The organism is Polaromonas jejuensis NBRC 106434, assembly GCF_001598235.1.
Taxonomy (GTDB): Bacteria; Pseudomonadota; Gammaproteobacteria; order Burkholderiales; family Burkholderiaceae_C; genus Polaromonas; species Polaromonas jejuensis.
In genome coordinates this window covers 1-55609 of the sequence record NZ_BCYO01000020.1, presented here as the reverse complement: position 1 = coordinate 55609, position 55609 = coordinate 1, and the positions used below count along the sequence as shown (strand labels likewise).

Below are 55609 nucleotides of genomic sequence, written 5' to 3'. Positions count from 1 at the left end.
GCCCATCCACGACAAATCCCTCCCTTGCTGCTGGCGCTGACCGCGCTGGTCAGCGTCTTCATGCTCGCGCCCATCGCCTTGTCGGTGCTGGCCGGCCTGGTTAACAACTACAGCACGGGCCTGGCCAGCGGGCTGACCCTGCGCTGGATCGGCGAGGTGCTGGACGTGTACGGCGGCACCGTGGCCGCGTCGCTGCTGCTGGCCCTGCTGTGCGTCGCCGGCAGCCTGCTGCTGGGCGTGCCCTGCGCCTATGCGCTGGCCCGCAGCCGTTCGCGTTGGGCGCGGCTGTTCGAAGAGCTGCTGACCCTGCCGGTGGCCGTGCCCGGCCTGGCGACCGCGCTGGCGCTGATCCTGGCCTACGGGCAGCTGCGCGAATTCCGCCAGAGCTTTGCCTTCATCCTGGTCGGGCACCTGGTCTTCACCCTGCCCTTCATGGTGCGCACCGTGGGCGCAGCGTTTCGGCGCCACGAACTGCTGGCGCTGGAGGAAGCCGCGCGCTCGCTGGGCGCCAGCTTCGGCCAGCGTTTCATCGGCGTGCTGATGCCCGCCGTGCTGCCCGCCATCGTCGCCGGCAGCCTGATGGTCTTCACCCTGTCGGTCGGCGAATTCAACCTGACCTGGATGCTGCACACGCCGCTGACGCGCACCCTGCCGGTCGGCCTGGCAGACAGCTATGCGTCGATGCGCATAGAGATCGGCTCGGCCTACACCCTGGTCTTTTTGCTGGTCATCCTGCCCGTCCTGTGGGGCTTGCAATGGCTAGCCCATTTGATTGAGAAACACCATGGAACTTGAACGCACGCGTGTGGACGTGATCGACTGCGCCAAAACCTATGCCGACGGCACGCGCGGCCTGCAGCCCACCACGCTCTCGATAGAGCCCGGCGAAGTGCTGGCCCTGCTCGGCCCCTCGGGCTGCGGCAAAACCACCTTGCTGCGCCTGATCGCCGGGCTGGAAACACCCGACGCAGGCAGCCGCATCCTGTTCGGCGGCGAAGACGTGACGGCACTGGCCATCGAGCGTCGCGGCATCGGCATGGTGTTCCAGCACTACGCGCTGTTTCCGCAGATGTCGGTGGCGGCGAATATCGGCTACGGCCTGCGCATCCGCGGCGTGCCCTTAGATGAACAGCGCCGCACCGTCGGCGAACTGGTCGATCTGGTGCGCCTGGGCGGCCTGGAGAACAAGCGCCCGGCCGAGCTTTCCGGCGGCCAGCGCCAGCGCGTGGCCCTGGCCCGCGCAGTGGCGGTGCGCCCGCGCGTGCTGCTGCTCGACGAGCCGCTGACCGCGCTCGACGCCAAGCTGAAAGAATCGCTGCGCGACGAGCTGGCCGAACTGCTGCGGCGCCTGCACATCACCGCCATCCACGTCACGCACGACCAGCAGGAAGCGCTGGCGATCGCCGACCGCCTGGCGGTGATGCAGGCCGGCCGCATCGTGCAGGTAGGCGATGGCGAGACCCTGTACCGCCGTCCCGGCCACCCGTTTGTGGCGGCCTTTCTGGGCCGGGTAAATACGCTCAAACGTGACACCCAGGCGCTGATGCGCAACCTGCTGCCGCTGGGTGGTCTGCTGCTGGAATGCCCCCCTGCCCGCGCCGGCCAGAGCGCGCTGCTGGTGCGCCCGGAAGACATCGAGATCGGCCCGCTGCAGTCCGGCGCCGGCCAGGCTGTGGTACAGCGCCGCAGCTTTCTGGGCGACCGGGTACAGCTGACCCTGTCGCTGACCGACCAAGCACTCCTGCAGGCCGAAGTGCCACGCGACCACCCGGCCCAAGTGGGCGACACTGTGGGCATCCGCATCGTCCCCGAACGCCTGATGCCCTGCGAGGAGGCTGTATGACGACCCTGCTACTCCAACTCTCCGACCTGCACATCCGCGAACCCGGCCGCCTGGCCTATGGCCGCCTGGACACCGCCCCCTATCTGCAGCAGGCGGTGGACACCATCCTGCGCCTGCCGCAGCAACCGAACGCCATCGTCCTCACTGGCGACCTGACCGACTTTGGCCGCGCCGCCGAATACGCCCATCTGCGCAGCCTGCTGGCGCCGCTCACGATGCCGATCTACCTGATGCCCGGCAACCACGATGACCGTGAACAGATGCGCCAGGTCTTTGCCGACCACGCCTACCTGGGCGACAGCGGCTTTGTGCAGTTCAGCGTGGCCGTGGGCGGCCTGCAGCTGGTGGCACTCGACACGGTGGTGCCCGGCGCCAGCCACGGCGGCCTGTGCGCCGAGCGCCTGCAGTGGTTGACCGAGACCTTGGACCAACACCGCGACCGGCCGGTAGTCATCGCCATGCACCATCCACCGTTCCCCACCTTGATCGGCCACATGGACGAGATCGGCCTGCTGCAAGGCGCAGACGCGCTGGAGGCATTGGTGGCGAAACACCCGAATGTGGAGCGCATCGTCTGCGGCCATTTGCATCGGAGCATCCAGGTGCGTTTTGGCGGCACGGTCGCGATGACGATTCCCTCGCCCGCGCACCAGGTGTGCCTGGACCTGGCGCCCGACGCCGCCTCGGCCTGGACACTGGAGCCGCCCGGCTTTGGCCTGCACGCCCTTCCCGACGGCGGACGGCTCATCAGTCACACAGTGGCCAGCGGGCGCTATGAGGGCCCCTTTCCCTTTCACGAGGACGGGCAGCTCATCGACTAGGCTTCGGACTAGGCCTTGCGGCAAAGCGCAGGGCCCGAGGGCGTATAGTGGCGCCTGAAGTTATGAAGCACTTGTTGAATCTTTTAGCGGCGATTGCGCTGCTGGTCTGGGGCACCCATCTTGTACGTACCGGCATCCTGCGGGTGTTCGGCGCCAATTTGCGCCATGTGCTGGCGCGCAGCATCAGTAACCGCTATGCGGCAGCCGTCTCCGGCATAGGCGTCACCGCGCTGGTGCAGTCCAGCACCGCCACCTCGCTGATTGTTTCCTCGTTTGTCGGGCAAGGCCTGGTCGCCCTGCCGCTGGCACTGGCCGTCATGCTGGGCGCGGACATCGGCACCAGCGTGATGGCGGTAGTGTTCTCGTTTGATTTGTCCTGGCTGTCGCCGCTCTTCATCTTCGTGGGCGTGGTGCTGTTCATCTCAAGGCAAGACACCAACACCGGCCGTTTTGGCCGCGTTCTGATTGGCCTGGGCCTGATGCTGCTGGCGCTGCGGCTGGTCACGGCGTCCACCGAAGTGCTGACGCAGGCGCCTGCCGTCAAGGCCCTGCTCGCATCGCTGAGCAGTGACCGGCTGCTTGAAATCACGGTAGGCGCGGTTTTGGCGGTCGCGTCCTATTCAAGCCTGGCGATTGTGCTGCTCACGGCCACGCTGGCCGCATCCAGCGTAATCCCCCTCGACGTGGCGCTGGGCCTGGTGCTGGGTGCCAATCTGGGCAGCGGCCTGCTGGCCGTGATTACCACCCTGCGCGCTGCCGTTGAAGTGCGGCAGGTGCCGCTGGGCAATTTACTGTTCAAGCTGCTGGGCGTGGCCATCACCGCACCACTTGTGGGCCTGTGGCTGCACCATGTGCAACCCTACCTCGGCGAGCCTGCCACCGTGGTGGTGCTGTTTCATTTGACCTTCAATCTGCTGGTGGGCCTGGTGTTTATCGGCTGGACACAGGAGATTGCACGCTGGGTTGAAAAACTGCTGCCCAAGCCCGACAAAACGACTTCCAGTGGCCGGCCACACCACTTGGATCCGTCGGCCCTGTCAACGCCCTCCCTGGCAATTTCGTGCGCGGCACGCGAGGCGCTGTACCAGGCCGATGTGGTCGAAACCATGCTGCGCGGCATGCTGGAAGTCATCAAGAAAGATGACCTCAAGCTGGCGGGAGACCTGCGCAAGATGGACGACATGGTGGATGAGCTGTACTCGTCCATCAAGTACTACCTGACAAAAATCTCGCGCGAGGCATTGGGCGAAGAGGAAAGCCGACGCTGGACCGACATCATCAGCTTCACCATCAACATGGAGCAGATCGGCGACATCATAGAGCGCGTGCTGATTGACATTGAGGACAAAAAGATCAAGCCCGGCCGCCAATTTTCGGAGGCCGGCATGGCCGAAATTGCCGAATTGCATGACCGGCTGATTGACAACCTGCGGCTGGGCATGAGCGTTTTTTTGAACGGCAATGTGCACGACGCGCAGAAACTGCTGGAAGAAAAAGCGCGCTTTCGCGACCTGGAACGCGCCTATGCCACCTCCCACCTGGGCCGGCTGTCGGCCAACACGCTGCAAAGCCTGGAAACCAGTTCCCTGCACATCGACCTGATCAGCGACCTGAAACGCATCAACTCCCACATCTGCTCCATCGCCTACCCGATCCTGGACACGGCTGGCGCACTGGCGCCCAACCGGTTTCGGCAGCCCCAGAAGGCCGAGCAGGCCTGAACCCGCCCGTCACCCGCGTTCCCGCGATATCAGCGCCGCGGCAGCGGTGCCGTTGCGCCGGCTGATGCGGTCAATGCAGGGGCCGGCTCGGCCCCGGCGCGCCGCGCATAGCGTTGCGCCAGAACGGCACACACCATCAACTGGATCTGGTGAAACAGCATCAGCGGCAGCACGATCGCACCGACGGCATGCGAGGCGAACAAGACCTTGGCCATGGGAATCCCGCTGACCAGGCTTTTCTTGGAGCCGCAGAACACCATGGTGATTTCATCCTCCGTGGAAAACCCGAGCCTGCGACTGCCCCAGGTGGTCAGCGCCAGCGCCAGGGCCAGCAATGCCACGCAAACCACCAGCAGCCCGAGCAAGACAATCACCTGCACCTGCCTCCACAGCCCCTCTACCATCGCCGCACTGAACGCGGTGTAGATCACCAGCAGGATGGAGCCTTGATCCACGCCCTTGAGTACCGTGGCATGGCGCTTGACCCAGCCGCCTATCCAGGGCCGCAGCAACTGGCCGGCAACAAAAGGGACCATCAGCTGCAGCAGGATGCGGCCAACGGAATCCAGCGAGCCTGAGCTCCCCAGGCTGTGGGGTAGCACGACCAGGCTGACCAGGACCGGCGTGACAAAAATGCCTATCAGGGTGGAAGCCGAGGCACTGCACACCGCCGCCGGAATGTTGCCGCGCGCCATGGAGGTGAAGGCAATCGCCGACTGCACGGTCGCCGGCAGGCAGCACAGGAACAGCACGCCCAGATAAAGATCAGGCGTGACCAGCGGCGCCAGCAGCGGCTTGAGCGCGAGACCCAGCAGCGGAAACAGCACAAAGGTCGAGGCCAGCACCAGCAGGTGCAGCCGCCAGTGCGTGACCCCGGCAATCACCGCTTCACGCGACAGCTTGGCACCATGGAGGAAAAACAGCAGGCCAATGGCCGCCGTCGTCAATGTCTCGAAGCCATGGGCGATCCCGCCCCGGGCCGGCAGCCAACTGGCCAGTGTGACGGTGGCGAACAAAGCCAAGGTGAAGTTGTCAGGCAAAAAACGGGAACGGGACATCGCAGCGCTCGCAAATTGAGGATTCAACACCGGCGGGGGCTGGCAGGCGCTCGCCAAAACCCTGATTGGACCCCGGGCGAATTCAAAAGAGAAATGGATTTATCAAATAGACTCATGATTAATCATGATGAATGTGACCCTGCGCCAATTGCGCGTGTTCCAGGCCGTGGTGCAGCAGCGCAACTTCAGCCGCGCCGGCGACGTGGTCGGCCTGACCCAGCCGGCCATCAGCCGCTGCATCCGTGAACTGGAAGAGCAGCTCGGCCTGCAACTGCTCAACCGCACCACGCGCGAGGTGGCGCCCACCGAGGCCGGCCGCAGCCTGGCGGGCAAGCTCGACCGCCTGCTGGATGAGCTGGAACTGGCACTGCTGGACGTGCAGGGCATGGCCAGCATGCGCCGCGGCAAGGTGCGCGTGGCCAGCAGCCCCACGCTGTCGGCCAACCTGATGCCGGCCTGCATTGCGCTGTGCGCCCAGCGCCATCCCGAGATCCAGCTGGTGCTGCTGGACAGAGTCCAGCAGGACGTGCTGGGCAGCGTGCGCGCCGGCGAGGTGGATTTCGGCGTGGTGATAGACCCGTCCACGCCGGACGACCTGCACTGCCAGACCATTTTGCGTGAACCCTTCTGCCTGGTGTGCCGCAGCGACCACCCGCTGACACGCAGGAAGAGCGTCCCCTGGCAAGCCTTGACGGGCGAACACCTGGTGTTGCTCGATCACGCCTCCGGCAGCCGCCGCCTGATTGACGAGGCGCTGCAGCAGCAACATGCGGCGGCCGCCGTGGTGCAGGAACTCAGCCATCCCACCACGGTGTTCCGCATGGTCGAGGCGGGCATAGGCTGCACCGTGCTGCCGGCACTGGCCGTGTCGGCCAGTGAACTCCAGGGCCGGGCCTTGCAGGTGTGCCGGCTCAGGCCGCAGGTGGAGCGCAGCGTCATGCTGGTGCACCGCAAGAACCGCGCACTGGCGCCTTTGGTCACGCTGGTCTGGCAATTGGTCGCGGAGGTGGCGGGCGACTTGCCCTCGGCCCTGTAAAGCCACCCTGTAAAGCCAGTTAGCGGCTCTTAGTGGCCGAGGTAATCCGCCAGGATCAGGGCCGCTTCCGCCGTGAATTCGTGACCGGCCATGCGACGCAGCAATTCGTCGGTCTCCAGCAAATCGAAGCGCGCCACTTCGCCGTCCCGGTTCTCCGGCACCAGCCCGTCCGGCACGGTGGCCACATACCAGTCGATGTCCTCGACCACATAGCCGGCGCCGCGCCCGTCGGTGCTGGGGCGGCGGGTGCTCAGGCGTCCGCCGTAGCGAATGTCCCGCAGCTCGGCAACGCGAAGCCCCGCCTCCTCCCAGGTTTCGCGCGCCAGCGCCGTTTCCACCGTGTCCGCGGCGGACACCATGCCGCCCATCAGGGTGTCCCACAGGCCGGGATCATTGGCCTTGTCCAGGGCACGCTGCTGCACCCAGATGCGCCCGTTTGGCGTCTGGCCCACCAGGTGCACAGCCAGCGTCGTGATGCCCAGGGGACGGACGGCGGCCCGTTCGACCGTGCCTTTGCGATGGCCCAGTTGGTCAGGCACGGCGAGCTGCTCGTTGCGCCAGGCGCCGGCCAGGCCGGCTTCATGCAAAGCCGTGGCCACGCGATTCAGGCTGGTCGTCACGTCCCCCATCAGGCGCCAGCCCAGCCCCTCCGGACGCTCTTCTTTTAATAGCGGATGATGACCGTCCGCCAAGGGCTGAAGAGCGATTTGATGCAAAAAATCGGGTTCCACCGAGCCAATCACCGATTCGCCCGCCCAGAGCGGCACGCGCGGCCGCAGCGGCGCTTGAATGGCACCGGCTCGCAGTTTCTCCAACCACGCCCGGTCAGGTGCCGGCGAAGTCATCACCGGGCCTTACAGCGTGAGGATGGTGCAACCCGTGGTTTGGCGGGCTTCCAGTGAGCGGTGCGCCTGCTGCACCTCGGCCAGCGGGTAGCGCTGGTCGATATGGATCTTCACCTGGCCGCTGAGCACCACGGCAAACAGGTCATCGGCCATGGCCTGGGTGGCCTCGCGCGTGGCGATGTGGGTGAACAGCGTCTGGCGCGTGACGTAGAGCGAACCCTTGGCGCCCAGCATGCCGGGCGCGAATGGCGGCACCGCGCCCGAGGCGTTGCCAAAGCTGGCCATGAGGCCGAAGGGGCGCAGGCATTCCAGCGACTTGTCCCAGGTGTCCTTGCCGACCGAGTCGTACACCACCTTCACGCCCTTGCCGCCGGTGATGTCCTTCACGCGGGCGGCAAAGTCCTGGGTGTTGTAGTTGATGGCGTGGGCCGCGCCATTGGCCAGCACCAGCTGGCACTTGGCGTCGGTGCCGGCCGTGCCTATGAGCTGCAGACCGAGCGCCTTGGCCCACTGGCAGGCTATCAGGCCCACACCGCCGGCAGCGGCATGGAACAGCACATGGTCGCCGGGCTCCAGCCCCTCCACGGGCCGCGCCTTCTTGAGCAGGTACTGCGCCGTCAGGCCCTTGAGCATCATGGCGGCGCCGGTCTCGAAGCTGATCGCGTCCGGCAGCTTGCACACGCACTTGGCGGGCATCACGCGCAGTTCGCTGTAGCTGCCGGGCGGGTTGCTGGCATAGGCGGCGCGGTCGCCCACCTGCAGGTGCGTCACGCCGTCGCCCACGGCGTCGACCACACCTGACGCCTCCATGCCCAATTGCAGCGGCATGGGAAACGGGTACAGGCCGCTGCGCTGGTACACGTCGATGAAGTTCAGGCCAATGGCCTTGTGGCGGATGCGGATCTCGCCGGGGCCGGGCTCACCCACCGGCACATCCACAATCTTGAGTTCTTCGGGGCCGCCATTTTGGTCGATGCGAACGGCTCTGGATGTGAACTGGGTCATGAAAAAACTCCTTGCGAGGTAAAACGGATCCATAACGGATGGGGAAATACGACTGGTCGCCATGGTGCCATGAATTAAAACGCGCTGCAGGCCCCCGCGTGAATAGACGGCACTTCCGGCACTTCCGGCACTTCCGGCACTTCCGGCAAGCGGACATATGGCTTGGTAAAGTTCCGCGGATGACGCAACGCCTGACACCGACGACCGCCCTGATGCTGACGCTTCCACCCCTGCTCTGGGCCGGCAATGCGGTGGTCGGCCGCCTCGTCAGCGGGCTGATTCCGCCCATGACGCTGAACTTTCTGCGCTGGGCCCTGGCCTTTGTGATTCTTTTGCCGCTGGCCTACAAGGTGCTTAGGCCTGGCAGTGCGATAGGGCCGCACTGGAAGCGCCTTGCGCTGCTGGGCCTATTCGGCGTGGGCTGCTACAACGCCCTGCAATACCTGGCGCTTCAAACTTCCTCGCCGCTCAACGTCACGCTGGTCGCCTCCAGCATTCCGGTCTGGATGCTGGCCGTGGGCACGCTTTGCTTTGGCCAGCGCGTGTCACGCCAGCAGCTCGCCGGCGCCTTGCTGTCGATGACCGGCGTGCTGGTGGTGCTGTCGCGCGGCCAGTGGGCGCTGCTCACTCAGGTTCGGCTGGTGCCCGGCGATATCTATGTGCTGCTGGCCACCCTGGCCTGGGCGTTTTACAGCTGGCTGCTGTCGCAACCCAAGGAGCCGCCCGAACTCCGCAAAGACTGGGCCGCATTTTTGATGGCGCAAATCGTCTTCGGCCTGGGCTGGTCCGGCTTTTTTGCGGCCAGCGAATGGGCGCTGACCGATGCGCACATCAGCTGGGGCTGGCCGCTGGTCACCGCTTTGCTGTACGTGGCGGTGGGCCCGGCCGTGATTGCCTACCGCTGCTGGGGCGTGGGCGTGCAGCGCGTCGGCCCCGCCATTGCCGGTTTCTTTTCCAATCTCACACCGCTGTTCGCGGCCTTGCTGTCGGCCGCGTTTCTGGGCGAACTGCCGCACCTTTACCACGCGCTGGCGTTTGTGCTGATTGTGGGCGGGATTGTGGTGTCGTCGAGGCGGTGAGGGACGTCAGCCCTAACGGGAATCTGATGGCTTGAGACCAACTTCTGCCGCATCGCGCAGGCATTGCGCCAGCTGGCTGATCACGGGCTGGTTGACCACAGGAACGCGCTGGACGATGCCGATCTCGCGGTAAAAAGTGTGTTCGCCCAAAGAAATTGCCCGCACATTGCGGGGTAGCGGCAGGTGCGCCTCAACCATCGGCATCAAGGCCACGCCCAATCCGTTCGCGACCATCTGCACCATGCCCTGGATTTCATCGAGTTCGATCGACTCCTGCACGACGAGGTGCTTGGACCGCAAGAAGCGCTCGACCATGCGCCCACCGAACGACGTTCGTTCGTAGCGCAGGAAGGGATGCGCCTGAATCAGCTGGCGCCAGTCGTTGCCCTTGGTCCTGCCGGGAACCACCAGCATGAAAGGCTCGTGGACCAGCGACTGCCAGGTCAACTCGGGCAGCATCCCCAAGGGCGGTCGGATCATGATGGATGCATCGATTTCTCCTGCGTCGAGCTGGTCCATCAGATGCATGGAAACGCCTGGCACGATGCGCAGGCGCAGCTGCGGAAACTTCTTGCGGAACCGCACCAGCGCACGCGCCAGCAGCGTGGACTGAACCGAGGCAATGGCGCCAATGCGGAGCAAACCACTGACGTTCTCGTCATTGGGAAGTTCGCCGAGCCTGGAGAAGAGGGCCACGATTTCCTCTGCCCGCGCCAGTGTCATGCCCCCGGCCGCATTCAGCGTCGCGGAACGCCCCGTGCGGTCAAAAAGCTCAAAGCCCAGCGACTCTTCCAGACGCTTGATCTGGCTGCTCACCGCCGATTGCGTCAGGCCAATGTGCTCGCCCGCCGCCGCAAAAGTGCCATAGCGGGCGACGGCAATCAGCGTACGGAGTTCAGGAATCATGGTCGAATCATCAATTATTTAGTTTCTCATAGCAAATATATATCGCTTTTCATGATCAATGAAGCATCCTAAAGTTCTGACACGTTGTTTTTAACGCTTCTTTTTTTGGACACCATCATGCCCACCACGACCACCATCCCCCCGTTCCATCTTGCATTCCCTGTCCATGACATCGCGCAAGCGCGCCACTTCTACGGCGATCTGCTGGGCTGCCCGGAAGGCCGAAGCGCGCCGGAATGGGTCGACTTCAACTTTTACGGCCACCAGATCGTGGCCCACCTGGCGCCTGGCGAAGTGGGCCACCGCTCGACCAGTGCGGTCGACGGCCACGACGTGCCGGTGCGCCACTTCGGCGCGGTGCTGCCGATGACGCAATGGCAGGCATTGGCCGACAAGCTGACGGCCGCCGGCACGCAATTCGTGATTGAACCCCACATCCGCTTCAAGGGCGAAGCCGGCGAGCAGGCCACCATGTTTTTCCTGGACCCGTCCGGCAACGCCTTGGAGTTCAAGTCGTTCGCCAACCTCGATTCCCTGTTCGCCAAGTAAACCCAAACGTCACGCCATCAAGGCATGACGAAGTACCAAGCCGCTCCGTCCGGCTGTCTGCACCCTTGTTTGAAATCCATCCCTGAAGAAGGTTTCCATGAAGAAGTCAATATCCACGAGGTCTGCGGTCCTGGCCGCAGCGATGCTGGCGATTGGCTGGGCCCACGCCCAGACCAGTGACACCCTGAAAAAGATCAAGGACACCGGCACCATCACAATAGGCGTGCGTGAATCGTCGGGCGCGATGTCTTATACGCTGGGCGGCGGCAAGTACACCGGCTTTCATTACGACGTTTGCCAGAGAGTGCTGGCCGACATCAAAAAGCAATTCGGCCTGAAGAAACTCGACGTCAATTACCAGTCGGTGACCCCGCAGAACCGCATTCTGCTGGTGCAAAACGGCACCGTCGACATAGAGTGCGGAACGACCACCAACAACGCCACGCGCCAGCTCGGCGTGGCATTTGCCCCAACGCTTTACATCGAGGAAGTGCGCATGGCGGTGAAGGTCAACTCCGGCATCACCAGCATCGCGCAACTCGCAAACAGGACCGTCGCCGCCACAACCGGCAGCACGTCGGTTCAGCTGCTGCGCAAGCACGAGCGCGCCACCGGCGTGAAGTTCAACGAGTTGATGGGTAAAGACAATAGCGACGCTTTCCTGCTGCTCGAAAGCGGTCGGGCCGATGCGTACGTGGCGGACGGCCAGATTTTGGCGACCCTGATCTCCATGTCCAAAAATCCGGGCGACTACCGAATCGTCGGCGAGGTGTTGAGCGTCGAGCCGATCGCCATCATGATGCGCAAGGACGATCCGGCTTTCAAGAAAGCGGTGGACGACAGCATCAAGGCGATGGCTGAAAGTGGCGAAGTGGCCAAGCTCTACGACAAGTGGTTCCTGCAGCCTATCCCGCCGAACAACACGAAAGTCGGACTGCCGGCAACCGTACTGACCAAGGCGGCATGGGCCAACCCCACCGACAAGCCGCTGGAAGACTACGCGAAGAAGTGAGCCCGGTTTCCCCGGCCTGAAGTGGCGGCCCCGCCATTGCCGGCTTTTTCTCCAAGCTCACACCGCTGTTTGCCGCCCTGCTGTCAGCGGCCTTCCTGAGGGAGCTGCCGCATCGCTACCACGCGCTGGCGTTTGTGCTGATAGTGGGCGGGATTGTCGTGTCGTCGAGGCGATGAGGGAGGATGCGGGGCGCAGGAAGCAAGGCCCTCTCTAAGGCGTCTGAAGCGTGCCATCCACCAACCGCGTCTGTGTCCACGTTGTCGTGGTGTTCTCGCAGGGATATTTTCTGGCTTCGGCTTCATCGATCTCCACGCCCAGGCCCGGCTTGTCATTGGCATAGACATAGCCGTTCCTGAATTCTGGCAGGCCGGGAAACACATCCAGCAGCGCCTCGCGGGGGCCTTTGAGTTCCTGGATCACGAAGTTGGGCGGCTCCGTGCCGGACCATTCCTGCACGCCGAAATTGCGCGCCGCCAGATCGATGTGGATGTTGGCCGCATGCGCCAATGGCGACATATCGCCCGGACCGTGCCACGCCGTCCTGACGCCGAATTGCTCGGCAAAGATCTGCAATTTCCGGCCGGGCGTGATGCCGCCGATCTGGCTCAGATGCACACGGATGTAGTCGATCAGTTGCTCGGTGATCAGGAACTTCCACTCATAAGGGTTGTTGAACAGCTCGCCCTGCGCCAACGGGATGTTGGTCTTGGCGCGCAGCTGGCGCATCCAGTTGCCCTCTTCCAGTGGAATGGCGTCTTCGAGGAAGAACAGGTCGAACGGTTCGAGCTCGCAGGCGAACTTGATCGCCTCGATGGGCTTCAGGCGCTCATGCACGTCATGGCAAAGGGCCACGTCGAAACCGACCTTGCTGCGAATGCCGTCAAACAACTTGAGCGTGTCGCGCATGTATTTCTTGCTGTCCAGGTAGATGCCATCCAAGGCGCCCTGGGGGGCCGTGGCCGGCGCCGGCCCGTAAGCGCCGCCGCCGTAGCCGCCGCTTTGACAGCGGATATGGGTAATGCCCTGCGCCTGGTATTTCTGGATGTTGTCGCACAACTCGCTCAGGTCCTTGCCATCGGCATGCCGATAGATGGGCACGCCTTCGCGGCACTTTCCGCCAAACAACTGGTACAGCGGCATGTTGGCCATCTTGCCCTTGATGTCCCACAAGGCCATGTCCACGCCCGAGAGGGCATTGTTTTCTATGGGACCGTTGCGCCAGTAGGCGTTCTGGTGCACCAGTTGCCACAACTCTTCGATGGCCGTGGCATCCCGGCCCACCAGAAGCGGCTTGAGGTATTCCTCGACCAGGCATTTCACGGCCAGATGCCGGTACGCAAAAGTCGCACACCCCAGCCCATACAGCCCGGCCTGGTTGGTTTCGATTTTCACCACGACAAGGTTGATGCCTTCGGGTGCCGTGAGGATGACTTTGACGTCGGTGATGAAGGTAGCCATTTATTTCTGCTCAAAAGAGGACTGATTGCGTTGTCGTTAAAGTGAAAGAGCCTGTGCTGTGTTCAATCGAAGTTCAGCAGCACCTTCATCGCCTGCGAGCGATCGGCCGCCAGTGCGAAGGCTCTGGCCGAGTCGCGGTAGGAGAGCGTGGCCGAGATCAGCGGCTTCACGTCCACCAGCCCCTTGTTGAGCAGTTCCACCGCCGTGGCGAATTCCTCGTGGAAGCGGAAGGCGCCGCGCAGGTCGAACTCCTTGGCCACAATGGTGTTGACCGGCAGCGTCATCTCGCCGCCCAGGCCCACCTGCACGATGATGCCGCGCGGGCGCAGCGCGTCGAGCGCGCCGCGCAAGGCCCGCTCGTTGCCGCTGGCTTCAAACAGGACGTCGAATTGCCCCTTGTCGGCCATGAAGCGGGCCAGGCCCTCGGGTTCCTCGGCCACGTTGATGGCCTCGTCGGCACCGACCTTGAGCGCCTTGCCCAGCGTATGGGCGCTGACGTCGGTGGCGACGATATGGGTGGCGCCCGCGCGCCGCGCCGCGACGATCACCAACGCGCCTATCGGCCCGCAGCCGGTGACGAGCACGCGCTTGCCCAGCAGCGAGCCGGCGCGGCGCACCGCGTGCAGCGCGACCGCCAATGGCTCGGCCATCGCGCCTTCGCCGTCGCTCACGCTGGCGGCCAGACGGTGCGCCTGGTGCGTCTCGACCACGATCTCCTGGCGGAAGGCGCCCTGCACATGCGGCGTGCGCATGGCGCTGCCGTAGTAGCGCATGTCCAGGCAATGGTTCTGCAGGCCCTGCTGGCAGTAACGGCACAGCCCGCAGGGCTGGCTCGGGCTGACGGCGATGCGCTCGCCGGGTGCAAAGCCGCTCACGCCGGCGCCCACGGCCTCGATGACGCCGGCCACTTCATGGCCCAGCACCATGGGCTCCTTGACCCGTATGGTGCCGAAGCCGCCGTGCTGGTAGTAGTGCAGGTCGGAGCCGCAGATGCCGCCGCAGCGCACACGCACGCGCAGCTGGCCGGCGCCGAGTTCGGGCGTGGGCAGGTTTTCGACGCGCAGGTCTCCGGCGGCGTGAATGACAAGGGCTTCCATGATGTTTTCCTTTGCTGTGCTTGAGTTGTCACTTCTGCAGATTGATGCCGCCCAGGAGCTTCTTGAAATAGCTGGACTGGCTGTTCATGAACGGCTGGAACTGCTCGCCGCTCATGTAGGCCGGTTGCAGGTTGGCGCGCACCAGCGCGTCACGGAATGCGGGATCTTCCGCCGTCTTGCGGGCCGCATCGCGCAGGTACTGCACCACACCGGGCGGCGTGCCCAGCGGCACGCCCAAGCCGCGCCAGGTGCCCACGACGAGATCGACGCCCTTCTCCTTGAAGGTCACCACCTTGTCGTAAGGCGCCGGCAACCTGCGCTCAGCCATGGACACCAGCACGCGGATCTTGCCCGCCTCGACAAACGTGCCGATTTCCGCAGGGCTGACCGTGATGGCATCCACATGTCCGCCGGCCAGCGCCATGACGCTGGGTGCGGCGCCCTGGAACGGCACGTGGTTGAAGCGCACACCGGTCTTTTCCTCGACCGCGGCCGCCGCAAGATGCCATATGGTTCCAGTCCCCGCATTGCCCATCGAGAGGCTGCCCGGCTGTTTTCGGGCCTGTGCCAGCAACTCGTCAATGGACTGCCATGGCGCGTCGGCACGCACGGCGATCAGGCCCGGATCGCCGTTCAGGCGCGCAATGGGTATGAAATCGCTCACCGTGGCCTTGGTCATGCCCAGGTGCGGAATGATGGCCAGCTCGGAAATCAGTACGGCGATCTTGTAGCCATCGGGCGCTGCCCGCTGTACCTCCGTCATCCCGATACCGCCGCTGGCGCCCGGCTTGTTGCTGACGATGAAAGGCTGGGGGACATACTTCTTGGCGATGTCGGCGAATGCACGCGCCATCACGTCGGTGCCACCGCCTGGGGACGACGGCACGACGATCTCTATCGGCCGGCTGGGGTAGTCGGCCGCCAACACGGAAACTGGCGACAGTGACGTGGCGAAAGCGGCCACGGCGATGGGGAGGAGCCTGCGGGTCAGTTTCATTTGTCTCTCACATGGTTGGTTAAAAAAACTACAGAACGGCGAGCATGCCGCCGTCGACGTAGATGATTTGCCCGCTGACGTAGTCGGAGGCGGCGGAAGCCAGGTAGACGGCGGTGCCGGCCAGCTCGTCGGGACGGCCCCAGCGGCGTGCCGGTGTCCTGCCCTTGACCCAGGCGTCGAAAGCCGGGTTCTGCAGCAAGGCGGTATTCATCTCGGTGGCCATGTAGCCGGGGCCGATGGCATTGGCCTGGATGCCGTGCTCGGTCCATTCGGCGGCCATGGCGCGGGTCAGCATCTTGATGCCGCCCTTGGCCGCCGTGTAGGGCGCCACCGTGGCGCGCGCGGCCTCGCTGGTCAGCGAGCCGATGTTGATGATCTTGCCGCCGCGCCCGCGCGCAATCATGCGCTTGGCGGCCTGCTTGCCGACGATGAAAGCGCTCGTGAGGTTGGTGTCGATCACGCGCTGCCAGTCCTTGAGCGCAAGATCGACCAGGGGCATGCGGTGCTGGATGCCGGCGTTGTTGATCAGGATGTCGATCGCTATGCCTTGCTGGTCGAGCGACGCGAACGCGGCGCCAACGGCCGCTTCGTCGGTGACGTCGAACGGCAGGCCCTGCGCGTCGTGGCCCTGGGCGCGAAGCTGGGCCACGGCCTGCGCGACCTGCTCGGCGTTGCGCGCGTTGATGATGACTTTGGCGCCCGCGTCGGCCAGGCCCTGCGCGAATCCGTAGCCCAGGCCGCGGGCGGACCCGGTGATGAGCGCCGTGCGCCCGGTCAAGTCAAACAGTGTGGACATATGGTTTCCTTGTGTCAGTGAAATCGATACGGTGTACGGACGTTGGCACGGCGGTGCTTCTCAGGGCCTGTCCAGTGCAGCGTGGACGCTGCCGCCGCGCAGGCCGACCTCCCCCAGGCCTGGAAAGCGGACCAGGACATCGGCATCCTTTGGCATGGGAATCGCGCCCACCCAGGAGCCCGTGGTGACCACAGTGTGCGCCGGCACCGTGCGTCCGCCGCGCGTAGCGTGGCGCAGCCAGACCGGCAGCAGCCACAGCGGATCACCCAGGGAATAGGCGCCCGTGTTGGCGACCACCGGCGTGCCGCCGAAGCGGACTTCGCAGCGCTGGCCCGCCCAGTCGTGCGCCCGGCAGGCCATCCATTCGCCCAGGATCAGCGCGCCATGCGAGCCCTGATCGGCCAGCCGCAAGGCGGCCGGCGCCTGCAGCCCTTCCTGCCAGCGCGAATCGGCGATCTCGATGGCGACGGCCAGCGCGTCCACCAGGGCCGGAGCATCGGCGTGGGTCAGGCGCTGCGCGCGCTCGGGCGTCACCGCTTCCGCGAGGCGCAGCACGATCTCGGCCTCCACGGCCGGCGTGTGGAAGGAAAAATCCGCCAGCGTGTCGCCTGCCGCCCGCACGCCAGCGGACGGCAGGGCCGCATGGCTCAGCACGGAGTCCCGGGACGCGCCGCCCGACTTCCAGTAGCGCGGCCCGCCATCGACGAACCATACCAGCGCCTGGGCCACGGCGTCCTGGACGGCATAGGCGTCGTCGTCGGTGGCCAGCGCCGCCCGCAGGGGCGCGGCCGGGGCCGGTTGGCCGGAGCGGCGCGCCGCGACTAAGGTTTCGACGACTTCTTGCGCGGTCGCAGGCAGGATGGGAGAGAAATGTGTGTTCATGGGCTGTATGTGTCTGTTCGTGCCGATGGCGTCATTGGGGCGCGCGCCAGAGCACGTTGCTCAGTGGCTGGCCCTCCAGCCAGCGCCGGATGTTGTCGGCCATGGTTTGCTGGCGCCGGCGCACGGTGCCGGAGGTCCAGCCCGACATGTGCGGGGTCATGAGCAGATTCGGCAGCGACGCGAAATCCAGGCGCGACGGCGCGCACTCGGCCTGGTCGGGCGTCGGATAACGGTACCAGGTGTCGATGATGGCGCCGCCGATGCGGCGCTGGGCCAGGGCGTCGTACAGCGCCTGCTCATCGATCACCGGGCCCCGCCCGACGTTCAGGATCAGGGCGTCGGGCCGCATGGCGGCGAAGGCCTCGGCCCCGACGATGCCCGTCGTCTGCGCCGTCAAGGGCAGCGAGACCACGATGGCGTCGGCCGATGCCATGAAGGCCGGCAGTTGGTCCAGGGTGAAGGCCTGGTCCACGCGCTCATCGTGGATGGGGCTACGGTTGGCGGCCGTGACCCGCATGCCGAAGGCCTTGGCCCGTGCCAGGATGGCCTGGGAAATGTGGCCGAAGCCGAGCAGGCCCAGCGTCTGGGCGCCCAGTTCGCTGCGCAGTGCCGTCGGCCGGCCGGCCCAGTAGGTCCAGCGCTGCTGGCGCAGATCGGCGTCGGCTTGCGCCAGCGGGACATGGCGCTGCAGCAAGGCTGCCATCACGTATTCGGCGATGGCGTGTTCGTGGCCGAAGCAGTTGCACAGCACGGCGCCGGGCGGCAGCAGGGCCGTGTCGATGGCATCCGTCCCCGCGGCCGGCGCATGGAACAGGCTCGCTTGCCGCGGTGCCGGCATCTCGCGGTTCAGCTTGATGCCGACGATGACATCAGCGCTCTCGTAATGTTCGCGCTCGCCGGGACCGGCCAGCGTGTCGCTCAGATCGACGATCTGGTGCCGTGGGTCGAGCAGGGTCTCGAAACCCTGGCGGAAATTGGCGGCGTTCTCGCCGTGGAATACGATCTTGGCGGTTTTCATGGGCTGTCCTGGGTTGGGTTTATTTCAACGGTCAGGCCGCGCGCGACAGCGCCGGCACGCGGATGCGCTGGCCGTCGCGCTCGAACAGCACGGCCTCGCCGAGATCGAGCGACAGGTGCACGGGCTGGCCGGCGCGCAGATCGCTGTAGCCCTGGACCACGACCATCACGTCGTCGCCGCTCTCGCCGTCGTCGCTGTGGGCGGTGTTGGCATGGTCGAGCTTGATGCTCACGATGGACTCGGCCCCGACGTGCTCGACGAGTGCCACCTGGCCCGCCAGGACGCCGTTGCCCAGGCCCAGCGCATGCGGGCGGATGCCGAGCAGCACATCGCGTGCCGCCTGTTGCCCCAGCGCGGCCAGATGTCCGGGCAAGGGCAGCACGGCCTTGCCAATGACGAGGCCGCGCGGCTCGATGCGCGCCTCGATCAGGTTCATCGGGGGTGTGCCGATGAACCGGGCCACAAAGGTGTTGGCCGGATCGGTATAAATTTCGCGCGGCGTGCCGAATTGCTGCACCACGCCGTCACGCATCAGCGCGATGCGCGTGCCCATGGTCATGGCCTCGATCTGGTCGTGCGTCACGTAGACGAAGGTGCCGCCGACTTCACGGTGCAGCTTGATGATTTCGGCGCGCATCGAGGTGCGCAGCTTGGCGTCGAGGTTGGACAGCGGCTCGTCCATCAGGAACACGTCGGGCTGGCGCACCATGGCCCGGCCCAGCGCCACGCGCTGGCGCTGGCCGCCCGACAGCGTGCGCGGGTACTGGTCCAGCATCTCGGTGAGCGCCAGCGTCCTGGCCGTGCGCTCGACCAGGTCGCGCACTGCAGGCGTCTGCTCGATGCGCCGCTTGGCGATGCCGCCGATGAGCGGCAGATGGAACCACCAGCGGTGCTCGCGCATGATCAGCGGGAAGGTGATGTTGCGCCGCACCGTCATGTGCGGGTACAGCGCATACGACTGGAACACGAAAGCCATGTCGCGGGCGCTGGGCGGCAAGGTGTCGACGCGGCGCGCACCGACGTGGACTTCGCCGCTCGTGACCTGCTCGAGGCCGGCCAGCATGCGCAGCAGCGTGGACTTGCCGCAGCCCGAAGGCCCGAGCAGCACGAGGAATTCGCGGTCGGCGACGTCGAAGGTGATCTGGTTGGCGGCCTTCTTGCCGCCGAAGATCTTGGTGACGCCCTTGAGGGAGATGGATGCCATGATGGGGGTCCGGTAATGGTTCAGCCCTTGACGCTGCCGGCGGTCATGCCGGAGACGACGTAGCGCTGCACGAAAAGGTAGAAGACGACGGCGGGCAGGGTGTACATCAGCCCGATGGCCATCACGGTATGCATGGGCGTGCTCAGTTCGCCCACGAAGCCGGCCAGGCCGACCGAAGCGGTCTGCAGACCCTGGTCGCTGATCAGCGTCTGGGCGAACACGTATTCGTTCCAGCCGTGGAAGAAGGCGATCACGGCAGCGGCAGCCAGGCTCGGCGCCACCAGCGGCAGCACCACGGTCAGCACGATGCCCAGGCGCGAGCATCCGTCGATGCCGGCGGCCTCCTCGATGTCGATGGGCACGCCGTCGACCGCCCCCTTGAGGATCAGGGTGATCACCGGCACCGTGAACGCCGTGTTGGCCAGGATCAGGCCGGTCAGGCTGTTGAGCAGGCCCAGCTGGCCGAAGATCGCATACAAGGGCACCACCAGCATGGCTTCGGGCAGCATCTGCGTGACGAACAGCGCCACCCCCAGGATGGCGACCGCCCGCATGCGGTAGCGCGACAGCACATAAGCCGGGAAGATGGCCAGCGCAATGCTGAGCGCCGCCGTGCCGAAGGCAACGATGGCGCTGTTCTTCAGCCAGGTCGCGACGGCGGTGGCGCTGAAGGCGTGGCCGTAGACCGCCCATTGCGACCCGTCCGGCAGCAGATGCGGCTTGGCCGCGAACAGGTCGGGCGAGGACGTCAGTGACGTGACCAGCATCCAGTAAATCGGGAAGGCCGCGGCACCGAGCAGCGCCAGCACCAGGGCCATGCGCAGCGCGTGGTTCCAGGACAGTGTGCGGCTCATCGCTGCCCCTTCGCGCGCTCGGCGCGCTGTGTATAGCGGAAATAGACGATGGTGATGAGCAGCGCAATCGACAGGCCGACCATGCCGACGGCGGCGCCCTGCCCCAGGTCGCGGTACACGAAGGCCCGGCGGTACAGCTCGATCACCATGGTGTTGGTCGAGCCTATCGGGCCGCCCTGCGTCATGAGCCAGATCAGGTCGAAGCGGCGCAGGGACCAGATGGTCAGGAACAGCGAAAGCAGCGCCACCGAGGGCTGGATGGTCGGCCAGACCACCGCGCGAAAGACGCTCAGCCGGTCCGCGCCGTCGATGACCGCGGCCTCGCGCAGTTCCGAGGACACCCCTTGCAAGGCGGCCAGGATGACGACCGACGCGAACGGGAAGATCTGCCAGATGGTCGTCAGCAGCACGGCAGGCAGGGCCAGCGCCGGGCTGTCGAGCCAGCTCTCCAGGCTGACGGACCCGCCGAGCGCGCCCAGCAGATGGTTGAAGATGCCGTATTGGCCGTTGTAGATCCAGATGAAGGTCAGGGCCACGGCCACCGGCGGCGCGGCCCACGGAATCGTCACCAGCGCCCGCGCCAGGCCCCGGCCGCGGAACGGCGCATCGAGCAGCAGCGCCGCGCCCAGGCCCAGGCTGATCGCCGCCACCACGCAAATGACCGTGTAGAGGGCGGTGATCAGAAAGACCTGGCGGAACTCCTCCTGCGTCATCAGATCGGCGTAGTTCTGCAGCCCGACAAACGTGTGCTGGCCGGGCGACAGCAGCGCGGTGGACGTGAAGCTCAGATAGAGTTCCTGCACCAGGGGATAGCCCTGGAACAGCAGCAGATAGAGCGCGACAGGCGCGGCGAACCAGTAGGGCGTCCAGTCGCGCTCTGTCCTCGGCGGCGACACGGTGCCCACCGCAGATATGGCAGCATGCATGGGGAGTTCTTCCGGTGGACGGGTTTACTTGCGCAGCACGCGCGATGAGGCCAGACGCTGCGCGTCGTCCATCGCCTTCTTGGGATCCGCGCCGCCCTGCAGGACCTTGAGCACATGCTCCAGCACGATCTGCTGGATTTCCGGCGTCTTGACCTCCAGGCCCTGCACCAGTTGCGGCACGCTATTGGCGGCCTGGTCGTCGTAGACCTTCAGCCAGGGCCGCTTGGCCACCATCTCCGGGCTGCGCTCGATCACCGTGGCCACATTGCTGGCACCCAGCAATTCCTGCAGGTCCTTCTGGTTCTCGGGCTGCAATGTCCACTTGATGAAGGCTTCGGCGGCGGCCTTGTGCTTGGTGTTGGCGTTAATGGTGAGCGCGGTCAGCACCATGCCCTGCGCACGGGTCGGGAAAGGCGACGGCGCGGCGGCGAACGCCAATTCCGGCGCCTGCTGGCTGAAGATGCCCGCCACACCGCCGTTGTCGACCTCCATCGCCACCTTGCGTTCCCAGAACATGCGGCGGTACGTGGCGGCGTCCGCCCCCTTGGGAATCACGCTCGCGTCGTAGACCTTCTTGTAGGCGACGACGCCTTCGACCACTTTGGGGTCATTCAGGGTCAGATTGCCCTGCGCGTCGCTCCAGCGGCCGCCGAAGCCGTAGACGAAGTTGCACAGGTCCTGCCAGAAACCGTTGCCCTCGGCCATGGTGGCGCGGTACGCGTAGCCATAGACACCGTTGCCGGTTGCCGCCTTGGCGCTGGCGAGCAATTCGTCGAAGTTCGCCGGTGGCTTGCCGCCCTTGAGCAAGGCCGGGTTGTACAGCAGCACGTAGTTGCTGAGCTCGAACGGCACGCCATAGCGCTTGCCGCCCACCATCATGTATTTGTCGGGCGCGGTGAACTTGTAGTTGCCGCCCTTGAGCAGATCATCCAGCGGCAGGATGCTCTTGCCGTTCACGGCTGCGTAGTAATCGATGGCGTCCATGCGCACGAGATCGGGCCCCGCGCCTCCGCCCATTTGCGTGAAGACCGTCTTGGCAAAGCTCCCGAAGGGAATGGCGATCGGCTGGATTTCGGCGGCAGCCTGGCTCTTGTTGAACTTCTCGACCCAGGCCTTGAGGCGCTCACCTCGGCCGGCCTCGCTGAACGTGACAGCCGCAAAGGTCAGCGTCTCCTTCGGTTGCGCGCTGGCTACCGCCGGCATGCCGCCGACGACAAGAGCGCCCGCAAGCGCCACCACACCAGCTGAAAGGCTTGACAGTTTTTTCATGCATGTCTCCATGAATGCGGACACATCGGGCCGCGAGTGTTGTTGGAAGTAGCGCACGGTTTCCGTGGCCGGTTTGCAAGGCACGGACAGAAGAATACTGTGATATTTCACAAAAATACTCGTGGTTTACCCCAATAGTCATTGGCGACCTTCTTTTTCTCAATACACCCCTGCTGTACCGTAAAACAAAGAAAAATCTCTGCGCTACCACTGGAATATCAGGGTATGCTTCCATATCCATGAAGGTGCACTGTGCGATGGGTGTACCGATGGACTCCATGCATTGAAAGAGCACTATGGCTTCGCCCTCCCGCCCTCGTCCCCAACTGGTTGCAGCCAATGCCCCCGCGGAGGAGGCGCCTCGCCGCCGCAGCCAGGTCAACCTCTCCGACCAGGCTTACGAACGGATCGAAGAATTGCTGATCTGCTGCGAACTCCGGCCTGGCCGATTCCTGGCAACCCATGATCTCCAGGCACTCGTAGGATTTGGCCGCACGCCGGTTCACCAGGCCGTCAGCCGCCTGGCGGCCGACACGCTGCTCATCGTCACGCCGCGCCACGGCATCCAGATCGCCCCTATCGACCTGACCCGGGAACGGGTGCTGCTGCGCCTGCGGCGCGATATCGAACGCTTTGTCATCCGGCTGGCCACGGAACGCTCGGGGGCTTCCCAGCGCAACCAGATGCTGCATATCCGGCGCCAGCTGATCGAGCACGGCGCCGAGATGACGATCGAGCAATTCAACCTGATCGACAGGCGCATCGACCAGCTTTTCCTGGCGGCGGCCAATGAGCCCTTCGTCGAAAGCACCTTGCGGCCCCTGCACACCATCTTCCGGCGCATTGGCTGGATTTACCACATGCAAACGGCCCACAGCGTCAAGCTGCAACGCACCGTGGACGGCCATATCGCCGTGATCGATGCCGTTGCCAAAGGGCAGGTGGACACCGCGATTGCCGCGTCAGACGACCTCATGGACTTCGTCGAGAGCATGTTTGACGTCCTGGAGCGCGAGGTGGCCCCGGCCTTGCTCGACTGCAGCCTGGATTCTTTTGATGACCCCTTCTTGCGCCTGCCCGCCTCGGCAAAATAGTGCTGACTGGCCAAATTCTCTTCGGTCTTGATCAGCCTTTGACCGGGTGCTCCTTGACCCGGCTGACCAGTTGCGTGGGATTCACGAAGCGCAGCGCAATCAGCAGCCACAGCACCGTAATCGCCATGTAAATCATTGCCATGGCGTCCACGGACTGGCCCGCCCGCACACCGGCCGCAAACACCGCGTAGTACAGCGCAACGACCAGCGTCTGCGTGTCGGGGCCGGCGACGAGAAAGGTCAGCTCGAACATGGCGACAGTGCGCACCAGTACCAGCAAGCCCGCCGCCAGCACGCCGGGCGCCAGCAGGGGAATCAGGGTGTAGATGAACATCTGGCGCGTGTTGGCACCAAACACCCGCGCCGCGGACTCGATGTTGGTGTCAATCTGCTCGACAAACGGTGTCATCACCAGAATCACAAAAGGCAGGGCCGGGATCATGTTGGCAATGATCACGCCCGGCAGCGTGCCTGCCAGGTGCAGCTGGTACATCACGGTCGCCAGCGGAATACCGTAGGTGATGGGCGGCACCATGAGCGGCAACAGGAACAGCAGCATCAGCAGCCTTTTGCCCCGGAATTCCTTGCGGGCGAGTGTGTAGGCAGCGGGTACGCCAATCAGCAGCGACAGGAAAACCACTGAAAACACCACGACCACCGTGACGACCAGCACATGATCGAGCTGGAACTCTTTCCACGCGGACACATACCAGTCCAGGGTGTAGGCCAGCGGCAGCCATGTCCCCAGCCAGCGTGTCGCCACGGAATTGGTGGCCACGGCAACAATCAGCAAGCCGACGTTGACCAGAAAGAAGGCGATCACACCCCAGACCAGCGCGCGCCATGCACGATCGCGCAGCACGCCGGCGTCCAGTATTGTGGCGCTCATCCTTTACCCCCGGCCACCGGGCCGCGGTAAAACAGGGAGCGCAAACCCAGCGCGGCCACCACGATGACAAGCTGGGCCATGCCCATGACCATGGCCACGGCCGAAGCCAGCGAATAGTCATACTGCTCGAAGGCCGCCTCATACGCGGCAATGGCAATGACTCGTGTTGTGCCAGCAGGCGACCCGAGCAAAATGGCTGACGGAAAGACCGAGAAGGCTTGCACAAAACTGAGGCAAAAGGCCATCACCAGGCCGGGCGTGAGAAGCGGCAGGTAAATGTAGCGAAAGCGGTTCCAGCCGTCCGCGCCCAGCGTCGCCGCGGCGCGCGGCAGCGCCGGGTCGATGCCTGTGATGTACGACAGTATCAGCAGGTAAGCGAAAGGAAAACCGGTGATGACCAGCGAGATCAGCACCCCCCAGTAATTGTGGGTCAGACGGATGGAGCCTTCATACAGGTGCAGCCAGCGCAAGGACTGGGCCAGCCAGCCCTGGGGGCCGAAGTAGGTCAGCATGCCTTCTGCAATCAGCACCGTCCCCAATGTGAGAGGCACCACGAGCAGCGTGGAGAGAACCCGCTGGTAAGGGCCCTTGAGGCGCGTCACATAGGCAATGGCCAGCGCAAAGCTCACGTTGATGACGGTGGCGGGAAGCGCCAGCCGCATGGTGTTGCCCAGGGTCTTCCCGAGATCTCCCGTTTGGAAGAAATGAATGTAGTTTTCAAAGACGCCCCCCTGCGCCGGCTGAAAGGACAATAGCAGCCCATAGGCAAATGGATAGACGAAGAACATCACCATCATCGCCGCCGCCGGCGCGACCAGCATGATGGCCGGGTCGAAAAAAGGGCGCGGCCGGGTGACGGGAACCGGTGCGATCAGCGTCGCCATATCACGCCGCTTCCTCTTGAGCCGGGTACACCAGCACGCGGTCGGCAGGCACCGACAACATGATGGCCGCCCCCACCCCCGCATTTCGGGGCGAACGCACGTACAGCAGGTCATCGAACGCCGTCCTCACCTGGAGCAGCCACTCGCGGCCACCGTACTCGGCGCTTTCAACCGTCCCCGCGAAGGCGTTGGCGCCTTCACCGATCACAATTTCATCGGGCCGGATGGCCGCCACCGCAGGACCGGCATCAAGGGCCTGCATGGCGACACCTCCCAGCCGCACGCCGCCCGGCCCGTCGACCAAGACACGTGATCCATCAGCCTGCGCAACCTTGACCGGCAACACATTGCGATAGCCCATGAAACGGGCGATATCGAGCTTGGCAGGCCGGGAGAACACCTCCTGGGGCGTGCCGATCTGCTGCACCACACCGAGCTTCATCACCACCACACGATCGGCCATGGCCATGGCTTCGTCCTGGTCGTGGGTCACGTATACCGTCGAGCACCCCTGCGCACGGTGAATGCGGCGGATTTCCGAACGCATTTCGATGCGCAGCTTGGCGTCCAGGTTTGACAGCGGTTCGTCCATCAGGATCAAGGGCGGTTCGATGACAATGGCGCGCGCAATGGCCACCCGCTGCTGCTGTCCGCCCGACAGCTGCCCCGGCAGCTTCGTGGCATGTCCCTGCAGCTGGACGGTGTCGAGCGCCGCGGCGACACGGCGATCAATCTCTGCGCCCGCCACGCCCCGCATCTTCAGGCCGAAGCCGACATTGCGGCTGACCGACAGATGCGGAAACAACGCATAGTTCTGGAACACCATGCCAAAGCCGCGCTTTTCCGGCGGCAGCGGGTCGATGCGCTGCTCGTCGAGCCAGATGGTGCCGTCCGTCAAAGGCAGCAGGCCGGCCATGCAATTGAGCGCGGTGGACTTGCCGCAGCCCGAAGGCCCCAGCAGCGCGATGAACTCCCCGCGCTCTATCGTCAGCGACAGCTTGTCCAGGGCGTTGGCACCACCAAACTGACGGCTCACCCCGTCAAGACGCAATTGCCTGAACTCGTTCTTTCTCGCGGCCTGCACCGCGACGCTCTGGATTCCTGTCATCGAAAGCCCTTCTTGTGCTGCACCGTCCGCGCCGGTACCCCATGGATGCCGGCGCCGGTTCAGCGGTTCAATTACTTGGCCTTGCCGCTGCCAATCTCCTGATCCCATTTCTTGAAGGCAGCGACCATGGCCTTGTCCTCCAGAGGCTGGGCATGCGGCTGTTTGGCAATCCAGTCAGCGTATTCAGCGCGGCCGAATTCCTTGATGACATCCTGGCTCTTTTGCGGCGCCGACGACAGGGGCACGTTCTTCACGGCCGGGCCGGGATAAAAATAACCCGCGTCATAAGTCAGCGCCTGCTGTTCCGGCTTGAGCAGAAAGGCCATCAACTCCAGCACAACAGCCTGGCGGGCTGCCGGCAGGCCTTTGGGCATCACCATGTAGTGCGCATCATTGATCCAGGTGAACCCATTGAATGTCGCGACCCTGAACTGCTTGGGTACCACGCCGAGTGCGCGGGGGTTGATGTCCCAGCCCGTCACGGTCACGGTCATGTCGCGCGAGCCTTCACCCAGCTCCTTCATGACGGCGCCGGTGCCTGTGGGGTAGTACTCGATGCAGCTGTTGAGTTCCTTGAGGTAGGCCCAGGTTTTGTCCCAGCCGGCCATCGGATCTTTCGGGTCCTTGTCGCCGAGCAGGTAGGGCAGGCCCATCAGGAAAGTACGGCCCGGGCCCGAATTGGCCGGGCGTGCGTAGATGAGTTTGTTGGGATTGGCCTTGCACCAGCTGAGCAGCTCCGCAGGCGTCTTGGGCGGTGTCTTGACCTTGTCGGGGTTGTACTCCAGCAGCGGTCCTGCCGGCATGTACGTCACCATGATGCCCTGCCCATTGGCCAGATCCTGCATCTTCGCCGCGCTCGTCAGGTAGTTCGCCATCAGGCCTGGAAACTTGGCCGCCTGCGCGGGCAGCAGCGGCTCCCAGAGATTGAGCGCGATGCCGGCGGCCAGCGCATCGGTGCCCGTGAGCACAAGGTCGATCTCGGTACGGCCAGCCGCCTGCATCGCCCGGATTTTCCCCGGAAGTTCTGGCGCTGGCGCCTTGGTGAAGGTAATGCGCGACACCAGGTTGGGATTTTTCGCACGGAAAGCCTCGATGGCATCCTGCGTCAGGGCCAGATTGCCGGCCACGTCGACCACATTGAGCGTCACGGGCTCGGCCGTCGCCACGCCCATGCCGGCAGCGCACAGGCCGGCCACTGCGGCAAGCAGGCCGGCGCCGCGCAGGCTGCGGGCCAGCACGGCGTTAAGGGGTTTGAACTTCATGATGTCTCCTTGGAATGAATCTGAGCCCTGAGGGCTTCTTCCTGACTGGACACAAATGGAAAACCTGGAAGCGGGGGCTCTTTTCCGAAAATGCAGGCTGGTACTCACGCATCTGCGCAAGGTCATTGCGATTGCGAACCCCGCGATCAAGGTACTGCTGGTGCAGCCGCGCCAGCCGTGCGGGATCCGGCTCGACGCCCAGACCAGGCCGGGTGGCACCTTGACGGCGCCTTGTTCGAAACGGCTATGTCCGCCCTTGATCACCTCTTCTTCCTGCCATGGATAGCGCGTGTCGCATGCCTAGGTGAGATTGGGAATCACGGCTGCAGCATGCGTCATGGCCATCAAGCTGATTCCCAGATGTGAATTGGAGTGCATGGACATGCCCATGTCAAATACTTCACATATGCGCGCCAGGGAGGCTGTGGCGCGCAAGCCGCCCCAGTCATGGGGGACCGAAACGGAAGAAGGACGCCTACGCCGGGCCGAACTGCTGCCTGAATGCGTCACAAAACTCACCCGTACCGCTGATGGACAGCGTGACGGTGTGCCTGGGCTTGCCGGCCGGGCCGACGCGGACGGCAATCCGGCGCGTGGCCTCGTCATAGTCAATGACTTCCGGCACCGTGAACTCCTGCATGCCCTGCAAGTCATAGTCCCAGTCGCCGCCCTCGCCCACGGGACCACGCAGGCCCGCAAACGTGGTGCAGGCCCAGTCCAATACCTGCGCAATCTCGGCCTGCACGGCGGGCACCTGCTCCGGCCAGGTGGAAGCCACGGCCTCCAGCGTGCCAACACCGTCGGCATCTTCGCTGTAGTCGAAATCCAGATAGCGCAGGGTCATGCCGGCCAGGCCAGAGCTTTTCAGTAGGTGCCGGGGTAGGCGCCGCCGTCGGCCAGAACGTTCTGGCCGGTCATGTAGGCGGCGTGCACGCTGCACAGGAAGGCGCAAATGGCGCCGAACTCTTCGGGCGTGCCAAAGCGCTGGGCCGGAATGTTTTTGCGGCGCGCCTCCGCCAGCGACTGCACGGACTGCCCGGTCTTTTCCGAGGTTCCCTGCAACATGTTCTTGATGCGATCGGTATCGAATACCCCGGGCAACAAGTTGTTGAGGGTGACGCCCTGCGCCGCGAGTTTGGTGCGCGCCACACCGGCGACAAAGCCGGTCAGCCCGCTGCGGGCGCCGTTGGACAGGCCCAGCACATCAATGGGTGATTTGACCGAGCTGGAGGTGATGTTGACGATGCGGCCAAAGCCGCGTGCCGCCATGCCGTCCACCGTGGCCTTGATCAGCTCGATAGGCGTCAGCATGTTGGCGTCGACGGCCTTGATCCAGGCGTCCCGGTCCCAATCGCGGAAGTCGCCGGGTGGCGGGCCGCCGGCGTTGGTGACCACGATGTCGAAGTCCTTGCGCACCGCAAAGACCGCGGCGCGGCCCTCGGCCGTGGTGATGTCTGCAGCAACAAATTGAACGCTAGCGCTTGCTGGACGGGCGCTGTCTGCTATTAATTTATTAGCAGCCGCTTCCAGCGCCTCGGCACCCCGCGCCACGATCAGCACATGGACGCCCTCGCGCACCAGCGCTTGCGCGCAACCAAAACCCAGGCCCTTGCTGGCGCCGCACACCAACGCATATTTACCGGCAATTCCCAAATCCATGTCAATACTCCTTGATAACGGCGATACCCGGGAATGACTCCCTAGCGGCCCGCCCTGGTAAACACAAAAATCCCCGCAATCACCAGCACCGTGCCGGCCGCCACCCAGACGGTGAAAGGCTCGCCCAAAATCAGCACCCCCATCAGGATGGTCGACATGGGGCCGACCATGCCGGTCTGCGCCGCCAGGCTGGCGCCAATGCGCTCGACGGCCATCATCACCATCAGCACCGGCACGGCGGTGCACAGGGTGGCATTGAGCACCGACAGCCAGATCACCTCGGGCGCCACGGCAGCGGCGCTCAGGGGCCTGAGCAGCACAAACTGCAGCAGGCAGCACAGGCAGGCCACGCTGGTCGCCAGCCCCACCAGCCGCATTGAGCCCAGGCGCTTGACCATTTCGCCGCTGTAGACCAGGTAAATCGCATAGCTGATCGCGCTGAGGAAGACCAGCAGCGCGCCCCAGGCGGCATCGGCGCCCTGCAGCGTGATCTCGTGGCCAAACACCAGCACCACGCCGCAGTAGCTGATGGTCATGCCGATGATTTGTGGGGCGCCCACGCGCCGCTGGTAAAGCAGCAGACCCAGCAACAGGACCAGGGTGGGGTTGAGGTAGAGAATCAGCCGCTCCAGCGAAGCGCTGATGTGCGCCAGCCCGGCAAAATCCAGAAAACTGGCCAGGTAGTAGCCGGTGAAGCCCAGCCAGAGCACGCCCAGCCAGTCCTTGCGCGTCAGCGCTGCCTTGCCCCCACCACCTTGACGATAAGTTGCCCACCAGGCCATGACGGCAAAAATCGGCAGGGCAAACAGCATGCGGTACATGATCAGCGTGACGGCATCCACGCCGTAGCGGTAGGCCAGCTTGACGATGATCGCCTTGCCGCTGAAGGCAATCGCCCCCAAGGTCGCCAGCAGCAAGCCTGGCGCTATGCTTTTAGTAGCTGTTTGCGCCCTCCCCTCCTGGGCTAGAGGCCTGTTTGCTTCTGATATATGGCTCAAGATAGTCCCTTAAAACCCGACCGCCTGGCCGTCGCGCCGCGCATCGCTCGCCGCCACATAGCCTTCCACGTTGGGGTTACCGGCACGCCAAATGAACTGGCCGGCGCCAAAGTCCTGGTAGGAATCGCTGATGACCGCCACACGGTGGCCGCGCTCGGCCAGGCCCTGCACGGTGGCCGGGTTCATCGTGGCTTCGGCATTGATCTCGAGGCCGGCGTTGTAGCGCCAGCGCGGTGCATCGCAGGCCGCCTGCGGGCTCTGGCCGTAGTCCAGCATGCGCACCAGTGTCTGCATGTGGCCCTGCGGCTGCATGTTGGCCCCCATCACGCCATAGCTCATCACGGGCTGGCCGTCCTTGCTGAGGAAGGCCGGGATGATGGTGTGAAACGGGCGTTTGCCCGGCGCCACCTGGTTGGCGCCGGCCTGCAGGCTGAAGCCATGGCCGCGGTTTTGCAGGCTGATGCCAAATTCCGGCTCGACGCAGCCCGAGCCAAAACCCATGTAGTTGCTCTGGATGAAGCTCACCATCATGCCGTTTTCGTCCGCTGCGCTGAGATAAATCGTCCCGCCCTTGACGGGATTACCCGCCCCGAAATCCTGCGCCTTGTTCATATCGATGAGTTTGGCACGCGAAGCGAGGTAAGCGTCATCTAGCATTTGTGCGGCGGTCACCGCCATTGACGACGGCTCGGCCACATAGTTGTAGACATCGGCAAAGGCCAGCTTCATGGCTTCGATCTGCAAATGCTGGGAATCCACGCCATCGACCGGCAGGCTGGCGACGTCGAACTTCTCCAGCATCCCCAGCGCCATCAGCGCCGCTATGCCCTGGCCGTTGGGGGGAATCTCGTGCAGGGTGTAGCCGCGATAGTCTTTGGCGATGGGCTTGACCCATTCGGGTTGATAGCCCTCGAAATCCCTGGCGGTGATGCTGCCGCCGTGCTGCGCCGAAAACTTTTCTATGGATCGGGCAATGGCGCCGCCGTAATACGCCGCCCCCTTGCTCTCGGCAATGGCCCGCAGCGCCTTGGCCGCAGCCTTGAACTGGAACAGCTCGCCCACCTGGGGCGCCCGGCCCCAGGGCAAAAAGGCGTCGGCAAAGCCGGGCTGCGACCGCAGTTCGGCGCTGGCTGCGGCCCACTTCTGCTGCACCACGGGCGGCAGCAGGTAGCCGCGTTCGGCGATTTCAATGGCCGGTTCCATCAGGTCGGCAAACGGCAGTTTGCCAAAACGCTCGCTCAGCGCCATCCAGCTGCCCACCGCGCCGGGCACGCTGACCGAATCCATGCCGCGCTTGGGCGGCGTGCGGGCCTGGGCACCGTATTTGCGCCTGAAATACCCGGGCGTCCAGCTCTGCGGCGCAGGACCCGAACCGTTCAGCCCATGCAGTTCCTTGCCGTCCCACAAAATGCAAAAGGCATCGCTGCCCAGGCCGTTGCTGACCGGCTCGACGATGGTCATGGTGGCGGCCGCCGCAATCGCCGCATCCACCGCATTGCCGCCCTTGAGCATCATGCGCAGGCCGGCCTGCGCACCCAGCGGGTGGGAGGTGGAAACCACATTGCGCGCAAAAACCGGAAGGCGCGTGCTGGTGTAGGGGTTGTGAAACTTGAAGTTCATGCGCTGATTATCAGGTGCAAGTGTCGTGGGGCCTTCGCTGCAGCCGCCCGCAGAGAGACCCGGAGATGCCACCCGGGCTTGCAGGCGCCTCGGATGCCGCCCGATAAAAACAAAAACGGCCCCCGAAGGAGCCGTTTCACTACTTTCCCTGAAGCGTGAAGGTCACTCTTCGACGAAAGCTTCCTCGCGCTTGTTCTTCACGGAGGGCAGCAGCACGATCACCAGCAACAGCATCGCGGCGACCAGCAAACCGGCGGAGAGGGGGCGCGTCACAAACACGCTCCAGTCACCACGCGACAGCAGCAGCGCGCGGCGCAGGTTTTCTTCCATCATGGGGCCCAGGATAAAGCCCAGCAGCAGGGGCGCGGGTTCACAGCCCAGCTTCACGAAGAGGTAGCCGATCACACCGAAAGCACCCACCATCCAGACGTCGAAGGTGTTGTTGTTGGTGGAATACACGCCAATCGCGCAGAACAGCACAATCGCCGGGAACAGGTAGCGGTAAGGCACGGTCAGCAGCTTGATCCACATGCCGATCAGCGGCAGGTTCAGGATGATCAGCATCGCATTGCCGATCCACATCGAGGCGATCAGGCCCCAGAACAGTTCCGGGTTGCTGGTCATGACCTGCGGGCCGGGCTGGATGTTGTGAATCGTCATGGCCCCCACCATCAGGGCCATCACGGCATTGGGGGGAATACCCAGCGTGAGCAGCGGAATGAAGGAGGTCTGCGCGCCGGCATTGTTGGCCGACTCCGGTGAAGCAACGCCGCGGATATTGCCCTGGCCGAAGGCCACTTCGCCCGGCTTCATCTTGATTTTCTTCTCCAGCGCATAGGCTGCGAAAGCCGCCAGCAAGGCGCCGCCGCCCGGCAGAATGCCCAGCGCAGAACCCAGGAAGGTGCCGCGCAGCACGGCGGGCGCCATGTCCTTGAAATCCTGTTTCGTCGGAAACAGGCCCGTTACCTTGGCCGTGAACACTTCGCGTTCATGTTCCGGCTGTGCCAGATTGCTGATGATTTCGCCGTAGCCGAACACACCCATGGCGATCACGACAAAACCAATGCCGTCCGTCAGTTCGGGGATGTCGAAGCTGAAACGCGCCACGCCCGAGTTCACGTCGGTGCCGACAATGCCGAGCAGCAGGCCCAGCACGATCATGGCAATCGCCTTGAGCAGGGAGCCGGAAGCCAGCACCACGGCGCCAATCAGGCCCAGGGTCATGAGCGAGAAGTATTCGGCCGGGCCGAATTTAAAAGCCAGTTCCGTCAACGGAGGCGCGAAGGCCGCGAGAATCAGCGTGCCGACGCAACCTGCGAAAAACGAACCCAGGCCGGCGGCGGCCAGTGCCGGCCCGGCCCGCCCTCTTCGCGCCATCTGGTAGCCGTCAATACAGGTGACCACCGAGGAAGACTCCCCGGGCAGGTTCACCAAAATGGCGGTGGTCGAGCCGCCATACTGCGCGCCGTAATAAATACCGGCCAGCATGATCAGCGCCGACACGGGCGGCAGCGCGTAAGTCGCGGGCAGCAGCATGGCAATGGTGGCCACCGGTCCGATGCCGGGCAGCACACCAATCAACGTGCCCAAGATGCAGCCAATCAAGGCATAGAGCAGGTTGATGGGCGTGAAGGCGACGCCAAAGCCCAAGGACAAATTTGCAATCAAATCCATTTTTTATCTCCTTAGCCGGCGATGAAGAAGGGCCACACCGGGAACTGCAGCTTGAGCAGGATGACGAAAGCGACGTAGCTTCCGGCGGCCAGGACAGTCGCCAGAATGAAGGTCGCCTTGAACTTCCAGCCAGCCTCAGCCATGCTGGAGATAAACGTCAACGCATAAATGGCCACGATCATGCCCATGGCCGGCAGGCCAATCGAAGGCAAGCCTGCGAGCAGGACACCGAAAGCCAGGTTGGCCAGAATGATGTAGAACAGCGGCTTCCAGGCCCATTTGCCGATTTTGTCGCCGCCTTCGGCCTCGACCACCAGCGCCTTGAAAGTGATGGCCGCCCCCAGAACGGCCATCAGGATGCCCAGCATGAGCGGGAAGTAGCCGGGGCCCATGCGGGCGCCTTCGCCGACGTTGTAAGTCGTTGCACCCCATGCGAACGCCACGCCGACGCCCATGAACATGAGGCCTGAAAAAAAGTCTTTTTGACTCTTGATATTCACAGAATGTCTCCTCTAGATAAAGAATGAACCTGCGGATTGTGCATTCAATTACCCAGCCGGGGCATGTGGCTTTCACTTACCTTTCACTTTTCTTTCGCCTGCCTTTCAATGGCAAGAGGGCCAAGCGCCGCCAGAAACCATGATTCAGGCTCAGGCCATGGGGGGCGTGGCTGACAGGATTTCCTCGACCGTTGTCAGGCCCTCCGCCACCTTGAGCGCGCCCGCCAGCCGCAGCGGACGCATCGCTTCCGTGATCGCCTGGCGGCGCAGCGCATCAATATTGGGCTCTTTCGAAACCTTTTCCTTGAAGCCTTCGGTGACCGTCAGCAGCTCGTACAGGCCCATGCGCCCGCGGAAGCCGGTCATGCGGCAGTCCACGCAGCCCACAGGCTTGTAGGGCCGGTAGCGGCCAGTGATTTGCCAGGGTTTCACCAGCTCGGCCAGCGTTTCGCGCGAGGCGCTTTCGTCCGGCTCGCGGCAATTGCTGCACAGGGTGCGAACCAGCCGTTGGGCCAGCACGCCCAGCAAAGTGGCATTGATCAGGTAGGACGGAACACCCAGCTCCATCATGCGGGACACCGCCGAGGGCGCGTCGTTGGTGTGCAGGGTGCTGAAGACCAGGTGGCCCGTCAGCGCGGCCTGCACGGCCATTTCCGCGGTTTGCAGGTCACGGATCTCGCCCACCATGATGATGTCCGGGTCCTGCCGCATCAGCGCGCGCAGCCCTTCCGGAAAATTGAAGTCCAGGTGCGCCTGCACCTGCGTCTGGTTGAATGCAGGCTCGATCATCTCGATCGGATCTTCAATCGTGCTGACATTGACCGCTTCGGTCGCGATACGTTTGAGCGTGGAATACAGCGTGGTGGTCTTGCCCGAACCGGTCGGCCCGGTCACCAGCACGATGCCGTGGGGGCGTTTGACCAGTTGCTCCCAGCGCTCCGCGTCATGCTGCGAAAAGCCCAGTGCATCCAGGTCCTTGACCGTGGTGTCGGGGTCAAAAATACGCATGACCATTTTTTCGCCAAACGCCGTGGGCAAGGTGGACAGGCGCATTTCCACCTCGTCGCCGCGCGGGTTGCGGGTCTTGATGCGGCCGTCCTGCGGGCGGCGTTTTTCCACCACATCCATGCGCCCCAGCAGCTTGATGCGCGCCGTCATGGCGTTGTGCACGCCCATGGGCAGCTGGTACACGGGATGCAGCACGCCGTCGATGCGAAAACGGATCACGCCCTGCTCGCGCCTGGGCTCCAGGTGAATGTCGCTGGCGCGCTGGTCAAAAGCGTATTGCCACAGCCAGTCCACCACCTGCACCACGCCCTGGTCATTGGCATCGAGCTGCTTGTTTGTCTTGTTCAGCTCCACCAGCTGCTCAAAGCTGGCCGAACCCGAACCGCCGCCCGCCTTGAGTGCCGCCTTGACGGATTTGGCCAGCGCAAAAAATTCGGCCGTGAACTTGCTGATTTCCTGCGGATTGGCCACCACCAGGCGCACGCTGCGCCGGGACTGGCGCTCCACTTCCTGCACCCAGTCGGTGATGAAGGGCTCGGACGTTGCAATCACCACCTCGTTCGGGCTGACCTGAACCGGCAGCACCTTGTGCCGCTCGGCATACACCGCGGACATGGTGTCGGCGACCTTGCCCACATCGACCTTCAGCGGATCAATCCGCAAATAGTGAAGGCCGGCACGGCCGGCCAGCCACTGGGCAATGGTTTCTATATCGAGCGGTTTGCCGTCGGCCACGCGTGTCATGCCGACACTGGCCAGCCTCACCAGGGGGTGCTGGGCGCTTTGCACCTGCGAACAGCGGGCAATGGTGCGCTGCGCCTCTGCGGCGCTGATGACGCCGTCTTCACTGAGCCACTCGACCAGGCGGCGCCAGTCCAGCGGACCCGCGTGGCTCTTTTTAGTCGGGGAAGCACCTGGGGATGGGGGGGGCATCAGGGCACTCATGGCAGGCACTGTACCCCATCCATCATCCCGGACTTCATGTCAGCGGCTTGAAAAGCCGCAGCCATTTTTTGGCCGGCAGGTCCCAGCGCGACTCAATCACGCCCGCCTGGGCCAGCAGCGCGGCCCGCTCAGGGCGTGTCGGCTCGCGCTGGGCCAACACCACCGTGTTGCCCTCTCGCGTCGGCCGGAAAGCCCAGACCGACTCCCCGCCAAAGGCCTCGGCAATCCTGCTCAGGGATTGCTCATAACTGGAGTCGCGGCCGAAAAGGTTGACCGTCATCACGCCGTCCTCGCTGAGCAGGCCGCGGCAGTGGGCATAGAAATCGGCACTGTCCAGCACCGGTGCGGCGGCTTCATGGTCGTAGAGGTCCACATGCAAAAGATCCACCGTTCCCTGGTGCCCGGGTTTCTGCATCTCCTGGGCCGCGTCGGCTTCGATGACATGCAGCCGGAGGTCGTCGCGCGGCAGCTTGAACCAGAGCCGGCAGGCCGTGATCACCTGCGGGTTGATCTCGATGGCGGTGGTTTTCATGCGCAGCTTTTTGTAGCAAAACTTGGTCAGTGCCGCCGAGCCCAAACCCAGTTGCATGGCGTGTTTTTTGGACACCGAGGCGGCATCCATGAACAGCAGGCCCGCCATCATGCGCTGCACATACTCCAGCTCGATGTCGTAGGGCGCATCGCGCAGCATGGAGCCCTGCACCCATTCGGTGCCCAAATGCAGAAAGCGCACGTCGCCATAGTCGGAAAAATTGACTTCCGGCAGGTCTTCCAGGGGGCTTCTGCTGGCTTTCACGGTATCTTTTCTCGACATTCAATCAACCTATATGCTTTTCAAAAACCTCGCGCCAGGCGGCGAGTTTGCGTTCAAACGACCAGGACGCATTCGCCGGGCTGGTCGAAGGCAGTCTGTAAACCGGTAAACCCAGCCGCGTGGTGTGCCCCGAATGCTTGAAGCTCTCGCCGCCGTTGTGGGCGATCGCCTGCAAATCAGGGCAAAGCCGCTTCAGCCCGGCAAAATCGTTCACCACCGGGTTGCGGATGCGGCTGTCCAGACTGCCTTCGCGCTCGCAGGCCGCGTACACGTCCCACACGCCCAACTGCCTGGCCAGCAGCCACTCGCTACGACTTTGATAGCTGTCTGCGCCCGTTGGCATTGGGCTGGATGGCCAAATGGCTTGCAAAATCCGCCAGAACTGGTTTTGCGGGTGCCCATAGTACTGCTGCGCCAGCAGCGAGGCCACGCCCGGAAAACTCCCCAGTATCAGCAAACGCGTGCGGCTGGAGATCAGCGGCGGCAAGCCCGTCAGCATGACACCAGCGCCCCAAGCCTGGGCAGGGCCTGCAGCGCATTGGCGGTCGTGGCGGCCGCCAGCGCTTCAATCGGCAAGCCGCGCAGGCCGGCCACTAGCTGGGCGATGCGCGGCAACTCGCCCGGCTCGTTGCGGCCCTGCGCCTGGCCGGCTGCGCGCTGCGCTGCCGTGGCGTAAAGCCACTGCGGGGGAATGTCCGGCGAGTCGGTTTCCATCACCAGGACCTCCAGCGGCAGCTCGGCGGCCAGGCGCTTGAGCTGCAGGGCCGGCTCAAACGTCACGGCCCCGCCAAAGCCCAGCTTGAAACCGAGCTTGATGAATTCCATGGCCTGCTGCTCGCTGCCGTTGAAGGCGTGGGCAATACCGCGCCAGCCACCTTCGGGCGCCAGCTCCCGCAGCTGCTTGAGCAGCTGGTCGGCCGAGCGCCGCACATGCAGGATCACCGGCAGGCCGTGCTTGCGCGCCAGTTTGAGCTGCTCGCGGTAGAAATGCGCCTGGCGCTCGCGCAGCGGGCTTTGGGTCAGGGCCGGCACAAAGAAATCCAGGCCGATTTCGCCCACCGCCACCAGGCGCGGGTCAGACTTCCTGAGTGCCAGTTCCGCGTCCAGCACCTGCAAATCGGCATCCTGCGCCTGGTGGACACACAGCGGATGGATGCCCAGGGCGTAGCTGTCCGAAAACTGGTGCGCCAGCCGGCGCACCGCCTCAAAATTGCCCACGCCGACGGCAGGCAGCACGCAATGCGCCACCTGCCCGGCGGCGGCCCGCGCACGCACCGCGACCACGTCCGAAGAGAACTCTGCGGCGTCGAGGTGGCAATGCGTGTCAATCCAGAAAGTCATGCAGAAAAGAAGGAAAAAGGGAACGGATGCCGTCCAGGCAAAGGATATTGACACAGAAATGAAATGGGGCCACGCTATGCTTTTTGGGGGAATGCCTGCGCATTCCTGATCGTTTTCCCTGATCTCTTCCGCGTCTGTCATCTTCGTCAACAAGGAAAGCCAAATGAAATTATCCCGCCTGATTCGCCTCACGCTTGGAGCCAGCCTCGTGGCTTCGAGTTTTGCCAGCCCCGTCTGGGCTCAGGAGCAGAAGCTGCGGCTGATCACCTGGGCCGACTATGTGCCCTCCGAGGTCGTGACGCTGTTCAAAAAGGAAACCGGGATTGATGTCGAGATCACCCTCTCGAACAACGAGGAAATGATCTCCAAGCTGCGCGCCACCGGCGGCGCGGGTTTTGACCTGGCCCAGCCCTCGCAGGACCGCATCACGGGCCCGCAGCAGGAGTTCGGCATTTACAAGCCCATGGACCTGAGCAAAATCAAGTCCGAGCTGTTCATACCCTCCATGCTCGAGGCCACCAAAAAGAACACCACCTTGGCCGGCAAAGTGTATGGCCTGCCGCACCTCTGGGGCACCGATGGCCTGGTGGTCAACACCAAGCTGGCCAAGATGAGCGACTATCCCGACCTGTGCAAGGCCGATGTCAAGGGCAAGACCGCCGTTCGCCTGAAACGGCCCACCCTGCTGGCCTTTGCCTTTGCCTCGGGCAAGGACCCATTTGCACTTTACAACGACCCCAAGGCCTACGGCGCGCTGATGGACGACGTGGGTAAAACCATGGTGGCCTGCAAGAGCAACATCAAGTTTTACTGGGATAACAAGGACCAGCTGCTCAACGGCATGCGCGCCGGTGAAGTGGTGGGCGCCATGATGTGGGACACCGGCGGCTGGAAGCTCAACAGCGAAAAACCGGAAATCCAGTACATCGCGCCCAAGTCCGGCGCCCTCGGCTGGATCGACACCTTTGCCATTCCTGCCAAGGGCCGCAACGACGCTGCCGCCTACGCCTGGATCAACTTCAACATGCGCCCGGAAATCGCCGCCAAGGTGGCGAGTTCTGCCGGCAACTTCACCGCCTCCAAGGGGGCTGACCAGTTGATGGACGCCAAGCTCAAGGCCCAGTTTGCCGCCAGCTTCCCCGAAGCCGCGCTGAAAAACGTCAAGTGGTATCCCGCCGTGCCCGCCGGCATCGAAGACATCGAGGGCCGTGTGCTGGACCGCATCAAGGCCGCGCAATAACGACCAGCCGGCGACGCCAACGGTGCCAGCAGACCTGCAAGCCGAACACCTCGGTAAACACTATGGGGGCCAGCCCGCCGTCAAGGACCTGTCCCTGACGGTCGAGCGGGGCAGCTTTTTCTCCATCCTCGGCCCCTCGGGCTGCGGCAAAACCACCCTGCTGCGCATGATCGCCGGCTTTCTGGCGCCCGACACCGGCCAGATCCACATCGGCGGCCAGCCGATGAACGGCGTGCCGCCCAACCGGCGGCCGGTCAACATGGTGTTTCAGCACCTGGCGCTGTTTCCCATGATGTCGGTGGGCGAAAACGTCGGCTACGGTCTGGCGCGACGCGGCCTGCCGCGCGCCGATATTGCCAAAAAAGTGGGGGCCATGCTCGAGCGCGTGAGCCTGCCGGGCATGCAGGACAAGCGCGTTGACCAGCTCTCGGGCGGCCAAAGGCAGCGCGTGGCGATTGCCCGCAGCCTGGTGCTGGAGCCCACCCTGCTGTTGCTGGACGAACCGCTGGGCGCGCTGGACCTCAAGCTGCGCGAGCACATGAAGATAGAGCTCAAGCAGCTGCAGGCGGACTTCGGCACCACCTTTGTCTACATCACGCACGACCAGTCGGAAGCGCTGGTGCTGTCGGACCACGTCGCGGTGATGAACGCCGGCCGCTTTGAGCAGGTGGGCACACCCCAGCAGCTTTATTACGAGCCGCAAACCCCTTTTGTCGCGGGTTTTGTGGGCGCCAACAACCGCATTTCCGGGCATGCCAGCGCGACGGATGCGCCCGGGCAAGACGGCCTGGTCGCGTTCACAACGGGGCAGGGCATGCCCATGCTCGCCCGGGCCGCGGGCCGGATTGACCCCGGGCAGGCCGTCGAGGCCTTTGTCCGCCCCGAAGCCGTCAGCCTCGCACGCAACCCCGGCGAATTGCCGGCCGGCCAGCGCCGCCATGCGGGTCAGGTCGAAAGCCTGCTGTTTGATGGCGCCAACTCTGCGGCGCTGCTGCGGGAAGCCAGCACGCGCGCGGAGTTTCGCGTCGCCCTGCCGCAAACCGGCCGTTTTGCCGACCTGCGTATCGGAGAGACCGTGGCCTTCAGCTTTGACCCGCAGCACGCCGTCTGTTTTGCGGCCTCCGCCCCCCGGGCTCATGCCCACTGAGCTCAGCCCCTCTGGAACGGGTGCAGCCGTAGCGCCGCAGGCCCGGCTCATGCTGCTGTTGCTGCTGGCGCCGGCCCTGCTCTGGCTGGTGGGCCTGATTGTGCTGCCGCACGTAGACCTGGCGGTGCTGTCCCTGCGCGAACGCATCGCCCCGCGGCAGTACGCACCCAGCCTCGCGCAATACCGCACGTTTATTGAGGAGCCGCTGTACTGGCACACCTTTGTACGCACCGCCCTCATGTCGATCTTCGCCACCCTGTTGACGCTGCTGCTGGCCTTTCCGGTGGCCTGGACCATTGCCAAGCTGGTGCGCGGCCGCGTCAAGTCGCTGTTGCTGGTGCTGTGCCTGATCCCCTTCTGGGTCAGCGAAACCGTGCGCACGCTGGGCTGGATGATCTTGCTGCGCGAGTCCGGCGTGCTGCCCGCCCTGCTGGTGCAACTCGGCATCACGCGTGTGCCCGTGGAAATGCTCTACCGCGACGCCACCATTCTGGTCGGCCTGGTATATACCTCCATGCTGTTCATGGTGGTGCCACTGATCAGCGCCCTGGAAAGCCTGGACGACGCCCTGATCGAAGCGGCCTACGACCTGGGCGGCAACGGCCCGTCCATCCTGCGCCAGATCGTGATTCCGCATGCGGCGCCCGGCATTCTGGCCGGCTGCATCGTGGTCTTCATGCTGACACTGGGCAACTACCTCACGCCCACCTTGCTCGGCGGCAAAAACTCCCTCTGGTTTACCGAGCAGATTTACACCCAGTTCATCACCCGCTTCAACTGGGAGCAGGGAGCCGCCTTCGGCTTTTTGCTGCTGGGCTTGTCCACTGCCATCGTCTGGCTGGGCCTGAAGCTCACCGGCCAGAAGTTCGGCGAAGTGATGCAGCGCTCATGATTGCCTCCCTGCCCCGCCCCGCCTGGCTGCGTGCCAGCACGCTGGTTTACGGCATGGCTTTTTTCGCCTTCCTGTTTTTGCCGTTGGTGGTGGTGGCGCTGTTTGCTTTTAATGACGCGCCCTACCCCGCCCCGCCCTGGCGCGGCTTCACGCTCGACTGGTTTTTGGGCAGCCGCAGTTCACACAATGGCCGCACCGGCCTGTTCGCCGATGGCCCGCTGCTGGCCAGCCTCTGGACCAGCGTGGTGGTGGCCAGTTGGGTCACGCTGCTGGCGGTGCTGGTGGGCACCACCAATGCCTTTTTGATTGAGCGCAGCCGGTTTACGGGCAAGCAGGCCCTGTCCTTGCTGATGCTGGCCCCGCTGGTGATCCCGGGCGTGATTCTGGGCATCTCCATCCTGGCTTTTGCCAGCCGGCTGGCGCAATTGGCCAACGACATGTGGGGTCTGGAGCTGGATTTTCTGCGCCCCGGCCTGTCGCTGGTGGTGCTGGGACAGTTTTCCTACATCGTGTCGATTGCCACCCTCATCATCAGCGCGCGCCTCAAACGCTTCGACATCACCCTGGAAGAGGCCGCCTACAACCTGGGCGCCTCGCGCGCGGCAGTCTTCGCCACCATCACGCTGCCGGCGCTCAAACCCGCGCTGCTGGGTGCGGCAGCCATCTCGTTTTTGATGTCCTTTGAGAACTTCAACACCACACTGATGCTGGTGGGCTCGGATGCACCGCTGACCGTCATGATGTATGGCCGCATGCGTGAAGGCGCCACGCCGGTGCTGAACGCCGTCAGCCTGTTTCTCATGCTCGCCTCCGCCGCACTGGCGCTCACCCTGCTGCGCAAACCGGCCAACGCCGGAACCAGCTGAACCGTAGCGGCCGGCCAGCCCGTCATTGGGTCAGCAGGCGCTACAAACGCTTGCTGATACCCGTCAATATAGCGATTTGATGACGTGCAAAAATGCAAAAATCGTGATACGGTGCAGCTGTCACACCCTCGGTTTTTGTCATTGACCTCACAGGTGAACGGATGCGAAGGCCTGCCCTTTACAGTAGCTCCAGCCACGGCCACGGTGGGAGCGGGGCCACGGCCGGGCCGAGCGGCGAAGCGCCGCCATCCGCAGAGCCACCAAACCGTCCCGACCCGATCAAGCGCTGGTCAGTCCACAATGTCTACCTCCTCTGGTGTGTGGTGGGCTTGCTGGCTTTGCTGCTGGCCATCAATTTCTCCCTGTCAATGCAGCCTGCGGCCCACCAACTCACCCAGGAGAACATCAACGCAGCGGTGCTGAAGACCCTGGAAACCACCACCCTGCCCTCCCCCGCCGCGAAAGCCTATGACGCCATCAGCCCCTCGGTGGTGCGCGTGGTTGGCCTCGGCAAGGGCACGAAAGGCAAGGACGGCAAGGAAGATGTCGACCGTAGCGTGGGAACCGGCGTGGTCATCGTGGACAAGGGCATCATCCTGACCAACCTGCATGTGGTGCAAGGCGCCGAAACCATCAAGGTCACGTTTGCAGACGGTCTGGAATCCACCGCGTCCATCACGGGTGTGCAACCCGAAAACGACCTGGCTGTCTTGCAGGCGCACACCATCCCTGACGACCTGCCAGCCGCCACCCTGCGCTCCACCGCCGATCTGGCGCCGGGCGATCAGGTGATGGCCGTGGGCTATCCCTTTGGCATTGGCCCTTCAGCATCGGCCGGGATCATCTCCGGGCTGCAGCGCACTTTCCGCTCCCCCGTGGGCAAGCAGCAGATGACCAACCTCATCCAGTTCGATGCCGCAGCCAACCCCGGCAATTCCGGTGGCCCCCTGGTCACCATGGACGGTGAAGTGGTGGGCATCGTGACCGCCATTTACAACCCCAACCAGCAACGCACGTTTATCGGCATTGGTTTTGCCGTGCCGATTGAAAACGCAGCCTCGGCTGCCGGCATGCCCCCCTTCTGAAGGACCGCCATGGACTCGACCAACCCCGATCATGTAACTGCCGGCCAGGACAGCGCGCAATTGATGGAGCAAATCCTCTACGAAGTCAAACGCGTGGTGGTCGGGCAGGACCGGTTTCTGGAACGCGTCATGGTGGCCATCCTGGCACAGGGCCATTTGCTGGTGGAAGGCGTTCCCGGCCTGGCCAAGACCCTCACCGTCAAAACGCTGGCCAGCACCGTGCGCGGCGAATTCAAGCGCATCCAGTTCACGCCCGACCTGGTGCCGGCCGATCTGGTGGGCACGCGCATTTACAACCAGAAAACCGGCGAATTCAGCACCTCCCTCGGGCCGGTGTTCACCAATCTGCTGCTGGCCGATGAAATCAACCGCGCGCCCGCCAAGGTGCAAAGCGCGCTGCTCGAGGTGATGCAGGAGCAGCAGGTGACGATTGCGGGCCACACGCACAAAGTACCCGTACCTTTTCTGGTGATGGCGACGCAAAACCCGATTGAGACCGAAGGGACCTATCCGCTACCGGAAGCACAGGTGGACCGCTTCATGATGAAGGTGCTGGTGGACTACCCCAGCGACGAGGAAGAGTTCGTCATCGTCCAGCGCGTCACCGGCCCCGCAGTGGCCGTATCGGCCGTGGCCAGCACCGAACAGCTGACCGCCCTGCAGGCCGAATGCCGGCGCATTTATGTGGACCCCTCTCTGGTGCAATATGCGGTGCGTCTGGTCTCCAGCACCCGCAACCCGGCCAAACATGGGCTCAAGGAGCTGGAGCGCTTCATCACCTTTGGCGCCAGCCCCCGCGCCACCATCAACCTGACCGAAGGCGCGCGCGCGCTGGCCATGATGCGTGGGCGTAGCTATGCGCTGCCTGAAGACATGGCCGACCTGGTGCCGGACGTGCTGCGCCATCGCCTCGTGCTCTCCTACGAAGCCTTGTCCGAAGGGCTGTCTGCCGATCAGGTCGTGGGCAAGATCATGGCCAAAATTCCGCCACCCGCCAAACCGCTTGAGCATGAAAAACTTGCCGCCTAGAATGAGCCCTCACGCTCCACCGCTACGCGGGTCGCTGCCCCCCGGGGGGGCCGCTGCGCCTGCGGCCCGGCAAAGCCGGTTCCGCGGCCCCGGCTTGAATAAAGCGCCCTCGGCGCTGCCGCCGTCAGGAGCATGCCCATGAGCAGGCCTTCATCCGACGCAGAGCAGTTGCTCAGACGCCTCGAGTGGACCGTACTGCGCCGCCTCGACGGGCTGCTGCAGGGCGACTACCGCACGCTGCTGCGCGGCACGGGCATGGATCTGGCGGACCTGCGCGAATACCAGTACCACGACGACGTGCGCCACATCGACTGGAACGTGACCGCCCGCCTTCAGCAAGCCCATGTGCGCGTCTTCACCGAAGACCGCGAAATGAGCGCCTGGTTTTTGCTGGACCTGAGCCCGTCGGTGGATTTCGGCTCCGGCGAGCAACGCAAACGCCATGTGTCCACCGACTTCGTTGCCGTCGTGGCGCGCATGCTGACGCGCCATGGCAACCGGGTGGGCGCCGTGCTGTATGGGTCCGGCGTCGATACCGTGATTCCGGCACGCGGCGGCCGCCACCATGTGCTGCGCCTGCTGCATACCCTGCAGACACGGCCCCTGGCAAATGAAGCGGATGCCGGAGCCGGCCCCACCCGCCTGCATGAGTTGCTGGAAGCTGCCGGCAACCTGGTACGCCGCCGCTCCACCCTGTTTGTGGTGTCCGATTTCATCAGCGAGCCGGGCTGGGAAAAGCCCTTGGGCTTACTGGCCCAGCGGCACGAAGTGGTGGCGGTGCGCCTGCTCGACCCCCTGGAACTTGAGCTGCCCGATCTGGGCCTGATTCCCATCCGCGATGCCGAAACCGGCGAGCAGTTGCTGGTGGACACCCATGACGCGGGATTTCGCAAACGCTTCGCGCGCATTGCCGCCCAGCGCGAAGCCGAGTTGCGGCAAGCCCTGGCGCGCGCCGGCGTTGACACGCTGGAGCTCTCGACCGATGACGATCTTGTCGACGCCATCCTGCGCTTCACCGATCTGCGCAAGCGCCGCAGCCAGTCATCGGGCGCCCATGCCGCAGGCGGCAGGCTGCCCGCCCATCTGCAGCACGCCGCCTGAACCACCGCCCAAGGCCCTGCGATGACTTTTCTCTGGCCCCAATTTCTCTGGCTGCTGCTGGCACTCCCGCTGCTGGTGGTGATGTATGTCTGGCTCATGCGCCGCAAGAAAAAAATGGCCTTGCGCTACGCCAGCCTGTCCATCGTGCGCGAAGCCATGGGCAAGGGCCAGAGCATTCGCCGGCATATTCCGCCGCTGCTGTTCCTGCTGTCCCTGGCGGCCATGCTGGTGGCGTCTTCACGCCCGTTTGCCGTCGTCAGCCTGCCCTCGCAAAATGAAACCATCATGCTGGCCATGGACGTGTCGGGCAGCATGCGGGCGACCGACGTACAGCCCAACCGCCTGGTGGCCTCGCAAAATGCGGCCAAGGCCTTTCTGGCTGATTTGCCGCGCAATGTGCGCGTCGGCATTGTGGCGTTTGCCGGCACTGCCGCCGTGGTGCAGCAGCCCACCCTGAGCCGCGAAGACCTCATATCGGCCATCGACAAATTCCAGCTTCAGCGCGGCACGGCGATTGGCAACGGGATTGTGATGGCGCTGGCCGAACTGTTTCCCGATGCCGGCATCGATCTCGCCTCCATGCAATACGGCCGCGAGCGAACCCGCGGCATCTCACTGGACCAGACCGCCAAAGAGGACGCCAGCGGCAAGGATGCCAAGAAGGACTTCATACCGGTAGCGCCCGGCTCCTACACCTCGGGCGCCATCATTTTGCTGACCGACGGCCAGCGCACCTCCGGTGTGGATTCACTCGACGCGGCAAAGCTGGCGGCAGACCGCGGGGTGCGCGTCTACACCGTAGGCATAGGCACGGTGGAGGGTGAAATCATCGGTTTTGAAGGCTGGTCCATGCGCGTCAAGCTTGACGAGGAAACCCTTAAAAGCATCGCCCGAGCCACGCAGGCCGAATACTTTTACGCCGGCTCAGCGTCCGATCTCAAAAAAGTTTACGAAACCCTCAGTTCCAAATTGACGGTCGAGAAAAAGGAAACCGAAATCTCCGGACTGCTGGCGCTGGCCGCGGCGGCATTGGCGCTGCTGTCGGCCGGGCTGTCGCTGGCCTGGTTTAACCGGATTCTTTGACGCGCCGCCCTGCCGGCTCAGAGCGATAGCCGCAGGCTCACAAAGCCGAAGCCATCCCTATTTCACATGGCATTCACGCCGCAATAAAGCCAGCGCGTCTTGCTGCGCATATGCCGAATCGCTTTGCAGCGTGTTCTGCGCCTCCTCAACGAAGTCCGCCCACAACCGGGCATAGTCGTCCTGATGCTGCGCGGGGGCATGATTCAGGATGTATTGACGCGCCAGGTCCGGGTTGAACCCCGGCCTGGAGCCGGTTTTCTGAATCTTGCGAATCAGGCTTGCGGCAGCTTTTTCGGTCAATAGCGTTTTGGGAGCAGCGCCCGCGGCCACGCACACAAACAGCGTGAGCAGCGAGCCGTCATCGCTGTGCCCCCCGGTGGCTTTGTTCCAGGCTGCGGATGCCAGTCTGTCATGGTGGTCCACTTCGCTCAAGCCGTCTTCCAGCCAAAAATAGCGGCCCATGAATGCGGGGCTTCGGTCAAAAAGCTGTCGGGCGGGCAAAGTGGAATCCAGAATTTTCGGCACATCCGCCATCACCGACTGCCGCACCGCCTCCACCACCGCCCTGAAGTGAGCGGGCAGGCTTTCCGGCACGACGATGGGGAAGCCCGGCTGGCTGGCCCTGGCGTTCCCGGCCGCTTGGGCCACCCCGTACTTTTTGCGCAATGCAGTCACCATTTTCTCAAACGCGATCCAGTCGGGCATCTCGCTGCGGCCGGTCGCCAGCGTCAGGAGCGCTGTGCGGATGATCGCTTCGGCATCCTTGCCGGCGTCTTCCAGCTCGGCGGCATCCATCCCCAAGCCGTCTGCCAGCCAAATGGCCGCGTCCATCACCTGCCCCACCTCGCTGCGCTTGGCGAGTTCGGCTTGATAGTCAGCCAGACTTCGCAGCGACCATTTGGCAAGGAGAGGAATCTGGTCATCGGTGAAACCGCTGCGCGCATTCATGCCAAAGTGACTGTTCTGCGGCATGGCCAGCAGGGCCTTGAGCATGTCCGAGCCACCTTTGGAGCGGGACAAAAACGAATGATCGCGCAAGGACTCGGCGGCTTGCCGCAAGTCGCCGGCGCTGGTACTTTCAAGGTAAAGACCGACCAGATTCACGATGCGGTCTTTGGCTTTTTCAAGATCGGGGCGCAAAAACTCGTTGCCAAAGTAGCGCGCAATCTGCACCATGCCTTTCGGGGCATCGGCACAAATGGCCTCCAGCTTCTGGCGGTCGATGATGCCGTTCCGCACGCCGTACTGCAGCGCTTTTTCAAAAAATGGGCGTGCGTCATACAGCGAGATGGCTGCGGGCGTGTCGATGGTGTGCGTTGACATCGTGAACAGGTGTTGCTTTCTGGGGCCAGCCGCTTTTAAATCGCTGACTCCTCATCCGACTCACGCGCGGCAGGCGTCACCTGGCCGCGATCGGTGTCCCCCGTTTCTACCTTGCCATCGTCCTCTTCAGCGTCGCCCTCCTCTTCAACGCCATCGGCCATCATCAAGTCGTAAGCGCGTGCCTTCACGCGCAGCACCGTCAGCATTTCGATGAAAAGGTCGGGGCACTCATAACGCAACAGCCACGCCAGCTCCATCCAGTCGTGATCGGCAATTTCGTCGCGCTCGACGCCGGGTTTCTCGTAGGCTGAAGCCTGCAGAGCGGCTTTGGACAGCAGCTCGCCGGTGTCCTTCATCGCATCAAAGGTGCCGGTGCGGGCAAAGGCTTCGACACGGGCCCATTTTTCAGTGAAATAGTCGGCCAGGGCTTCGCTGCCGCCCTCCAGATCGCCAATCGCGTTTAAAAATTCAAGCGGATCAGCGTCTTCTCTAAAAACGATGGCGTTCACCATGCCGCGCAAGTGGGTGCGGGTCAGGTCCTTGTACTGCTTTTCAATCACCACCGCGCGCGCGAACTGCTCGGGCGTGACCAGCAGGTTGATCACCGACTCCTTCGAGCTGTCGTATTCACGGATCACCGCCAGGATGTCTTTGGGCGGCAACTGATCCAGCACCACCATCAGCGCGGCGTCGCCTTCGGTGTCGGCCAGTTCGACCAGTGCGCCTTCAGCGCCCACGATGTCACCGGCAGCAATCAGGGTTTGGGTCTTTTCGATAAGGGCAAGGTAGTTCATAAGGGCTTCACGTTCAATCTATCTGTCAATCTTTGCGGTCAAAGCCCTGCTCGACCAGCCAGTCGGCGCCCGCCTCTTTGCTTGCGCGCTCATCACCGTCTTCATCCGCGTCAAAGTCCTCCTGATGATCGGCGTCTTCATTGGCCCCTGCGTCATCGGATTCCTCGCTGTCGTCTTGCATGGCAGGCGCCGCAGCCGGCTTGCCCGCCATGTATTCCAGCGCTGCCGCCACCGTCAAAAACCACTCGCCGCCAGGCGCTTTCAGCACGGCCTGGGCCAGCTCACTGGCCCAGGGGGTCATCTCGATGCCCTCGGCCAGGCCGCCCCAGTCCGGCAATTCATCGGCCTCAAGGCCGAGCAGCTGATCCATCTGGGCAGGCTGCTGGAAACGGAAACCCTGATGAAAGATCACGGCCACCATTTCGGGGCACAGCTCCATCATCTGCAGCAGAAAACTGATTTCCTTGCGTTTGTCGGCCAGGCGCTGGCGCAGCACATCGCGTCCGTCGGAGTCAAATGTCAAGTCCTCCATTTCGGACTGGTAGGCCGAACGCAGATGGCGGAAAAAGGGGGAGATACTCATGTCACCGGATCCTTCGTGTCATGCACGTATCAAAGTAATGGATTGAAATAAGCTTTCCAGATTTCACGCGCCGTATCGATGGGACTGTCGAGCAGGTTACGGCGGCGGTTAGCGTCGTAGGCTTGGCGCCTGTCCGCATCGGAGAGCACTTCGTAAGCCTCTTGCACCGCCCGAAAGCGCGCTGCGGCATCTGGCGCGGCATTTTTGTCGGGATGCCAGAAAGACGCTTTCTGGCGAAACGCTTTTTTGACATCGGCCAGCGTCGCAGCGCTGCTGAGTCCAAGGGTGGTGTAGTGATCTGTCATGCGGGCTGTAGCTTTGTCCTGGAACCGGAAGCGATGGGCTACCACGGCATGCGGAAAGGTTTCATGAGCCTGAAGAGGCCCATCGAAACGCGCGAGCCGGTGATTATCCCCGACTACCGCCACACCGCCTGGACTCGCGCCCAAACACCGGGGATCGAAAACGGGTATATATGCGCGTCAAGCCTGCCGAAAAAGCCCGCCAAGGCCTTGCCGGCACCCCGCAGGCCGGCTATTTTTGCGGCCAGGGCGGCGCCCATGGCCAGGCGCCCTCTTCATCCCACCTCGGACAAACGGCCCAACACCAGCCTCAACTGCCGCCCGCAGCGCGCGGCCAGCGCCTCATCGTGCGTCACCATCACAAAGGCCGTGCCATGCTCGCGGGCCAGTTTCAGCATCAGCTGAAACACACCGTCCGCGGTGGCGCGGTCCAGGTTGCCGGTGGGCTCGTCGGCCAGCACGCAGGCCGGCTGCGTGACCAGGGCCCGGGCGATTGCCACGCGCTGGCGCTCGCCGCCGGAAAGCTCGGAAGGGCGGTGATGGACGCGGTCCTTGAGGCCCACATCGGCCAGCATTTTCATGGCCACCTGCGCAGCCTCCTCGCGCTCCCGGCGCCGGATCCACAGTGGCATGGCGACGTTGTCGAGCGCACTGAACTCCGGCAGCAGGTGGTGAAACTGGTACACAAACCCCAGGTGCTGGTTGCGCAAGGCGCCCTGCCGGGCCGGGGACAGCGCCGACAGGGTTTGCCCCTTGAGTTCGACCTGCCCGCTGCTTGGAGCGTCCAGCCCCCCCATCAAATGCAGCAAGGTGCTTTTGCCGGAACCCGAAGCCCCGACGATGGCCAGTGCCTCACCGCGGTGCACCTGCAGGTCCACGCCCTGCAGCACCGTCACGTCGAGCCGGCCTTCGGTAAAACGCTTGGTCAGGCCGCTGGCGCGCAGCACGACTTCGCCTTGCAGTTGGGCGGGTTCGGGCCCTTGTCCATCCAGGTTCCGGCCGCGGATCTGGCTTTGCCAGGCCGCAGGCGGGGCGGCCCCCTCGGGGGGCAGCGAACCACTCGAAGAGGGGAGCGTGGGGGTCATATTATTCATAGCGCAGGGCCTCCGCCGGGTTCACACGGCTGGCGCGCCAGCTGGGGTAAATGGTGGCCAGAAAAGCCAGAATCAGGGAAATGACGACGATGGGCATGATGTCGCTGTACTGCGGCTCGCTGGGCATGCGGCTGATGAGGTAGATGTCCTTGGGCAGGAAGCTGGCATTGAGCAGCCGCTCCAGCGCCGGCACGATGACGTCGATGTTGAAGGCAATGCCCAGGCCCAGCAACAGGCCGGAGAGCGTGCCTATCACGCCGACCATGGCCCCCTGCACCATGAACACCCCCATGATGCTTTGCGGGCTGGCGCCCAGGGTGCGCAGGATGGCGATGTCGGCGCGCTTGTCGGTCACCGTCATGACCAGGGTGCTGACCAGGTTGAAGGCCGCCACCGCCACGATGAGCGTGAGGATGATGAACATCATGCGTTTTTCCAGCTCCACGGCGGCAAACCAGCTCTTGTTCTGCCGCGTCCAGTCGCGAATCAGCAAGTCGCCGCTCAGGCTGTGGGACAGTTCCAGCGCGACTTCACGCGCCTGGTGCAGGTCCTTGAGCTTGATGCGGATGCCGGTCGGCCCCTCCAGCCGGAAAATTTTGGCAGCGTCATCCTGGTGCATCATGACCAGCGCCGAGTCGTATTCAAAATGCCCCGAATCAAAGGTGCCCACCACCGTCATCTGCTTGAGGCGCGGCACCACCCCGGCCGGCGTGACCTGGCCGCTGGGCGCAATCAGCGTGACGGTATCGCCTTCACGCACGCCCATGGCGCGCGCCAGCTCGCCGCCCAGCACCACGCCAAAGCCGCCGCTGACGAGTTTCGGAAAGGCGGTTTTCTCCAGCTCCACGGCCAGGTCGGTCACCTGCCCTTCCAGCGCCGGGTCAATGCCCCGCACCAAAGTGCCTTTCATGTCTTCGCCGCGTGCCAGCAGGGCCTGTGCCGCTATGAAAGTTGCAGCACCGACGACATTCGGGTTGGCCCTGATCTCGGCCAGCGTTTTCTGCGGATCGGGCAAGGCGGCACCCTGGGGGGCGAACACCTCGATGTGCGAGATCACGCCCAGCATGCGGTCGCGGACTTCCTTCTGGAAGCCGTTCATCACGCTCAGCACAATGATCAGCGCGGCCACACCCAGCGCAATGCCCAGCATGGACACGCCCGAAATAAAGGAGATAAAGCCGTTGCGCCGGGTGGCGCGGCCGGCGCGGGTGTAGCGCCAGCCCAGAATCAGCTCGTAGGGGATTTGCATGTCGACAATTGTGGCATCCCGGACAATAGCGCCATGTCAGCCCTTCCCGCATCACGCACCGCCCCGGCGCCGCATCACCTCTTGATTCCCTTTGCGGTCTGCAACTCCGACCACTGGTTGCCCGCCATGAAGGCCCTGCCAGAAGGCAGCACGCGCCAGCTCCACCAGTTGCTGCAAGGCATGAAGGAAGTGCACAACGATGTACAGGATGCGCAAACCCTGTCGCCGCCGCACGAACGCGCGCTGGCCCGGGCGCTGGGCCTGGCCCATGCCGAAACGCCGGATGGCCTGATTCCGTGGGCCGCCAAAGACGCCGCGGAGCGGCTGCGGGCCGACAGCAGCCGGGGCTGGGCCTGGATCACGCCCTGCCACTGGGCCATGGGCCGCGAGCACGCCATCCTCACCGACCCGGCCGCCCTGGCCTTGCGCGAGGAGGAGTCCCGCGCCCTGCTGGCGGCCATGCAGCCGTATTTTGAAACCGACGGCATCACGCTGCACTATGCGCAGGAATTGGGGCCGGAGCGCTGGCTGGCCGAGGGCGAGCTGTTCCGCACCCTGCCGAGCGCCTCGCTGGACCGGGTGCTGGGCAGCAACGTGGACCCGTGGCTGCCCAGCGAAAAGGACGATGTAAAAGGCGGAGCAGCCGGGAAAATGCGGCTTTTGCAAAACGAAATGCAGATGCTGCTCTACACCCACCCGCTGAATGAGGTTCGGGTGGCCCGGCGCCAGTTGCCGGTGAATTCCTTCTGGCTCAGCGGCACGGGCGCGCTGGCGACGGCCGCGGCGCAGGCGCCGGATGGCGAGATCAGCATGCCGCGCAGCCTGGCCCAGGCCGTCTTTAACGATGACTGGGCGGCTTACGCGCAAGCCTGGGCCGCGCTGGATGCCGGCGACATCGCTGCCCTGCTGGCGCGCCAGCGGGCCGGCGAGCGCGTGCAGCTGACGCTGTGCGGTGAGCGCGGTGCCCGCACGTTTGACAGCAGCCAGGCCAGCCTCTGGGCCAGAATTTCAAACCTTTTAGCCCCCAAGCCTCTATGGAATGAGCTTGGGAAGCTATAAAAACAATAGTAAAGATCTACCACCCGATGAAAATACAGGTACGCGACGTGCCGCCGCGCAGCGTCTGGGCGCTGCAGCAGGCCGGCATTCACCCCTTGCTGGCGCAGCTCTATGCGGCGCGGGGCGTTCACACGGCACAGGAGCTGGACGATGGCCTGGCCCGGCTGCTGCCCCCCGGCTCGCTGCACGGCGCGCAGGAAGCCGCCCGCTTGCTGGCCGATGCCATGGCCGCCGACCGGCACATCTGCGTGGTCGCCGACTATGACTGCGACGGTGCCACCGCCTGCGCCGTGGCCCTGCGCGGCCTGCGCCTGCTGGGCGCGAAAAACGTCAGCTACCTGGTGCCGGACCGGATCGTCGATGGCTACGGCCTGACCGCGACCATCGCCGACCGGGTGAAGGCCAGCGGCGCCGACATGCTGGTGACCGTGGACAACGGCATTGCCAGCCTGGACGGCGTGGCCCGCGCCAAGGCGCTGGGCATGCAGGTGCTGGTGACCGACCACCACCTGCCCGCGCTCAGGGACGGCCAGGTGGTATTGCCCGACGCCGACGTGATCGTCAACCCGAATCAGCCCGATTGCAGCTTCGAAAGCAAATCGATTGCCGGCGTGGGCGTGATGTTTTATGTGCTCTTGGGCCTGCGCGCCGAGCTGCGTGAACGCGGCCTGTTCACAGCTCAAGATCAGCCCAAGCTGGACACCCTGCTGCCGCTGGTGGCGCTGGGCACCGTGGCCGACGTGGTCAAGCTGGACGCCAACAACCGCCGGCTCGTCGCCCAGGGCCTCAAACGCATACGCGCCGGGCATCTGCCCGCCGGCATTGCCGGCCTGTTCACGGCGGCAGGCCGGCAGGCAGCGGTCGCGACCACCTTCGATTTTGGCTTCGCCCTCGGCCCGCGCATCAACGCGGCCGGCCGCCTCAGCGACATGACGCTGGGCATCGAATGCCTGCTCACCGACGACGCGGCACGCGCCGACGAGCTGGCCAAAATGCTGGACGGCATCAACCGCGAACGCCGTGACATCGAGGCCGGCATGCGCGAGCAGGCCCAGCTGGCCGCCGACGCCATGATTGACGAGGATGAGGAGCCGCCGCCGGCGATCGCCATCTTCGATCCGGACTTCCACGAGGGCGTGGTCGGCATCGTGGCCTCGCGCATCAAGGACAAGCTGCACCGGCCGACCTTTGTGTTTGCCGCCAGCCAGGCGCCGGGCAAGGAACATGAGCTCAAGGGCTCGGGCCGCTCGATTCCCGGCTTTCACCTGCGCGATGCGCTGGACCTGGTGGCCAAGCGCTGCCCCGGCGTGCTGCTGCGCTTTGGCGGCCACGCCATGGCGGCCGGCTGCACCATTGCCGAAGAACACTTCGAGGCCTTTGAGCTGGCGCTGCAGCAGGTCGCCCACGAATGGCTGGACGCCGCCACCCTCACGCGCCGCCTGGACACCGACGGCCCGCTACCCGCCGAATACCGCCGCGCCGACGTGGTGGACACGCTGCATCGGGAAGTCTGGGGCCAGGGCTTTGCGGCCCCCACCTTCAGCGAAGAGGTGGAGGTGCTGTCGCAGCGCCTGGTCGGTGAAAAACACCTGGCCCTCAAGCTCAAGCACCAGGGCCAGCCGGTGGACGGCATCTGGTTTGGCCACACCGAGTCGCTGCCCGCGCGCGTCAAACTGGCGTTCCGGCTCGATGCCGATGAGTGGCAGGGCGTCAGGCGGGTGCGCTTTCTGGTGGAAGGCGCTGAAATCCAGGCCCCCACGTCGTAAGGACTTTTTTAGCCCTGGCTTTGATTTGCCTGGCTGGATACTCATCCCGTTATAAATTTCAGGAAAGCCCTGCCGCCTTCGGCGCCTGCGCAACAGCTTGGAAGGCGCTCCTGTTTTTATAGCTACTCACGCATGATCCACAAGCGCCAGAGCCCGATTTAACGCCCCTCGGCGCCCATCTTTTGAGCAGCAACACGTTGTTCATGACGTTCACCGAGCTCATCGCCATCGCCGCCCTGGCCACAAGATCTTCGGGAGCGTCTCGTTTGAGTGCAGGCGGCACACCGGAATCGCACCCGATCCGGGCAATTGAGCACCAACGGCGGGCAATTTTGTATGCAATTCATGATTTAAACCGTACACAAGGCTGGCATGTGTTTTGCTGAATGTGCTGCATGAACGCAGCCGTGCCCGCGACCAAGTCCCCCCCGCCATCCGCAGCCATTGAACTGGTCGCCTTGACCAAACGCTATGCGCAAGGCAGTCCCGCAGTGGACCGCATCAACCTGCGCATCCGAAGCGGCAGCTACTGCTGCCTGCTGGGGCCCTCGGGCTGCGGCAAAAGCACCACCTTGCGCATGATTGCGGGCCACGAGTCGGTCAGCAGCGGCGACATCCTGCTGGAAAACCGCAACATCACCGACCGGCCCGCAGCCGATCGCGGCACAGCCATGATGTTTCAAAGTTTTGCGCTGTTTCCTCACCTTAGCGCGCTCGACAACGTGGCCTTCAGCCTGAAGATGAAGGGCGTGGGCAAGACCGAGCGCCACACCCGGGCAAAAGACTTGCTCGATCGGGTGGCCATGGGGGCATTGGCCAATCGC

Annotated in this window: 55 protein-coding genes and 2 pseudogenes (1 of these 57 cut by a window edge); 22 read left to right on the top strand and 35 right to left on the bottom strand. The window is 64.1% G+C overall.

Going from position 1 to position 55609, the window contains the following annotated elements; all coding sequences use genetic code 11:
- The 4 genes from PJE01S_RS18610 to PJE01S_RS18595 all read left to right on the top strand — a co-directional run.
- On the top strand, window positions 1–795 hold the 3' portion of the coding sequence (locus PJE01S_RS18610) for an ABC transporter permease (protein WP_068835167.1). The gene continues 3 nt to the left of window position 1, outside the view; the window shows 795 of its 798 coding nt (coding positions 4–798); the start codon falls outside the window, past its left edge; it ends in the stop codon at window positions 793–795.
- Complete coding sequence (locus PJE01S_RS18605; RefSeq protein WP_068835149.1) at window positions 785–1843, top strand: ABC transporter ATP-binding protein; 1059 nt, start codon at window positions 785–787, stop codon at window positions 1841–1843. Before PJE01S_RS18610 ends, PJE01S_RS18605 begins: the two co-directional genes overlap by 11 nt.
- Window positions 1840–2664, top strand: a complete 825-nt coding sequence (locus PJE01S_RS18600; protein WP_068835148.1) for a phosphodiesterase — start codon at window positions 1840–1842, stop codon at window positions 2662–2664. The genes PJE01S_RS18605 and PJE01S_RS18600 overlap by 4 nt, the downstream gene beginning before the upstream one ends.
- A gap of 62 nt (window positions 2665–2726) precedes the next feature.
- Window positions 2727–4385 (top strand): Na/Pi cotransporter family protein, encoded by a 1659-nt coding sequence (locus tag PJE01S_RS18595; RefSeq protein WP_068835147.1) that lies wholly within the window; start codon window positions 2727–2729, stop codon window positions 4383–4385.
- 29 nt (window positions 4386–4414) lie between these two features.
- Here the strand turns inward: PJE01S_RS18595 and PJE01S_RS18590 are convergent, their stop codons facing one another.
- Window positions 4415–5443 (bottom strand): bile acid:sodium symporter family protein, encoded by a 1029-nt coding sequence (locus tag PJE01S_RS18590; RefSeq protein ID WP_068835146.1) that lies wholly within the window; start codon window positions 5441–5443, stop codon window positions 4415–4417.
- 127 nt (window positions 5444–5570) lie between these two features.
- On the opposite strand from PJE01S_RS18590, the gene PJE01S_RS18585 reads away from it, so the two are divergent.
- Window positions 5571–6479, top strand: coding sequence for a LysR family transcriptional regulator (locus tag PJE01S_RS18585; RefSeq protein ID WP_068835166.1), 909 nt, complete (start codon window positions 5571–5573; stop codon window positions 6477–6479).
- A gap of 29 nt (window positions 6480–6508) precedes the next feature.
- Here PJE01S_RS18585 and PJE01S_RS18580 read toward each other — a convergent pair whose 3' ends face one another.
- Both PJE01S_RS18580 and PJE01S_RS18575 read right to left on the bottom strand, forming a co-directional pair.
- Window positions 6509–7324, bottom strand: coding sequence for an NUDIX hydrolase (locus PJE01S_RS18580; RefSeq protein WP_068835145.1), 816 nt, complete (start codon window positions 7322–7324; stop codon window positions 6509–6511).
- A 9-nt stretch (window positions 7325–7333) separates the two neighbouring features.
- Window positions 7334–8329: a quinone oxidoreductase family protein gene (locus tag PJE01S_RS18575; protein WP_068835144.1), complete on the bottom strand. Its 996-nt coding sequence runs from the start codon at window positions 8327–8329 to the stop codon at window positions 7334–7336.
- A 179-nt stretch (window positions 8330–8508) separates the two neighbouring features.
- On the opposite strand from PJE01S_RS18575, the gene PJE01S_RS18570 reads away from it, so the two are divergent.
- Entirely contained in the window at window positions 8509–9408 is a 900-nt protein-coding gene (locus PJE01S_RS18570; protein ID WP_068835143.1) for a DMT family transporter, read from the top strand.
- 12 nt (window positions 9409–9420) lie between these two features.
- Here PJE01S_RS18570 and PJE01S_RS18565 read toward each other — a convergent pair whose 3' ends face one another.
- Window positions 9421–10314, bottom strand: a complete 894-nt coding sequence (locus PJE01S_RS18565) for a LysR family transcriptional regulator (RefSeq protein WP_068835142.1) — start codon at window positions 10312–10314, stop codon at window positions 9421–9423.
- Window positions 10315–10431: 117 nt separating this feature from the next.
- Here PJE01S_RS18565 and PJE01S_RS18560 point away from each other — a divergent pair, with 117 nt between their 5' ends.
- The 3 genes and pseudogenes from PJE01S_RS18560 to PJE01S_RS24660 form a co-directional block, all read left to right on the top strand.
- Entirely contained in the window at window positions 10432–10863 is a 432-nt protein-coding gene (locus tag PJE01S_RS18560) for a VOC family protein (protein WP_068835165.1), read from the top strand.
- A gap of 97 nt (window positions 10864–10960) precedes the next feature.
- Window positions 10961–11875, top strand: coding sequence for an amino acid ABC transporter substrate-binding protein (locus PJE01S_RS18555; RefSeq protein ID WP_068835141.1), 915 nt, complete (start codon window positions 10961–10963; stop codon window positions 11873–11875).
- 26 nt (window positions 11876–11901) lie between these two features.
- Window positions 11902–12051: pseudogene (locus PJE01S_RS24660) on the top strand (EamA family transporter); the annotation flags it as partial.
- 34 nt (window positions 12052–12085) lie between these two features.
- Here the strand turns inward: PJE01S_RS24660 and PJE01S_RS18550 are convergent.
- The 10 genes from PJE01S_RS18550 to PJE01S_RS18505 form a co-directional block, all read right to left on the bottom strand.
- Window positions 12086–13333 (bottom strand): enolase C-terminal domain-like protein, encoded by a 1248-nt coding sequence (locus PJE01S_RS18550; RefSeq protein WP_068835140.1) that lies wholly within the window; start codon window positions 13331–13333, stop codon window positions 12086–12088.
- Between the two features lie 62 nt (window positions 13334–13395).
- Window positions 13396–14430 carry an L-idonate 5-dehydrogenase gene (locus PJE01S_RS18545; RefSeq protein WP_174548563.1) on the bottom strand — a complete coding sequence of 345 codons (1035 nt, stop codon included), beginning with the start codon at window positions 14428–14430 and terminating at the stop codon, window positions 13396–13398.
- 28 nt (window positions 14431–14458) lie between these two features.
- Window positions 14459–15427 carry a Bug family tripartite tricarboxylate transporter substrate binding protein gene (locus PJE01S_RS18540; protein WP_068835138.1) on the bottom strand — a complete coding sequence of 323 codons (969 nt, stop codon included), beginning with the start codon at window positions 15425–15427 and terminating at the stop codon, window positions 14459–14461.
- 28 nt (window positions 15428–15455) lie between these two features.
- Window positions 15456–16223 carry an SDR family oxidoreductase gene (locus tag PJE01S_RS18535; protein WP_068835137.1) on the bottom strand — a complete coding sequence of 256 codons (768 nt, stop codon included), beginning with the start codon at window positions 16221–16223 and terminating at the stop codon, window positions 15456–15458.
- A gap of 60 nt (window positions 16224–16283) precedes the next feature.
- Window positions 16284–17105 (bottom strand): 2-keto-4-pentenoate hydratase, encoded by an 822-nt coding sequence (locus tag PJE01S_RS18530; protein WP_068835136.1) that lies wholly within the window; start codon window positions 17103–17105, stop codon window positions 16284–16286.
- Window positions 17106–17136: 31 nt separating this feature from the next.
- Window positions 17137–18123: a 2-hydroxyacid dehydrogenase gene (locus PJE01S_RS18525; RefSeq protein ID WP_068835135.1), complete on the bottom strand. Its 987-nt coding sequence runs from the start codon at window positions 18121–18123 to the stop codon at window positions 17137–17139.
- Between the two features lie 31 nt (window positions 18124–18154).
- Complete coding sequence (locus PJE01S_RS18520; RefSeq protein WP_068835134.1) at window positions 18155–19327, bottom strand: ABC transporter ATP-binding protein; 1173 nt, start codon at window positions 19325–19327, stop codon at window positions 18155–18157.
- Between the two features lie 20 nt (window positions 19328–19347).
- The gene (locus PJE01S_RS18515; RefSeq protein WP_068835133.1) at window positions 19348–20181 is read right to left on the bottom strand and encodes a carbohydrate ABC transporter permease; all 834 of its coding nucleotides are present in this window, start codon (window positions 20179–20181) and stop codon (window positions 19348–19350) included.
- Entirely contained in the window at window positions 20178–21107 is a 930-nt protein-coding gene (locus PJE01S_RS18510) for a carbohydrate ABC transporter permease (RefSeq protein ID WP_068835132.1), read from the bottom strand. The genes PJE01S_RS18515 and PJE01S_RS18510 overlap by 4 nt, the downstream gene beginning before the upstream one ends.
- A gap of 24 nt (window positions 21108–21131) precedes the next feature.
- The gene (locus PJE01S_RS18505) at window positions 21132–22376 is read right to left on the bottom strand and encodes an ABC transporter substrate-binding protein (RefSeq protein ID WP_068835131.1); all 1245 of its coding nucleotides are present in this window, start codon (window positions 22374–22376) and stop codon (window positions 21132–21134) included.
- A gap of 296 nt (window positions 22377–22672) precedes the next feature.
- Here PJE01S_RS18505 and PJE01S_RS18500 point away from each other — a divergent pair, with 296 nt between their 5' ends.
- The gene (locus PJE01S_RS18500) at window positions 22673–23470 is read left to right on the top strand and encodes a GntR family transcriptional regulator (protein ID WP_068835130.1); all 798 of its coding nucleotides are present in this window, start codon (window positions 22673–22675) and stop codon (window positions 23468–23470) included.
- Window positions 23471–23501: 31 nt separating this feature from the next.
- Here the strand turns inward: PJE01S_RS18500 and PJE01S_RS18495 are convergent, their stop codons facing one another.
- The 15 genes and pseudogenes from PJE01S_RS18495 to PJE01S_RS18430 form a co-directional block, all read right to left on the bottom strand.
- Window positions 23502–24359 (bottom strand): ABC transporter permease, encoded by an 858-nt coding sequence (locus PJE01S_RS18495; protein ID WP_068835129.1) that lies wholly within the window; start codon window positions 24357–24359, stop codon window positions 23502–23504.
- Entirely contained in the window at window positions 24356–25243 is an 888-nt protein-coding gene (locus tag PJE01S_RS18490; protein WP_068835128.1) for an ABC transporter permease, read from the bottom strand. The genes PJE01S_RS18495 and PJE01S_RS18490 overlap by 4 nt, the downstream gene beginning before the upstream one ends.
- A 1-nt stretch (window position 25244) precedes the next feature.
- Window positions 25245–26351, bottom strand: a complete 1107-nt coding sequence (locus PJE01S_RS18485) for an ABC transporter ATP-binding protein (RefSeq protein WP_068835127.1) — start codon at window positions 26349–26351, stop codon at window positions 25245–25247.
- Window positions 26352–26422: 71 nt separating this feature from the next.
- Window positions 26423–27613 (bottom strand): ABC transporter substrate-binding protein, encoded by a 1191-nt coding sequence (locus tag PJE01S_RS18480; protein WP_068835126.1) that lies wholly within the window; start codon window positions 27611–27613, stop codon window positions 26423–26425.
- 67 nt (window positions 27614–27680) lie between these two features.
- Window positions 27681–28063, bottom strand: a pseudogene (locus tag PJE01S_RS24655) (enolase C-terminal domain-like protein); the annotation flags it as partial.
- 25 nt (window positions 28064–28088) lie between these two features.
- Window positions 28089–28457, bottom strand: coding sequence for a hypothetical protein (locus tag PJE01S_RS18475; protein ID WP_068835125.1), 369 nt, complete (start codon window positions 28455–28457; stop codon window positions 28089–28091).
- Between the two features lie 20 nt (window positions 28458–28477).
- Window positions 28478–29272, bottom strand: a complete 795-nt coding sequence (locus PJE01S_RS18470) for an SDR family oxidoreductase (RefSeq protein WP_068835124.1) — start codon at window positions 29270–29272, stop codon at window positions 28478–28480.
- Window positions 29273–29313: 41 nt separating this feature from the next.
- Window positions 29314–30261: a DMT family transporter gene (locus tag PJE01S_RS18465; protein ID WP_068835164.1), complete on the bottom strand. Its 948-nt coding sequence runs from the start codon at window positions 30259–30261 to the stop codon at window positions 29314–29316.
- An 18-nt stretch (window positions 30262–30279) separates the two neighbouring features.
- Window positions 30280–31890, bottom strand: a complete 1611-nt coding sequence (locus PJE01S_RS18460) for a gamma-glutamyltransferase family protein (protein WP_068835123.1) — start codon at window positions 31888–31890, stop codon at window positions 30280–30282.
- A gap of 162 nt (window positions 31891–32052) precedes the next feature.
- Complete coding sequence (locus PJE01S_RS18455) at window positions 32053–33564, bottom strand: tripartite tricarboxylate transporter permease (protein WP_068835122.1); 1512 nt, start codon at window positions 33562–33564, stop codon at window positions 32053–32055.
- Window positions 33565–33575: 11 nt separating this feature from the next.
- Window positions 33576–34064 (bottom strand): tripartite tricarboxylate transporter TctB family protein, encoded by a 489-nt coding sequence (locus PJE01S_RS18450; RefSeq protein WP_068835121.1) that lies wholly within the window; start codon window positions 34062–34064, stop codon window positions 33576–33578.
- 150 nt (window positions 34065–34214) lie between these two features.
- On the bottom strand, window positions 34215–36017 hold the full coding sequence (gene tfpB / locus PJE01S_RS18445) for a type IV pilus assembly ATPase TfpB (RefSeq protein ID WP_068835120.1): 1803 nt from the start codon (window positions 36015–36017) through the stop codon (window positions 34215–34217).
- A gap of 34 nt (window positions 36018–36051) precedes the next feature.
- The gene (locus tag PJE01S_RS18440; protein WP_068835119.1) at window positions 36052–36831 is read right to left on the bottom strand and encodes a class I SAM-dependent methyltransferase; all 780 of its coding nucleotides are present in this window, start codon (window positions 36829–36831) and stop codon (window positions 36052–36054) included.
- A 4-nt stretch (window positions 36832–36835) separates the two neighbouring features.
- Window positions 36836–37330 (bottom strand): DNA-deoxyinosine glycosylase, encoded by a 495-nt coding sequence (locus PJE01S_RS18435; protein ID WP_068835118.1) that lies wholly within the window; start codon window positions 37328–37330, stop codon window positions 36836–36838.
- Window positions 37324–38172, bottom strand: coding sequence for a TatD family hydrolase (locus PJE01S_RS18430; RefSeq protein WP_068835117.1), 849 nt, complete (start codon window positions 38170–38172; stop codon window positions 37324–37326). The genes PJE01S_RS18435 and PJE01S_RS18430 overlap by 7 nt, the downstream gene beginning before the upstream one ends.
- Before the next feature lie 163 nt (window positions 38173–38335).
- Here PJE01S_RS18430 and PJE01S_RS18425 point away from each other — a divergent pair, with 163 nt between their 5' ends.
- From PJE01S_RS18425 to PJE01S_RS18390, 8 genes are all read left to right on the top strand, one after another.
- Window positions 38336–39412 carry an extracellular solute-binding protein gene (locus PJE01S_RS18425; protein ID WP_068835116.1) on the top strand — a complete coding sequence of 359 codons (1077 nt, stop codon included), beginning with the start codon at window positions 38336–38338 and terminating at the stop codon, window positions 39410–39412.
- A gap of 22 nt (window positions 39413–39434) precedes the next feature.
- Entirely contained in the window at window positions 39435–40559 is a 1125-nt protein-coding gene (locus PJE01S_RS18420; RefSeq protein WP_068835115.1) for an ABC transporter ATP-binding protein, read from the top strand.
- Window positions 40549–41451, top strand: coding sequence for an ABC transporter permease (locus PJE01S_RS18415; RefSeq protein WP_068835114.1), 903 nt, complete (start codon window positions 40549–40551; stop codon window positions 41449–41451). Before PJE01S_RS18420 ends, PJE01S_RS18415 begins: the two co-directional genes overlap by 11 nt.
- Complete coding sequence (locus PJE01S_RS18410) at window positions 41448–42317, top strand: ABC transporter permease (RefSeq protein ID WP_068835113.1); 870 nt, start codon at window positions 41448–41450, stop codon at window positions 42315–42317. The genes PJE01S_RS18415 and PJE01S_RS18410 overlap by 4 nt, the downstream gene beginning before the upstream one ends.
- A gap of 161 nt (window positions 42318–42478) precedes the next feature.
- Entirely contained in the window at window positions 42479–43402 is a 924-nt protein-coding gene (locus PJE01S_RS18405) for a S1C family serine protease (protein ID WP_068835112.1), read from the top strand.
- A 9-nt stretch (window positions 43403–43411) separates the two neighbouring features.
- Window positions 43412–44431, top strand: coding sequence for an AAA family ATPase (locus PJE01S_RS18400; RefSeq protein ID WP_068835111.1), 1020 nt, complete (start codon window positions 43412–43414; stop codon window positions 44429–44431).
- Window positions 44432–44569: 138 nt separating this feature from the next.
- On the top strand, window positions 44570–45532 hold the full coding sequence (locus PJE01S_RS18395; RefSeq protein ID WP_245660847.1) for a DUF58 domain-containing protein: 963 nt from the start codon (window positions 44570–44572) through the stop codon (window positions 45530–45532).
- 21 nt (window positions 45533–45553) lie between these two features.
- Complete coding sequence (locus PJE01S_RS18390) at window positions 45554–46615, top strand: VWA domain-containing protein (protein WP_068835109.1); 1062 nt, start codon at window positions 45554–45556, stop codon at window positions 46613–46615.
- 57 nt (window positions 46616–46672) lie between these two features.
- Here PJE01S_RS18390 and PJE01S_RS18385 read toward each other — a convergent pair whose 3' ends face one another.
- The 6 genes from PJE01S_RS18385 to PJE01S_RS18360 form a co-directional block, all read right to left on the bottom strand.
- Entirely contained in the window at window positions 46673–47938 is a 1266-nt protein-coding gene (locus PJE01S_RS18385; protein ID WP_068835108.1) for a hypothetical protein, read from the bottom strand.
- 35 nt (window positions 47939–47973) lie between these two features.
- On the bottom strand, window positions 47974–48732 hold the full coding sequence (locus PJE01S_RS18380) for a hypothetical protein (protein ID WP_068835107.1): 759 nt from the start codon (window positions 48730–48732) through the stop codon (window positions 47974–47976).
- Window positions 48733–48757: 25 nt separating this feature from the next.
- Window positions 48758–49315: a hypothetical protein gene (locus PJE01S_RS18375; protein WP_068835106.1), complete on the bottom strand. Its 558-nt coding sequence runs from the start codon at window positions 49313–49315 to the stop codon at window positions 48758–48760.
- Between the two features lie 29 nt (window positions 49316–49344).
- Complete coding sequence (locus PJE01S_RS18370) at window positions 49345–49620, bottom strand: DnaJ domain-containing protein (protein ID WP_068835105.1); 276 nt, start codon at window positions 49618–49620, stop codon at window positions 49345–49347.
- 272 nt (window positions 49621–49892) lie between these two features.
- Window positions 49893–50711, bottom strand: coding sequence for a lipoprotein-releasing ABC transporter ATP-binding protein LolD (gene lolD / locus PJE01S_RS18365; RefSeq protein WP_281178627.1), 819 nt, complete (start codon window positions 50709–50711; stop codon window positions 49893–49895).
- Window positions 50704–51960 (bottom strand): lipoprotein-releasing ABC transporter permease subunit, encoded by a 1257-nt coding sequence (locus PJE01S_RS18360; RefSeq protein WP_068835104.1) that lies wholly within the window; start codon window positions 51958–51960, stop codon window positions 50704–50706. Before PJE01S_RS18360 ends, lolD begins: the two co-directional genes overlap by 8 nt.
- 33 nt (window positions 51961–51993) lie before the next feature.
- Here PJE01S_RS18360 and PJE01S_RS18355 point away from each other — a divergent pair, with 33 nt between their 5' ends.
- From PJE01S_RS18355 to PJE01S_RS18345, 4 genes are all read left to right on the top strand, one after another.
- Window positions 51994–53019 carry a hypothetical protein gene (locus PJE01S_RS18355; protein WP_068835103.1) on the top strand — a complete coding sequence of 342 codons (1026 nt, stop codon included), beginning with the start codon at window positions 51994–51996 and terminating at the stop codon, window positions 53017–53019.
- A gap of 26 nt (window positions 53020–53045) precedes the next feature.
- A complete protein-coding gene (recJ, locus tag PJE01S_RS18350; RefSeq protein ID WP_068835102.1) occupies window positions 53046–54785 on the top strand; it encodes a single-stranded-DNA-specific exonuclease RecJ in 1740 nt (579 codons plus the stop codon).
- A gap of 182 nt (window positions 54786–54967) precedes the next feature.
- Window positions 54968–55171 (top strand): hypothetical protein, encoded by a 204-nt coding sequence (locus PJE01S_RS25595; protein ID WP_169804399.1) that lies wholly within the window; start codon window positions 54968–54970, stop codon window positions 55169–55171.
- A gap of 9 nt (window positions 55172–55180) precedes the next feature.
- On the top strand, window positions 55181–55609 hold a 429-nt coding region (locus PJE01S_RS18345; protein ID WP_157090384.1), incomplete at its 3' end, for an ABC transporter ATP-binding protein.

Bases quoted from the DNA above. Each gene is read 5' to 3' on its own strand.
- PJE01S_RS18525 (WP_068835135.1), bottom strand. From the start codon at position 18,123: ATGAAAACCGCCAAGATCGTATTCCACGGCGAGAACGCCGCCAATTTC.
- PJE01S_RS18510 (WP_068835132.1), bottom strand. From the start codon at position 21,107: ATGCATGCTGCCATATCTGCGGTGGGCACCGTGTCGCCGCCGAGGACA.
- tfpB (WP_068835120.1), bottom strand. From the start codon at position 36,017: ATGAGTGCCCTGATGCCCCCCCCATCCCCAGGTGCTTCCCCGACTAAA.
- PJE01S_RS18470 (WP_068835124.1), bottom strand. From the start codon at position 29,272: ATGGATTTGGGAATTGCCGGTAAATATGCGTTGGTGTGCGGCGCCAGC.
- PJE01S_RS18505 (WP_068835131.1), bottom strand. From the start codon at position 22,376: ATGAAAAAACTGTCAAGCCTTTCAGCTGGTGTGGTGGCGCTTGCGGGC.
- PJE01S_RS18480 (WP_068835126.1), bottom strand. From the start codon at position 27,613: ATGAAGTTCAAACCCCTTAACGCCGTGCTGGCCCGCAGCCTGCGCGGC.
- PJE01S_RS18570 (WP_068835143.1), top strand. From the start codon at position 8,509: ATGACGCAACGCCTGACACCGACGACCGCCCTGATGCTGACGCTTCCA.
- PJE01S_RS18400 (WP_068835111.1), top strand. From the start codon at position 43,412: ATGGACTCGACCAACCCCGATCATGTAACTGCCGGCCAGGACAGCGCG.
- PJE01S_RS18535 (WP_068835137.1), bottom strand. From the start codon at position 16,223: ATGTCCACACTGTTTGACTTGACCGGGCGCACGGCGCTCATCACCGGG.
- PJE01S_RS18565 (WP_068835142.1), bottom strand. From the start codon at position 10,314: ATGATTCCTGAACTCCGTACGCTGATTGCCGTCGCCCGCTATGGCACT.
- PJE01S_RS18355 (WP_068835103.1), top strand. From the start codon at position 51,994: ATGTCAGCCCTTCCCGCATCACGCACCGCCCCGGCGCCGCATCACCTC.
- PJE01S_RS18560 (WP_068835165.1), top strand. From the start codon at position 10,432: ATGCCCACCACGACCACCATCCCCCCGTTCCATCTTGCATTCCCTGTC.
- PJE01S_RS18600 (WP_068835148.1), top strand. From the start codon at position 1,840: ATGACGACCCTGCTACTCCAACTCTCCGACCTGCACATCCGCGAACCC.
- PJE01S_RS18360 (WP_068835104.1), bottom strand. From the start codon at position 51,960: ATGCAAATCCCCTACGAGCTGATTCTGGGCTGGCGCTACACCCGCGCC.
- PJE01S_RS18385 (WP_068835108.1), bottom strand. From the start codon at position 47,938: ATGTCAACGCACACCATCGACACGCCCGCAGCCATCTCGCTGTATGAC.
- PJE01S_RS18555 (WP_068835141.1), top strand. From the start codon at position 10,961: ATGAAGAAGTCAATATCCACGAGGTCTGCGGTCCTGGCCGCAGCGATG.
- lolD (WP_281178627.1), bottom strand. From the start codon at position 50,711: ATGAATAATATGACCCCCACGCTCCCCTCTTCGAGTGGTTCGCTGCCC.
- PJE01S_RS18375 (WP_068835106.1), bottom strand. From the start codon at position 49,315: ATGAGTATCTCCCCCTTTTTCCGCCATCTGCGTTCGGCCTACCAGTCC.
- PJE01S_RS18390 (WP_068835109.1), top strand. From the start codon at position 45,554: ATGACTTTTCTCTGGCCCCAATTTCTCTGGCTGCTGCTGGCACTCCCG.
- PJE01S_RS18590 (WP_068835146.1), bottom strand. From the start codon at position 5,443: ATGTCCCGTTCCCGTTTTTTGCCTGACAACTTCACCTTGGCTTTGTTC.
- PJE01S_RS18595 (WP_068835147.1), top strand. From the start codon at position 2,727: ATGAAGCACTTGTTGAATCTTTTAGCGGCGATTGCGCTGCTGGTCTGG.
- PJE01S_RS18425 (WP_068835116.1), top strand. From the start codon at position 38,336: ATGAAATTATCCCGCCTGATTCGCCTCACGCTTGGAGCCAGCCTCGTG.
- PJE01S_RS18440 (WP_068835119.1), bottom strand. From the start codon at position 36,831: ATGTCGAGAAAAGATACCGTGAAAGCCAGCAGAAGCCCCCTGGAAGAC.
- PJE01S_RS18395 (WP_245660847.1), top strand. From the start codon at position 44,570: ATGAGCAGGCCTTCATCCGACGCAGAGCAGTTGCTCAGACGCCTCGAG.
- PJE01S_RS18475 (WP_068835125.1), bottom strand. From the start codon at position 28,457: ATGACCCTGCGCTATCTGGATTTCGACTACAGCGAAGATGCCGACGGT.
- PJE01S_RS18500 (WP_068835130.1), top strand. From the start codon at position 22,673: ATGGCTTCGCCCTCCCGCCCTCGTCCCCAACTGGTTGCAGCCAATGCC.
- PJE01S_RS18405 (WP_068835112.1), top strand. From the start codon at position 42,479: ATGCGAAGGCCTGCCCTTTACAGTAGCTCCAGCCACGGCCACGGTGGG.
- recJ (WP_068835102.1), top strand. From the start codon at position 53,046: ATGAAAATACAGGTACGCGACGTGCCGCCGCGCAGCGTCTGGGCGCTG.
- PJE01S_RS18485 (WP_068835127.1), bottom strand. From the start codon at position 26,351: ATGACAGGAATCCAGAGCGTCGCGGTGCAGGCCGCGAGAAAGAACGAG.
- PJE01S_RS18585 (WP_068835166.1), top strand. From the start codon at position 5,571: ATGAATGTGACCCTGCGCCAATTGCGCGTGTTCCAGGCCGTGGTGCAG.
- PJE01S_RS18495 (WP_068835129.1), bottom strand. From the start codon at position 24,359: ATGAGCGCCACAATACTGGACGCCGGCGTGCTGCGCGATCGTGCATGG.
- PJE01S_RS18370 (WP_068835105.1), bottom strand. From the start codon at position 49,620: ATGACAGATCACTACACCACCCTTGGACTCAGCAGCGCTGCGACGCTG.
- PJE01S_RS18415 (WP_068835114.1), top strand. From the start codon at position 40,549: ATGCCCACTGAGCTCAGCCCCTCTGGAACGGGTGCAGCCGTAGCGCCG.
- PJE01S_RS18410 (WP_068835113.1), top strand. From the start codon at position 41,448: ATGATTGCCTCCCTGCCCCGCCCCGCCTGGCTGCGTGCCAGCACGCTG.
- PJE01S_RS18580 (WP_068835145.1), bottom strand. From the start codon at position 7,324: ATGACTTCGCCGGCACCTGACCGGGCGTGGTTGGAGAAACTGCGAGCC.
- PJE01S_RS18550 (WP_068835140.1), bottom strand. From the start codon at position 13,333: ATGGCTACCTTCATCACCGACGTCAAAGTCATCCTCACGGCACCCGAA.
- PJE01S_RS18490 (WP_068835128.1), bottom strand. From the start codon at position 25,243: ATGGCGACGCTGATCGCACCGGTTCCCGTCACCCGGCCGCGCCCTTTT.
- PJE01S_RS18455 (WP_068835122.1), bottom strand. From the start codon at position 33,564: ATGGATTTGATTGCAAATTTGTCCTTGGGCTTTGGCGTCGCCTTCACG.
- PJE01S_RS18515 (WP_068835133.1), bottom strand. From the start codon at position 20,181: ATGAGCCGCACACTGTCCTGGAACCACGCGCTGCGCATGGCCCTGGTG.
- PJE01S_RS18430 (WP_068835117.1), bottom strand. From the start codon at position 38,172: ATGACTTTCTGGATTGACACGCATTGCCACCTCGACGCCGCAGAGTTC.
- PJE01S_RS18605 (WP_068835149.1), top strand. From the start codon at position 785: ATGGAACTTGAACGCACGCGTGTGGACGTGATCGACTGCGCCAAAACC.
- PJE01S_RS18575 (WP_068835144.1), bottom strand. From the start codon at position 8,329: ATGACCCAGTTCACATCCAGAGCCGTTCGCATCGACCAAAATGGCGGC.
- PJE01S_RS18545 (WP_174548563.1), bottom strand. From the start codon at position 14,430: ATGGAAGCCCTTGTCATTCACGCCGCCGGAGACCTGCGCGTCGAAAAC.
- PJE01S_RS18520 (WP_068835134.1), bottom strand. From the start codon at position 19,327: ATGGCATCCATCTCCCTCAAGGGCGTCACCAAGATCTTCGGCGGCAAG.
- PJE01S_RS18435 (WP_068835118.1), bottom strand. From the start codon at position 37,330: ATGCTGACGGGCTTGCCGCCGCTGATCTCCAGCCGCACGCGTTTGCTG.
- PJE01S_RS18540 (WP_068835138.1), bottom strand. From the start codon at position 15,427: ATGAAACTGACCCGCAGGCTCCTCCCCATCGCCGTGGCCGCTTTCGCC.
- PJE01S_RS18530 (WP_068835136.1), bottom strand. From the start codon at position 17,105: ATGAACACACATTTCTCTCCCATCCTGCCTGCGACCGCGCAAGAAGTC.
- PJE01S_RS18380 (WP_068835107.1), bottom strand. From the start codon at position 48,732: ATGAACTACCTTGCCCTTATCGAAAAGACCCAAACCCTGATTGCTGCC.
- PJE01S_RS18460 (WP_068835123.1), bottom strand. From the start codon at position 31,890: ATGAACTTCAAGTTTCACAACCCCTACACCAGCACGCGCCTTCCGGTT.